Annotated in this window: 49 protein-coding genes, 2 tRNA genes and 1 pseudogene (2 of these 52 cut by a window edge); 26 read left to right on the forward strand and 26 right to left on the reverse strand. The window is 50.9% G+C overall.

What is annotated here, in order from left to right; genetic code table 11:
• Positions 1-98, forward strand: the end of a protein-coding gene (locus H6F91_RS26925; protein WP_190774308.1) for a hypothetical protein. The gene continues 517 nt to the left of window position 1, outside the view; 98 of the gene's 615 nt are visible here — the last part of the coding sequence; its start codon lies beyond the left edge, outside the window; its stop codon occupies positions 96-98.
• A gap of 44 nt (positions 99-142) precedes the next feature.
• Here H6F91_RS26925 and H6F91_RS26930 read toward each other — a convergent pair whose 3' ends face one another.
• From H6F91_RS26930 to gpmI, 6 genes and pseudogenes are all read right to left on the reverse strand, one after another.
• Positions 143-643: a sterol desaturase family protein gene (locus tag H6F91_RS26930; RefSeq protein ID WP_206754980.1), complete on the reverse strand. Its 501-nt coding sequence runs from the start codon at positions 641-643 to the stop codon at positions 143-145.
• Positions 644-824: 181 nt separating this feature from the next.
• Complete coding sequence (locus H6F91_RS26935) at positions 825-1,517, reverse strand: AIM24 family protein (RefSeq protein WP_190774307.1); 693 nt, start codon at positions 1,515-1,517, stop codon at positions 825-827.
• Between the two features lie 313 nt (positions 1,518-1,830).
• A complete protein-coding gene (locus H6F91_RS26940; protein ID WP_190774025.1) occupies positions 1,831-3,600 on the reverse strand; it encodes an ABC transporter transmembrane domain-containing protein in 1,770 nt (589 codons plus the stop codon).
• A 248-nt stretch (positions 3,601-3,848) separates the two neighbouring features.
• Complete coding sequence (locus H6F91_RS26945; protein WP_190774026.1) at positions 3,849-4,892, reverse strand: D-Ala-D-Ala carboxypeptidase family metallohydrolase; 1,044 nt, start codon at positions 4,890-4,892, stop codon at positions 3,849-3,851.
• Positions 4,893-5,745: 853 nt separating this feature from the next.
• Positions 5,746-5,970: pseudogene (gene secG / locus H6F91_RS26950) on the reverse strand (preprotein translocase subunit SecG); the annotation flags it as partial.
• A gap of 110 nt (positions 5,971-6,080) precedes the next feature.
• Complete coding sequence (gpmI, locus tag H6F91_RS26955; RefSeq protein WP_190774028.1) at positions 6,081-7,679, reverse strand: 2,3-bisphosphoglycerate-independent phosphoglycerate mutase; 1,599 nt, start codon at positions 7,677-7,679, stop codon at positions 6,081-6,083.
• Between the two features lie 774 nt (positions 7,680-8,453).
• Between gpmI and H6F91_RS26960 the strand changes: the two genes are divergently transcribed.
• Complete coding sequence (locus H6F91_RS26960) at positions 8,454-9,425, forward strand: DnaJ C-terminal domain-containing protein (protein ID WP_190774029.1); 972 nt, start codon at positions 8,454-8,456, stop codon at positions 9,423-9,425.
• 490 nt (positions 9,426-9,915) lie between these two features.
• Here H6F91_RS26960 and folK read toward each other — a convergent pair whose 3' ends face one another.
• The 4 genes from folK to H6F91_RS26980 all read right to left on the reverse strand — a co-directional run bounded on the left by folK (position 9,916) and on the right by H6F91_RS26980 (position 13,171).
• On the reverse strand, positions 9,916-10,455 hold the full coding sequence (folK, locus tag H6F91_RS26965) for a 2-amino-4-hydroxy-6-hydroxymethyldihydropteridine diphosphokinase (RefSeq protein WP_190774031.1): 540 nt from the start codon (positions 10,453-10,455) through the stop codon (positions 9,916-9,918).
• Between the two features lie 96 nt (positions 10,456-10,551).
• A complete protein-coding gene (locus H6F91_RS26970; protein ID WP_190774109.1) occupies positions 10,552-10,791 on the reverse strand; it encodes a 2Fe-2S iron-sulfur cluster-binding protein in 240 nt (79 codons plus the stop codon).
• A 396-nt stretch (positions 10,792-11,187) separates the two neighbouring features.
• Entirely contained in the window at positions 11,188-12,681 is a 1,494-nt protein-coding gene (cobQ, locus tag H6F91_RS26975; RefSeq protein WP_190774032.1) for a cobyric acid synthase CobQ, read from the reverse strand.
• Positions 12,682-12,760: 79 nt separating this feature from the next.
• Complete coding sequence (locus H6F91_RS26980) at positions 12,761-13,171, reverse strand: Npun_F0494 family protein (protein WP_190774033.1); 411 nt, start codon at positions 13,169-13,171, stop codon at positions 12,761-12,763.
• A gap of 363 nt (positions 13,172-13,534) precedes the next feature.
• Between H6F91_RS26980 and H6F91_RS26985 the strand changes: the two genes are divergently transcribed.
• Together H6F91_RS26985 and cbiE are read left to right on the forward strand one after the other, a co-directional pair.
• Positions 13,535-14,179, forward strand: coding sequence for a precorrin-8X methylmutase (locus H6F91_RS26985; protein WP_190774034.1), 645 nt, complete (start codon positions 13,535-13,537; stop codon positions 14,177-14,179).
• A complete protein-coding gene (gene cbiE, locus H6F91_RS26990; RefSeq protein ID WP_347280092.1) occupies positions 14,176-15,489 on the forward strand; it encodes a precorrin-6y C5,15-methyltransferase (decarboxylating) subunit CbiE in 1,314 nt (437 codons plus the stop codon). Before H6F91_RS26985 ends, cbiE begins: the two co-directional genes overlap by 4 nt.
• A gap of 595 nt (positions 15,490-16,084) precedes the next feature.
• On the opposite strand, the gene H6F91_RS26995 is transcribed toward cbiE, so the two are convergent.
• Entirely contained in the window at positions 16,085-16,516 is a 432-nt protein-coding gene (locus H6F91_RS26995; protein ID WP_190774035.1) for an AbrB family transcriptional regulator, read from the reverse strand.
• 1,127 nt (positions 16,517-17,643) lie between these two features.
• Here H6F91_RS26995 and H6F91_RS27000 point away from each other — a divergent pair.
• From H6F91_RS27000 to H6F91_RS28705, 3 genes are all read left to right on the forward strand, one after another.
• Positions 17,644-17,802 (forward strand): hypothetical protein, encoded by a 159-nt coding sequence (locus H6F91_RS27000; protein WP_190774036.1) that lies wholly within the window; start codon positions 17,644-17,646, stop codon positions 17,800-17,802.
• Between the two features lie 180 nt (positions 17,803-17,982).
• Positions 17,983-18,996: a succinate dehydrogenase/fumarate reductase iron-sulfur subunit gene (locus tag H6F91_RS27005; RefSeq protein WP_190774037.1), complete on the forward strand. Its 1,014-nt coding sequence runs from the start codon at positions 17,983-17,985 to the stop codon at positions 18,994-18,996.
• 12 nt (positions 18,997-19,008) lie between these two features.
• On the forward strand, positions 19,009-19,242 hold the full coding sequence (locus H6F91_RS28705; protein ID WP_190774038.1) for a chlorophyll a/b-binding protein: 234 nt from the start codon (positions 19,009-19,011) through the stop codon (positions 19,240-19,242).
• A 144-nt stretch (positions 19,243-19,386) separates the two neighbouring features.
• On the opposite strand, the gene H6F91_RS27015 is transcribed toward H6F91_RS28705, so the two are convergent.
• The 4 genes from H6F91_RS27015 to H6F91_RS27030 are packed head-to-tail and all read right to left on the reverse strand — an operon-like array spanning position 19,387 to position 23,431.
• On the reverse strand, positions 19,387-20,715 hold the full coding sequence (locus tag H6F91_RS27015) for a DUF58 domain-containing protein (RefSeq protein ID WP_190774039.1): 1,329 nt from the start codon (positions 20,713-20,715) through the stop codon (positions 19,387-19,389).
• A 14-nt stretch (positions 20,716-20,729) separates the two neighbouring features.
• The gene (locus tag H6F91_RS27020; protein WP_190774040.1) at positions 20,730-21,680 is read right to left on the reverse strand and encodes a MoxR family ATPase; all 951 of its coding nucleotides are present in this window, start codon (positions 21,678-21,680) and stop codon (positions 20,730-20,732) included.
• 21 nt (positions 21,681-21,701) lie between these two features.
• Entirely contained in the window at positions 21,702-22,811 is a 1,110-nt protein-coding gene (locus H6F91_RS27025; protein WP_190774041.1) for a DUF4350 domain-containing protein, read from the reverse strand.
• A complete protein-coding gene (locus tag H6F91_RS27030; protein ID WP_206754981.1) occupies positions 22,808-23,431 on the reverse strand; it encodes a DUF4129 domain-containing protein in 624 nt (207 codons plus the stop codon). Before H6F91_RS27030 ends, H6F91_RS27025 begins: the two co-directional genes overlap by 4 nt.
• Before the next feature lie 188 nt (positions 23,432-23,619).
• Between H6F91_RS27030 and H6F91_RS27035 the strand changes: the two genes are divergently transcribed.
• The 3 genes from H6F91_RS27035 to sigC all read left to right on the forward strand — a co-directional run bounded on the left by H6F91_RS27035 (position 23,620) and on the right by sigC (position 28,414).
• Complete coding sequence (locus H6F91_RS27035) at positions 23,620-24,573, forward strand: glycosyltransferase family 2 protein (protein WP_190774043.1); 954 nt, start codon at positions 23,620-23,622, stop codon at positions 24,571-24,573.
• Between the two features lie 89 nt (positions 24,574-24,662).
• Entirely contained in the window at positions 24,663-26,255 is a 1,593-nt protein-coding gene (locus H6F91_RS27040) for a hypothetical protein (RefSeq protein ID WP_190774044.1), read from the forward strand.
• An 896-nt stretch (positions 26,256-27,151) separates the two neighbouring features.
• A complete protein-coding gene (gene sigC, locus H6F91_RS27045; protein ID WP_190774045.1) occupies positions 27,152-28,414 on the forward strand; it encodes an RNA polymerase sigma factor SigC in 1,263 nt (420 codons plus the stop codon).
• Between the two features lie 267 nt (positions 28,415-28,681).
• Here sigC and H6F91_RS27050 read toward each other — a convergent pair whose 3' ends face one another.
• The gene (locus H6F91_RS27050; protein WP_190774046.1) at positions 28,682-29,773 is read right to left on the reverse strand and encodes a hypothetical protein; all 1,092 of its coding nucleotides are present in this window, start codon (positions 29,771-29,773) and stop codon (positions 28,682-28,684) included.
• A gap of 842 nt (positions 29,774-30,615) precedes the next feature.
• Here H6F91_RS27050 and H6F91_RS27055 point away from each other — a divergent pair.
• The 3 genes from H6F91_RS27055 to H6F91_RS27065 all read left to right on the forward strand — a co-directional run bounded on the left by H6F91_RS27055 (position 30,616) and on the right by H6F91_RS27065 (position 32,952).
• Positions 30,616-32,046: a form I ribulose bisphosphate carboxylase large subunit gene (locus tag H6F91_RS27055; RefSeq protein ID WP_190774048.1), complete on the forward strand. Its 1,431-nt coding sequence runs from the start codon at positions 30,616-30,618 to the stop codon at positions 32,044-32,046.
• 76 nt (positions 32,047-32,122) lie between these two features.
• Positions 32,123-32,521, forward strand: a complete 399-nt coding sequence (locus H6F91_RS27060) for a chaperonin family protein RbcX (protein ID WP_190774049.1) — start codon at positions 32,123-32,125, stop codon at positions 32,519-32,521.
• A 68-nt stretch (positions 32,522-32,589) separates the two neighbouring features.
• Positions 32,590-32,952, forward strand: coding sequence for a ribulose bisphosphate carboxylase small subunit (locus H6F91_RS27065; RefSeq protein ID WP_190774050.1), 363 nt, complete (start codon positions 32,590-32,592; stop codon positions 32,950-32,952).
• A gap of 697 nt (positions 32,953-33,649) precedes the next feature.
• Here the strand turns inward: H6F91_RS27065 and H6F91_RS27070 are convergent.
• Positions 33,650-34,594, reverse strand: coding sequence for a pentapeptide repeat-containing protein (locus tag H6F91_RS27070; protein WP_190774051.1), 945 nt, complete (start codon positions 34,592-34,594; stop codon positions 33,650-33,652).
• Positions 34,595-34,765: 171 nt separating this feature from the next.
• Here H6F91_RS27070 and H6F91_RS27075 point away from each other — a divergent pair.
• Positions 34,766-34,837 (forward strand) — tRNA-Thr (locus H6F91_RS27075).
• A 455-nt stretch (positions 34,838-35,292) separates the two neighbouring features.
• On the opposite strand, the gene H6F91_RS27080 is transcribed toward H6F91_RS27075, so the two are convergent.
• Positions 35,293-35,366: transfer RNA gene (locus tag H6F91_RS27080), tRNA-Arg, on the reverse strand.
• A gap of 302 nt (positions 35,367-35,668) precedes the next feature.
• On the opposite strand from H6F91_RS27080, the gene H6F91_RS27085 reads away from it, so the two are divergent.
• The 5 genes from H6F91_RS27085 (at position 35,669) to H6F91_RS27105 (ending at position 40,511) form a co-directional block, all read left to right on the forward strand.
• The gene (locus H6F91_RS27085; RefSeq protein ID WP_190774052.1) at positions 35,669-36,340 is read left to right on the forward strand and encodes an Npun_F0813 family protein; all 672 of its coding nucleotides are present in this window, start codon (positions 35,669-35,671) and stop codon (positions 36,338-36,340) included.
• A 188-nt stretch (positions 36,341-36,528) separates the two neighbouring features.
• Positions 36,529-37,536 carry a hypothetical protein gene (locus H6F91_RS27090; RefSeq protein ID WP_190774053.1) on the forward strand — a complete coding sequence of 336 codons (1,008 nt, stop codon included), beginning with the start codon at positions 36,529-36,531 and terminating at the stop codon, positions 37,534-37,536.
• Between the two features lie 422 nt (positions 37,537-37,958).
• Positions 37,959-39,062: a transposase gene (locus H6F91_RS27095; protein ID WP_190774054.1), complete on the forward strand. Its 1,104-nt coding sequence runs from the start codon at positions 37,959-37,961 to the stop codon at positions 39,060-39,062.
• Positions 39,062-39,256, forward strand: coding sequence for a hypothetical protein (locus tag H6F91_RS27100; protein WP_190774055.1), 195 nt, complete (start codon positions 39,062-39,064; stop codon positions 39,254-39,256). The genes H6F91_RS27095 and H6F91_RS27100 overlap by 1 nt, the downstream gene beginning before the upstream one ends.
• Positions 39,257-39,302: 46 nt before the next feature.
• Positions 39,303-40,511, forward strand: coding sequence for a class I SAM-dependent methyltransferase (locus tag H6F91_RS27105; RefSeq protein WP_190774056.1), 1,209 nt, complete (start codon positions 39,303-39,305; stop codon positions 40,509-40,511).
• Between the two features lie 229 nt (positions 40,512-40,740).
• Here H6F91_RS27105 and H6F91_RS27110 read toward each other — a convergent pair whose 3' ends face one another.
• From H6F91_RS27110 to H6F91_RS27120, 3 genes are all read right to left on the reverse strand, one after another.
• Positions 40,741-41,481: a 4'-phosphopantetheinyl transferase superfamily protein gene (locus tag H6F91_RS27110; protein ID WP_190774057.1), complete on the reverse strand. Its 741-nt coding sequence runs from the start codon at positions 41,479-41,481 to the stop codon at positions 40,741-40,743.
• On the reverse strand, positions 41,478-42,725 hold the full coding sequence (locus tag H6F91_RS27115) for a glycosyltransferase (protein WP_190789575.1): 1,248 nt from the start codon (positions 42,723-42,725) through the stop codon (positions 41,478-41,480). The genes H6F91_RS27110 and H6F91_RS27115 overlap by 4 nt, the downstream gene beginning before the upstream one ends.
• A 307-nt stretch (positions 42,726-43,032) precedes the next feature.
• A complete protein-coding gene (locus H6F91_RS27120; protein WP_190774059.1) occupies positions 43,033-43,815 on the reverse strand; it encodes a response regulator in 783 nt (260 codons plus the stop codon).
• Between the two features lie 606 nt (positions 43,816-44,421).
• Here H6F91_RS27120 and H6F91_RS27125 point away from each other — a divergent pair.
• Complete coding sequence (locus H6F91_RS27125; protein ID WP_190774060.1) at positions 44,422-44,670, forward strand: DUF6761 family protein; 249 nt, start codon at positions 44,422-44,424, stop codon at positions 44,668-44,670.
• A 296-nt stretch (positions 44,671-44,966) separates the two neighbouring features.
• Here H6F91_RS27125 and grxD read toward each other — a convergent pair whose 3' ends face one another.
• Together grxD and H6F91_RS27135 are read right to left on the reverse strand one after the other, a co-directional pair.
• Positions 44,967-45,290 (reverse strand): Grx4 family monothiol glutaredoxin, encoded by a 324-nt coding sequence (gene grxD, locus H6F91_RS27130; protein ID WP_190774061.1) that lies wholly within the window; start codon positions 45,288-45,290, stop codon positions 44,967-44,969.
• 127 nt (positions 45,291-45,417) lie between these two features.
• Entirely contained in the window at positions 45,418-46,458 is a 1,041-nt protein-coding gene (locus H6F91_RS27135) for a thiamine phosphate synthase (RefSeq protein ID WP_190774062.1), read from the reverse strand.
• A gap of 309 nt (positions 46,459-46,767) precedes the next feature.
• On the opposite strand from H6F91_RS27135, the gene gshB reads away from it, so the two are divergent.
• From gshB to H6F91_RS27160, 5 genes are all read left to right on the forward strand, one after another.
• Entirely contained in the window at positions 46,768-47,748 is a 981-nt protein-coding gene (gshB, locus tag H6F91_RS27140; RefSeq protein ID WP_190774063.1) for a glutathione synthase, read from the forward strand.
• Positions 47,749-48,099: 351 nt separating this feature from the next.
• Positions 48,100-49,197, forward strand: coding sequence for an ABC transporter substrate-binding protein (locus H6F91_RS27145; RefSeq protein ID WP_190774064.1), 1,098 nt, complete (start codon positions 48,100-48,102; stop codon positions 49,195-49,197).
• Positions 49,198-49,247: 50 nt separating this feature from the next.
• On the forward strand, positions 49,248-50,057 hold the full coding sequence (locus tag H6F91_RS27150; protein WP_190774065.1) for an ABC transporter ATP-binding protein: 810 nt from the start codon (positions 49,248-49,250) through the stop codon (positions 50,055-50,057).
• A 142-nt stretch (positions 50,058-50,199) separates the two neighbouring features.
• Positions 50,200-51,084: an ABC transporter permease gene (locus H6F91_RS27155; RefSeq protein WP_190774066.1), complete on the forward strand. Its 885-nt coding sequence runs from the start codon at positions 50,200-50,202 to the stop codon at positions 51,082-51,084.
• 106 nt (positions 51,085-51,190) lie between these two features.
• Positions 51,191-52,564 (forward strand): cytosine deaminase, encoded by a 1,374-nt coding sequence (locus H6F91_RS27160; RefSeq protein WP_190774067.1) that lies wholly within the window; start codon positions 51,191-51,193, stop codon positions 52,562-52,564.
• A 297-nt stretch (positions 52,565-52,861) separates the two neighbouring features.
• On the opposite strand, the gene bchD is transcribed toward H6F91_RS27160, so the two are convergent.
• The 3 genes from bchD to psaK form a co-directional block, all read right to left on the reverse strand.
• Entirely contained in the window at positions 52,862-54,940 is a 2,079-nt protein-coding gene (gene bchD / locus H6F91_RS27165) for a magnesium chelatase ATPase subunit D (RefSeq protein WP_190774068.1), read from the reverse strand.
• A gap of 194 nt (positions 54,941-55,134) precedes the next feature.
• Positions 55,135-56,343 (reverse strand): site-2 protease family protein, encoded by a 1,209-nt coding sequence (locus H6F91_RS27170; protein WP_190789576.1) that lies wholly within the window; start codon positions 56,341-56,343, stop codon positions 55,135-55,137.
• 218 nt (positions 56,344-56,561) lie between these two features.
• A complete protein-coding gene (gene psaK / locus H6F91_RS27175) occupies positions 56,562-56,822 on the reverse strand; it encodes a photosystem I reaction center subunit PsaK (RefSeq protein WP_190774070.1) in 261 nt (86 codons plus the stop codon).
• A gap of 384 nt (positions 56,823-57,206) precedes the next feature.
• Between psaK and H6F91_RS27180 the strand changes: the two genes are divergently transcribed.
• Positions 57,207-57,671, forward strand: partial view of a phosphoribosylanthranilate isomerase gene (locus H6F91_RS27180; protein WP_199308075.1) — the 5' portion only. It continues 180 nt past the right edge of the window; the window shows 465 of its 645 coding nt (coding positions 1-465); it begins with the start codon at positions 57,207-57,209; the stop codon falls past the right edge of the window.

Raw genomic sequence — 57,671 nt, forward strand, 5'->3', positions numbered from 1 at the left:
AGCTGCCCTTCTTTGCCTTCTTTCGCATCACTGAGGACTACATCGCAGCTCGAGGGCGAGGCGGTGGCTTAGCCGTTTGGGTTCGAGCTCAGGCTTAAAAAAGAAGTGTGTTGCTCTGCAACACACTTCTTTTTTAGGCTCACTACCACCAGCGAACTTGTAAAGCACTCCGTTCAGGTTCGGTGGGATCTATGCTAGTTTCCCAATCAGTAGGTTTGTAGGTGCCGAAGATTCGATCCCACCAATCAACCCCTAATCCAAAATTGTGATGCCATTGTCCGTAGGTGTGATGGACATAGTGAACGGGCATCGGCATCCAGAAGCACTTAGTGGGATTGTCATGCTGAAGCTGGTGAGCGTAGGCCGAAAAGATCGCGTATGTTACCGCTCCGAGGAAAAAAGCTAAGGAAACTTTCCAGGAAAATAGCAGGAGAATGAGTGGAATTGGCACCACGACTTTCATGTATTCCAGAAATTCTTTAAAGACCCCCTGGCCTGTATTTTCGGCATGGTGGTCGACATGGAATTGGCATTTGTCGGGCCGCACATGCATCAAACGATGTAACCAATACTCTACCAGGCTGCTGAACAAGAACGTTCCCACAAATACCAGGCCCAGACCCAACATTCCTCCGATACCCATTCTGTCTCTGACACCTCACATCACTCTATTCAGATCTTGCACTAAAACCTGGATTTTGCCGCCACTAAGCTGTCGCAGAATCCAGGTTTATTTTCTACAGGGCTTACGCCTTCTGTGGAGTGTGCAAAACACATCGCACAAGAAGGCGTTAGTCCTATTTCAACCGGGTGGGGGCTATAGATCAACTTCCGGCTTGGAAGTAAACTTCCTCGTAAGGTTGCAACAGCACCCAGCCATTACCCTGAAACTTGAGTTGGATGGACTCACCGCTGCCGCGTCCAAACAAAGTGCCCACGGTAAAATTGGTCGCTAGTTCTGGGGAGAGTGAACCCGACCAGGCAACCGTAGCGTTGGGGTCGCAAAACACGGGCATGTTGGGTTTGACGGGTAGGGCTAAAGGTTCGTGGTGGGTGGTGATGGCGACCATGCCGCTACCCGATAGGCGGATGTTGAAAAGCCCTCCGGCCATCATCCCCGCCACTCGGCGCATGAGTTTAATGTCCCATTTAATCGAGTCTTCCATCGCCAGAATGTCGTTGCCATTGACAAAAATCGTTTCGTTGTTAAGGTTCAAGATGTGAATCCGCTTGCCGTGATCGGCCAGGTAAACGCGGCCTGCTCCATCCATTTTCATGAGGGACATGCCTTCGCCGGAAACCATCTTTTTCATCAGGTTTTCTAAACCATGTTCGAGGATACCTTCTCGCTTAAAGTTGATATTCCCCAGGTATCCAATCATGGCCCCAACTTTAGCCCAAACTCTTCCATTGAGCTTCACTTCTAATAAGTGAGGGCTTTCTAACTCAAAGGTGTCCTGGCCATGTTCCTTTTGAGATGTAGCTTGTAGAAACTCATTCAGTGAGTAGCGAGACATCGTATTTTGTAATTGTTTAGTGTCATGGGATGTTGCTTAACCCCTTCACGTCATATGCTTCAAAGTGCGAGGCTTAAATTCCGGATTAGGTGTGATGGCCTATCCCTTGCCCAGCTCCAGCCCCAAAATATTGAGCCGCCCGTTTCGCAGGCGGCTCAATATTTTGGGGTTTCACCCACCTACTTTAACCTCAGTTCGGGTTAAGGGCTTTTTCGAGTGCCGCGCTTCGCGCGGCACTCGAAAAAGCCCATTATTGCGTGCGCGTCGCGCACGCAATAATGGGCGGTTCGGCTTATCCCGAACTGACGTTACTTTAGCCACGCATGCCCATCTGGACACGCCAGAGAGATGCGTAGAGACCATCTCGTTCGAGCAGTTCCTCGTGAGTGCCCCGTTCTACCAGTTGGCCTTGCTCCATGACATAAATGCAGTGGGCATTACGAATGGTAGAGAGGCGGTGGGCGATCGCCACTGTCGTTCGGTTCTGCGTAATGCGCTCCAGGGAATGCTGAATGGCTGCTTCCGTTTCGTTATCAACCGCTGAGGTCGCCTCATCGAGAATCAGAATGGGAGGATTCTTGAGAACGGCGCGGGCGATCGCAATCCGCTGTCGTTGCCCACCTGAGAGCTTCTGACCGCGCTCCCCCACAATAGTGTCGTAGCCCTGGGGCAACTGCTCAATAAAATCGTGGGCTTCGGCAATCTTGGCAGCTTCCACCACTTCACGGAATGTTGCGTCAGGGGTGCCGTAGGTGATGTTTTCCCAAACAGTACCGTGGAACAGGAACACATCCTGACTCACCAACCCCATTGCCTTTCGCAAATCTCGTTGCTGCAAATCGCGGATGTCATGACCATCGAGGGTAATCTCGCCCGACTCAATTTCATAGAGCCGCAGCAGCAACTTCACCAAAGTGCTCTTACCCGAACCCGTGGAACCAACGATCGCTGTCGTTTTCCCAGCAGGCATATGCAGAGTCAGGTTTTCAATGATAGGAGTGCGATCGCGATACGCAAACGTCACATCCTTCAACCAGATATCACCTTGAACACGATTGGTAGGTAGTGGTGTACGACCAGAGTGAATGGCAAGAGGCGTATCTAACAAATCCAATACCCGATTTGTAGACGCCATTGCCCGTTGATATTGATCCAAAGTTTCACCCAGACGCGTTAACGGCCAAAGTAATCGCTGAATCAGGTAAACCATGACGCTGTAGTTACCAACGGAAAGATTGCCGTTAACAACCGCTAATCCACCAAAGAACAACGTTGCTGTGAAACCTAACAGAATGAGAATGCGAATCAGCGGAACAAAGGCAGAACTCAGAGCGATCGCATGCTGGTTACTCTTGCTATACCCATCACTTTCCCGGCGAATGCGTTCAATTTCATAGGCTTCAGTGGTGAAGCTTTTGATGGTCATAATGCCGCCCAGGTTGTTAGACAGGCGGCTATTGAGCAAGCTAGCTTTCTCTCGCACGTCAGCATAGCGGGGAGCCAGGAGTTTTTGAAAGGCGATCGCTCCCCACAAAATAAAGGGCATGGGCAACATCGCCAATCCTGCCACGCCCGGAGCCAGGTAAAAGAAGATGCCACCAATGATCACCACGGTGGCGCTCACCTGCAAAACCTCATTCGCCCCATAATCCAAAAACCGCTCCAACTGATTAATGTCATCGTTGAGAATCGACATTAACCGCCCTGTGCTGCGGCTCTCAAAGTATTCCAACTCCAACTCTTGGATGTGAGCGTAAGCATCCAACCGCAAGTCGTGCTGAATATGCTGGGCCAGATTACGCCACAATCGCGCATAGGCATACTCAAACAGCGACTCTAAACTCCAGATGACAAAGCTGACGAGGACGATCGCCACCAACTGGCTCCGTACGCTCTCCAACCCAAACTGCGTCAACCAGGAATCTTGCTGCTGTACCACCACATCCACAGCCATACCAATCAATAGCGGTGGAGCCAAATCAAAAATCTTGTTCAAAATAGAACAGACGGTGGCTTGCCAGAAGCGACGACGATAAGCCTGGGCGTAGCCAAAGAGGCGACGGAGTGGGTGCGGACGATGCACGATTCGAAATACCTAGACTAAACAATATTCCGACTATAGCGGAAAGGCTATAGATCGTGGGCTGGGGAATAAATGCAAGTCATCTATGACAATACTCTGGAGAGTTTTTCTAAAGCCCTTGATTTGGTGTGCGCGAAGCGCACACCAAATCAAGGGCTTTAGAAAAACTCTCCGAACTAAGGCTGTGAGAAAAAGCTCGGCACTTTGTGCCGAGCTTTTTCTCACAGATGACTTGCTAACGTTGCGACTTAGAAGCCCCACTTCCGTTTGGGGCCGACGTCCAGGTGCAGAATGTGGCGACGGTTGCCTGGGTAGATGCCCAAACCACCGGGCCACCATGAGACAAACTGTCTCGCTAGGTCAGCTCCCATAAAACCCTGTACAACAATATCAACGCCCTTTCCTTCCAGGTGCTGGCTGCGTTTTGCGCCCCCAGCCCTTGCATTCCAGGGGTTGGGACGATACCAGGAAGTTACTCGGAACGGTTTACCAATTTGGTTGCGTGCCTTCTGAAGTTGAGTCGCCAGTGCGACCATATTGTTAGCGTGTTGAGCGCTTTGGGGAACGCGAACCCCACCGTGGGTTGCATCACCCCACGTGAAACTGCCACCGGAAATAATGGGTTGATCCGTATAGACCGTTCCTTTACCAGGAACTGAAATAGCTTTGCCCTTGTATTGTGTTGAAGATGACGTTGTGGTCTTGGCTGGCGCTGGAGAATCGGCCGGTGCATTGGGAACGGGGTACACAACAGTGTCATCAAATTTGACTTGGGCATGCTGTTCATAGGCATACCAGGTACTTAAACCTCGGATGTACTGCTCCTGGTTATTAATGGCAAACCGAATATGGTTATTGAACTCACCCTTTGCATCTGCATAGGCATAAGAATGTAGCTCAAAGGTCATTCCTTTCGTAGCTTTATACATTTCCTCTTCAGCGAGTTCAGAAGATGCTACGGGCCGGCGCTTCAGTATCGTATCCTGAGTGATTTCCAATATCTGCGCAGCCGTTTGTTCTTCCATGGGATAAACGACTTGCCCATCAAATTCAACCTCGGCAAATCGGTTGAAAATAAACCAGGTGTTAAACCCTTTAAGGTTTCCGTCTTTGAGTGTGAATTTGATGTGTTCGTCGAAATCACCGAAGGAGTCGGCATAAGCATACGATTGAATTTCGTATTGGGTAAGTTGGTTAATCGGGAATTTATCCGCCTCGGGAAGTTCACCAACATAGACAGGACGGCGCTTGAGAACAGCGCGCTGGTCGGTAATCTTCAGGATGTGTGCCATGGAGAGATGCTCCGTGATTGAACGAGATAGTTGTTTATTGAATCAAGAGTCGAACTTAGAATTCCCTGAAGCAAAGGAAGTTCATGTGCCGACCTTGACGTTTAGATTTGCAACACTCCGGCTTGCTAAAAACCTTTTAGGTAATGTCAGTTTGAAAAGACCTTTATGTAAGTTTGAGTTGTACTCAAAAATGGTTTTTTCGAGGGCTACCTATACCCCTTTCCAATCTGATGAGCTACGAGAAGGATGTGGGATTTTATCCCAGTCGCTCTCTCGTACCTCGCCAAATTGGAGACCGTCATACGATACATGGCCCTCGAAAAGACCCTGATTTGAACCCAGGTTTAACAAACGCCAGAGCATGAAACTTTTGGCTAAGAATGAATATCGTTCAGCGTACCTCTGCCAAAAGAAAGAATCCAGTGAAAAATAATAATCTTACAAATCTGTAACCGTTCCTAAGTCTGGTGATGTATGCGGGATCGGCGTGTGACAGAGCCCTGTATAGCTTTTGTCGCGTTAGTTAGGACATTCGGAGCGAGTGGGAGCCCGCTCTGGATGTCCTAACTAACGCGGCACTAGTAGGCTGCGGCCTAAGTTCGCAACCTATGTTTTTGTGTAGGGTGCGAAGCACCCTACACAAAAACATAGGTGATGGATTTCCGCCTCAGCGTACTAGCAATCGTAACCGCTTGTTAGCAAAGCCAAAAAAAGAGAGCGTGGGGATATGTCCCCACGCTCTTCTCATAGCACTGTCAAAACTCTACTGAGCAGGATTTGCCGGAGCATCAGGAGCCGGAGCTGTTAGAGGCGCGGAAGTTGCCGGAGCGCCGGGTGCCGCTTCTACCGGGGACAACCACTGGGCACTCAGCACCACGGTTAGGGCCAAAAACAGAGCTGTCAGAGTCCAGGTCATACGGTTCAGGGTTAACTCAGCACTCTTCGTGCTAGTAAACAGTTGAGCTTGGCCGCCCAATCCGCCTAGACCATCACCCTTGGGGCTGTGTAGCAATACCAGGACGATCAGACCAAAGGCGGTAAGACCCCAGAGAATATGAGCGATCGTTTCGAGTGTCATAGATAAACCAGCGGAGATGTCATGGGAGCGGCGAACGTCCCTTAATTATTGTACTAAAAGGCTTTGTCCCAAGAGGGTTGTTTTTGTGCGCATTGCGCACAAAAACAACTTTATAGGGAAACTCGTACCGGCGTGCGGTTTGCTCGGGTTTCGATTTCAGCGGTATCGATCAGGGAGGTACCCGTCATTTCAGTGGGTTGGGAAATTTGCAGAATTTGCAAAATAGTTGGTGCGATATCGGCTAGGGTACCGCCTGCCCGTAAACGAACCTCGGCCCCATGGCCGGGGATCTTACGCTTTTCTCCTTCTACCAGAATGAATGGCACGGGATTGGTGGTGTGGGCTGTCCAAGGGTTGCCTTGGTCATCCCACATCATTTCAGCATTGCCGTGATCAGCGGTGATCAGGGTGGTGCCTCCGGCCTTAACGATACTTTCGAGGAGACGACCAACGCAGCGATCGACGGTTTCAATAGCCTTTACCGTGGCCTCAATTTTGCCCGTATGGCCAACCATATCCGGGTTAGCGTAGTTGATCACGATCAGGGAATAGATGCCCTTTTCGACAGCGGCGATCGCCACTTCCGTTACCTTATCGGCTGACATCGGTGGGGTGCGATCGTAAGTCGCCACCATAGGGCTGGGAACCAGTTCTCGATCTTCTCCTGCAAAAGGCTCTTCAATACCGCCATTGAAGAAGTAGGTGACGTGAGCATACTTCTCGGTTTCTGCCAGACGCAGTTGCCGCAGCCCCTGTTGAGAAACAATTTCACCCAAAATGTTGGTGAGATCTTGGGGCTCGAAGGCTACCAGCACCGGAAATTCGGGATCGTATTGAGTAAAGGTCGCAAAGGCAAGGGGCGTGATGAATTCTCGCTCAAAGCCGTTGAAATTGCGATCGACGAACACTTGGGTCAGTTGGCGAGCGCGGTCGGGACGGAAATTGAAGAAAATAACACCATCACCAGCGCTAACAGCACCCGGAGCAACCCGAGTGGGTTCAACAAACTCGTCAGTAATCTCTGCCTCATAGGAGGCCTTAAGAATTTCCAGGGCAGAACGACCATCGCCGTCACCGTCCTGGGTGATCACTTTGTAGGCTTTCTCTGTACGATCCCAGCGGCGATCGCGATCCATGGTGTAATAACGACCGCTGATTGTCACAATGCGACCAATGCCGATTTTGACAATCATGTCCTCAATCTGCTGTACCGCCGCCAAGCCATCTGTGGGCTTCGTATCGCGCCCATCCGTGATGACGTGGAGGCACACATCGTTAATCTGCTGTTCTTTCGCCAGTTTGAGCAAACCTGCCAAGTGGCTCAGGTGGGAGTGTACCCCCCCATCGGAGCAAAGGCCAACGAAGTGGAGCTTTCCGCCACTTTGCCGGACTTCCTGGCACACCTTTAATAAGGCTGAATTGCCCAAAATTGAGCCATCTTCAACAGCATCGGAGATCCGCACCAACTCCTGGGGCACAATACGGCCTGCACCAATATTTAGGTGGCCCACCTCAGAATTGCCCATTTGCCCATCGGGTAGCCCAACATTCTTCCCGGAGGTATGAATCAGCGTACTGGGATAGGCTTCCCACAGGCTATTCATTACTGGCGTGTTAGCGGCGGCGATCGCATTGCCGTCCGTTTCTTCGCGGTATCCCCACCCGTCTAGAATTATCAGAACAACTGGAGAGACAGGCATCTGTGCCATCTAGATAGCCCTTGGTTTATCGGTAAGAATTTTCTCAGCAATCATATCATCCACTTTCGCACTTCCGCCTGGGTCGTCATGCCTATGACAACCGCCTTTTCCGAAAGATTTAAGAATTTCGGGTAAATCTTGCCAAATCTTGTTTTGGGAAAAGGAGACCGATAGCTTGAGTTGCTGTAGATATATCAGCATGTCCTATTTTGAAAGGCTTGATTTTGGTCATGCTATATGCATGCAAAATTAAGCCTTTCAAGAAAACGCCAGATGATTCAGTGGTGTCACAAGCTAAAAGGACCCATGAAAACGCCATGCTAGCGCATCAAAATCCTTTTTGTGGACTAGCATGTCAAGAAGTTTTTGAGGGGTTTATAGCCCCTTAAAAACTTCTTAAATTTAATGTTTAAGTGCGGGATTACCCCACACTTAAACATTGACGGACCACAAGTAACTCACGAAAAGGATTTTGACACCAGGTTTTAGTTTTTCTGTATAAATACATCCTGGTAATACTCTGCATACTGTGAAATGTATAAATATTGCAGCAGAGGAGGGTAGGCCCTAACAATTGCTTCCCCTCTCTTTGCCCTAGCGAAAGTGACTGTAGATCGCTCAGGTAGGGAAATCTCTCCCTTTTGAGTCTTGTAACCGTACTTCGTAGGTCATTCACCTTTGGTAGGGTTGAATGAAAGGGCATGCACTAGACTTAAGAGATAACGGGCTTTACAGGCTGCGGCCCAGGCAGCCTGAGCGACTGTGCAGGAGGAGATGAACTCGATGGCCGCAACGGATTTTAGGGATTATTACGGGATTTTAGGCGTGAGTAAAGGTGCCAGCGCCGATGAAATCAAGCGGGCTTATCGAAAGCTGGCCCGTCAGTATCACCCCGATATGAATCCTGGGAATAAAACCGCCGAGGCCCGGTTCAAGGAGGTCAGCGAAGCCTACGAGGTACTATCTGACACTGAAAAACGCCAGAAGTACGACCAGTTCGGCCAATATTGGAAGCAGGCTGGCAGTTGGCCGGGTGGCGGTGGAGCCGGGCAACCAGATTTTGGTGGGTTTGATTTTGGTCAATACCGCAACTTCGACGACTTTATTAATGAACTGCTGGGGCGCTTTTCTACAACACCAGGGGGAGGGCGTAGTTATGGTCCAGGCCCTGGTGGATTTGGGGTAGATGATGCCTTCGGTGGCCGCACCAGTACGAGTGGAGCTGACCTGGAATCCAATTTTGCCTTATCCCTTTCAGAAGCCTTTCATGGCGTCCAGAAACGCCTGAGTGTTGGCAATGAGGTGATCGATGTACGAATTCCTGCTGGGGCAAAACCGGGGAGCAAAATTCGTATTCGTGGCAAAGGGCAACCCAGCCCCTACGGCGGGTCACGGGGTGACCTGTATCTAAAAATCGAAATTCGACCCCACGCCTTTTTTAAGTTTGATGGGGATAACCTGACGTGTGATGTGCCGATCGCCCCGGATGAAGCCGTGCTTGGGGCTGCTATCGAAGTTCCGACTCCCGATGGTATGGTCACCGTGAATGTGCCATCGGGAGTTCGTTCAGGTCAGTCTCTGCGGCTGCGTGGGAAGGGCTGGGTGACCCCGAAGGGCGATCGCAGCGACCTACTCGCCAAGGTCGTCATTATCCCTCCCAAAGATATCAGCGCTACGGAACGGGAGCTTTACGAAAAGATTCGCGCTAACCGCACCACTGATCCCCGCCAGGACCTACGGCAAGTCAAGCTTTAATTCCTATACGGATTTTGGGTGATTTCTGTAGAGGCGAGTTTTGACGTTACCTTAACGACCTATTCAGGAACTTCCACGCAAACCCGCTGTGGCGATCGCTATCAATCGCCACAGCAGGTTTCGCTATTCAGCCAACAGCATGACCGTGAGTTAACCTCAGTTCGGGTTAAGGGTTTTTTCGAGTGCCGCGCTTCGCGCGGCACTCGAAAAAACCCATTATTGCGTGCGCGTCGCGCACGCAATAATGGGCGGTTCGGCTTATCCCGAACTGACGTTGAGTTAGTTGCTAAACCTGTCCTATTGAAACATGGGTAATAATTTTGTGGGGTGTGCAAGGTACAGCAGGCTTGTGTAAGTCTTGTACCTCAGTACGGAACAAACAATAAAACTACCTCTAAAACTCAGAGTTCTTTGTTGTGAGGGTGTCGCCCCCACAACAAAGAACTCTGAGTTTTAGAGGTTTTGATCTGTACTATCAAAAACGGATAAATTAATGCTCAGCAATGGGTTCGAGTAGCCGAACTCCACCAGGGTCTACAGCTTGTAGCAACTCGTTAACGGTTCTTTCCCATACGGGCACGATCCAATCCGAGGCAATTTCTGCTAGCGGTACGAGAACAAAAGCCCGCTCGTGCATTCGAGGGTGGGGAATTTGCAGGTCAGGGCTATCTACAACCGAACCGTCGTAGAGCAACAAATCCAGGTCGAGCAACCGGGGACCCCAACGCTCATGACGTACTCGGCCAAATTGTGCTTCGATTTCTAGCAGGGTTTCCAGTAGAGCTTCCGGGGAAAGATACGTGGAGACGAGCACACAGGCATTGAGGTAATCGGGTTGTGGCGGCCCCAGGGGGGCGGTGCGATAGAAACTAGATATTTGATTGACCTGGATACCGGGGATCTCATCAAGAACAGCGATCGCGCTTTGCAGGATAGTGTGGGAATCACCCAAATTACTGCCGAGGGCGATCGCAGCCCGGTGAAGGGAAACGGGCGATCGCCCCACCGACGGGGGGTCAAGCTCTAGCATAAGGTTTCCTGTATCTATTCCACTTAAAGAACCGTGATGAGGAGTGCATCACGTCGCGCTGCACTCCTCATCACGGTTCTTCGACTGCATTCTATGTTACCAGGTCGGATCTACAAACAAATTGATGGCTAATTCACTTTCGCTGGGAGGTACTGCACTGATGCACGAGCAGATGATCTGGCCATCGGGCAGTTCTACCTCGCAGGCATGGCAAGAACCCATCAGGCAACCCGTTGGGATGGAGATCCCGGCACGACTGGCCACCTGTAGAAGGGGTTCGCCTACTTCAGCCTCGACAACCACATTATCGGGAAGAAAACGAATATGAACACTCATAACGAAAATCTGAAAAATTCCTAAATCAAGAAATAACGGAATTGCCGTTTGCTGAGCGGCCCAAAGCCAGTCAACAACCCCCCAATAGGCTACTTTCACCCGTGCCAATAGGGGGAATCTACCTCTCTACTCAATGCTACGATGCAAAGCGAGATACAGCAAAACACACTAAATTCAATACCTGGGCAAAAGATAGTGCTTTAATGTCCAAATAATTTTTTGAATTCAGCGTGTTTGTATGACTCAAGGATAAACGGGTACGTTGCACCGAAAGGGTTAGGGATATTAAGCGCACGTTCAAGTGCGCTTATTTTGTTTCTAGAGGTTGTAAAGCCCCGTTGTGAGGCAGTGGCGCTTAGCACGACTCGCTCACAACGGGGCTTTACGTCGCAGTGATTAGGAGTTGAGCCAACTTGTAATCACTGCAGGATTAATGTAGGCTTCGACCACATCTGCCAAAGAATCGAGCATCATTTCTCGCTGTTCACGGTAGTTGGAGATCCCCGTGGGCAGGGACTTTAAGCCACGCTGCTGACGAAGTCGATTCAGCCAGGCCCGACGCCAAGCCCCGTTGTCAAAAATGCCATGCAGGTAAGTGCCCCAAAGAGATTGGGTGGAATCGACGGTGCCTAGAGGTTTGTCATCAAATAGAGGGAAGTATTGCGTTCCTTCTGCTCCTTCCTCTTCTGCCAGGTGGCTGCGGCCCTGATGAATTTCGTAGCCTGCTACAGGAAGCCCGGTTTGAGGATAGTTGGAGGTAACCTGCCGTTGTCGGGAAACCTTTTGCCCTGTAATCACGGTCTTTAGGGGGAATAAATCCAACCCCTTGTAACGACCCTCATGGCCTTCAACCCCTTCGGGATCGGCCAGCACTTTGCCCATCATCTGGAAGCCACCACAGATACCCATGACGGTCCCACCTGAGGCCGCATAGCTTTGAATTTCTTCGGCCATGCCGGTTTTCTGGAGGGCTAACAGGTCGGCAATCGTGGTCTTCGATCCCGGTAAGATGACCGCATCGGGATAACCCAGAGATTCTTTTAAGCCGACATAGCGCACATTGACGCTAGGTTCGGAATCCAGGGGGTCAAAATCTGTGAAGTTGGAAATTCGAGGGAGGCGGACAACGGCAATGTTGATTTCTCCAGTGCTCTTAGACGATGGGCGATCGAGCAGGGATAGGGAATCTTCTGCTGGAAACACGGTATCCATCCACGGAATGACACCGATGACAGGAATACCTGTGCGGTTCTCCAGCCATTCGATACCGGGTTGGAGGAGCGATCGCTGCCCCCTAAATTTATTGATCACAATCCCCTTCACCAGTGCCCGCTCCTCGGGCTCCAGCAGTTCCAGGGTGCCTACTATTTGGGCGAAAGCTCCCCCCCGGTCAATATCCACTACCAGGATGGTGGGTGCATTCAAGTAACGAGCGATCCGCATATTAGTCAGGTCGCGGTGCTTGATGTTGACCTCTACTGGGCTACCGGCCCCCTCACAGACCAGCAGGTCAAACTCTTCGCTTAGTCGTTTGAGCGATTCTTCAATGGCTTGCCATCCCGGTTCAAAAAGCTGCTCGTAGTACTCAGCGGCTCCAATGCGGCCCACAGGTTTGCCCTTGAGAATCACCTGGGACGTCATATCGCCTTGAGGCTTTAACAGAATTGGGTTCATCTCAACCCGGGGCGTGATCCCTGCCGCCCAAGCTTGCACCGCTTGAGCATGACCAATTTCGCCACCATTGTTGGTCACGTAGGCATTCAGGGCCATGTTTTGCCCCTTAAAGGGGGCCACTTGCCAGCCCTGCCGGCTCAAAATGCGGCATAGAGCCGTTGTTACCATGGACTTCCCGGCATGGGATGTCGTCCCAACGACCATGATGGCTTTCATCCAAAACCTCCAGAAACCCAAGAATAATCAGCCACGGTAGATGGAATCACAAAGCAAGAACTCTTTGGCTGGCGCTGCTTCATTGTATTCCAGGTATTGGCACCCAACGCAGGATGAAATTCCGCAGCCGCATCAACCAGGACGGCGGGCGTGGAAACCCATCCCTTTCCCACTGACGCAACAATGCGCGCCCCAAAGGGGTTAGGCGAAAGCTATCTGTTAGCCCCTGCCCGTCTACTTCCCGCCGCAAAACCCCGACTTGAATCAGCCAGAGCAAATCATTCTCGACGGCTAACTCGGAGATAGCGCGACGGGTAAATTGATGGTTTACTCCGGCTGAACCAGCGATCGCTTTCAAAGAAACCCCTTCCTGCCCCATCGCCTCATACAACAGCGGGCGAAATGGAGCACAACGAACAGCCTGCTCGGCCCGTTGAAGGGTTCGAGGCAGATAGGTAATCGATGAGTGTGAGGACTGAGCAGCGGACATAATGATTCCGAATAAAGAGAACAATCCCGTAAGAACCAATACAAATATAAGGATGACGGTGTTTTCCTCTACGGTCTATGGTAGTGGATTGTTTCTCAATTCTTCACAAATCGTACGGGTTCATCCTGATGCAGAATTTGTCAAAATTCAAACGAAGGTGCGTAAACAGATGCTAGGCCCGTCAAGCAGGAAAGCCAACGCTAACCTGCTGCTATTGGCTTTAGATTACCCATGTCAACCGCAAAGCTCACAATAATTCCATACGAAATGGAGCTACTTTTGAGGCAAGAGCATTAACTTTACCGTTGCACGCTCTAAAAATGCCAGGCTGACCCAATCTGCACTCACGATATAGTCTTGATTATGTCCTCGCTGGATCACCCTATTGTGCTGCAAAGCTTTGCGATGATTGATCGCGAGGTTGGTACCCACAATTTGTCCCCTGAAGCTTATGCGATCGCACGACGCGTTATTCATAGCACTGCAGATTTTGACTTTCTGCAATTACTAAAGGTCAGTCCCGGAGCGATTGAGGGGGCGATCGCCGCGATCCGCCAGGGAACACCCATTATCACCGACGTCAGCATGGTGCGCCAGGGCATTGCGACTAAGGTAGCCCAAACCTTTCAAAATCCCATCTGGGTTGCTATTGAGCAAGCCCCTCGCGAGGTACCCTCTCACAAAACCCGCACCGAAGCCGGAATGGATCAGTGCTGGCAGAAAGTACCCCATGGAATTTATGCCATTGGCAATGCCCCCACTGCTCTACTGACCCTTTGCAACCATTCTCGGCAAGCTAAAAATGCAGGAAACCCGGCTCCTGCCCTGATCATTGGAGCCCCCGTTGGTTTTGTCTCAGTGTTGGAATCGAAGGCGGCTCTATCCGAAACTCCCGTCCCACAAATTCGGGTGGAGGGGCGCAAAGGCGGTTCAGCCGTGGCAGCAGCTATTTTAAATGCATTGTTGCTCTTGGCCTGGGAGAGCCCCGAAGGAGAGAATTTCCTGTGATCCCCCCATATTTAAAGGAGAACCCCACACCTATTCAGGTCGTTGGGGTCGGCATGGATGGGCCTGTAGGCCTGTCTCAAACCACTCAACAGATGGTTCAGCAAGCTGCCTTGCTGGTCGGAAGCGATCGCCATCTCAGTTATTTTCCCGATCACCCGGCCCCGCAGCTGCGGTTGGGAGACTTTCAATCTACCTTTGATAAAATTCGCTCTTATCTCAGCTCGGCTGAAGCCAAAACTCCGGTCGTCATTTTGGTGTCTGGTGATCCTCTCTTTTTTGGGTTAGGGCGCTTACTGCTGCAACAGTTTTCTGCAGAGCAATTGACGTTTCACCCCCACCTCTGCTCAATTCAACTGGCCTTTAATCGCATTAAAGTACCCTGGCAGGATGCTTGTTTGGTGAGCGTCCACGGGCGATCCCCCGATACCCTAATTCGGGCTCTTCAACAGGGCGTCGAAAAAATTGCCGTATTGACAGATGAGGTCCATACGCCAGGAGCGATCGCCACTCTCCTACAAGAGTTAGAACTGCCCGTCACCTACCGGGTCTGGGTTTGCGAAAATTTGGGCAGTGTTCAGGAGCAGATCCGAGAGTTTGCCCCCGAGGATCTGGTCAACCATCGCTTTACGACCCTCAATGTCCTGGTATTGCTGCGCCAGGCTCACCAGACTGGGTTTCAAAATATATCTGAGTTGCCGATGTTAGGAGTTCCTGATTCGGCCTTTGCAAGCTTTAGCGATCGCCCTGGTCTCTTAACTAAACGGGAAATACGAGTGCTGGCTCTGGGGGAATTGGCCCTGCGTCCAGGGCAGGTCGTGTGGGATGTGGGAGCTGGAACGGGTTCCGTCTCTGTAGAGATTGCTCGTCTCTGTCCGACGTCCCAAGTCTTTGCTATTGAGCAGACGGCTGTGGGAATTAGCTTGATTCAAGACAATGTGCAGCGATTCCAGACGCCTTCGGTCATACCTTGCCAGTTCAAAGCTCCCGAAGGCCTGGATACTCTCCCCGCCCCTGATCGGGTTTATTTAGGGGGAAGCGGAGGGCAATTGGAGGAGATTTTGGAGGCGATCGCCCCTGTACTGAAACCTGATGGGGTCATTGTGGCAGCATTCGCCACGTTGGAACACTTCAGTACTTTAATTCACTGGTTAAAAGCTTCTAACCATGCCGACCAATGGCATGCTCATACCCTTCAAACTCAACTGGCTCGCTCGGTTCCTGTTGGCTCTCTCACTCGGTTGCAACCCCTAAATCCAGTCACGTTGGTGCGTTTAGAACGCATCTCCCGCGCAGAATCATGCATTGAATAACCTGTAATTCTTTGTATAAAAGAGGACGGTTTTACCCCCTTTTATACAAAGAATTACAGGTTGTTTTATTTGTGATTCTAAGGAGCTCAGCGATTGGGTGAGGTACGAGAGATGGATAGGGTCACACTATCCCTCGTACCTCGCCCAATCGCAAAATGCTGTATCACCAGACTCGTTAATACAAAGCCCAAGGGATAAAGTGCATTACGCTACGCTTTTGTATTAACAAGCAAAGACCAGGGAAAAGGGTGAGCATTTTGCGCTCACCCTTTTCCCTGGTCTTCATGAAAATACTGCGCGTGTAAGATTCGGCGTTTCAGTCCAGTGATTTGCCGAAAGGGATGTTTCTTCAAACATCCCTTTTTGGAAAAATCAAACTGCTCTTAGTGCTGTTTGAAATAGTTTGCGAAGAATTGACTTTTCGTAAGAGCACGAAAAGTCAATTCTTCAAATGATTTTTACCTATGGGATAGGCTGGACGATGACCTAAACACAGTCTCACAAAGCCCGTCGCACTTGTTAGCTAGCTATAGAAGAAATAAAAGGACTTTGAAGGCTCAGCGCTCTGAGTCGCAACCACAAAAGGTTCAAAGGCTTACTCCTCATCATCCTCATCTTCGTCTTCATCCTCATCAATGAAATCAATACTACCGTTCCGGTCGCGATCAATTTGAATTAGATGAATATGCTTGTAACCGAGCTTAATCTCAAATTCGTCTCCCGGTTGCAAGCCCATCTTTTCGGTGTAAGTAGAACCGATTACAATTTGGCCATTCTTATGGACACTCACCCGATAGGTCGGTTCACGGCCACGGCCATCTTTGTCACCTTCTTTACCAAGAGAAATACCCCGAGCTGCCAACAGTGCTTCGTAAAAAGCCGACAGATTTACCCGGGACTGACCATTTTTCCCAACGGTTTCATAGCCACAACGACGGGCTTTTTCCCGTGGAGTTAGGTCGGAAAGCTCCTTGACTTTTTGCAATAATGCTTTCCCTGTCAGTGGTGCGCTTGCAGTATCCGTCATTGCCCTAAAAATTCCCCTGCTTGCAAATGGATTTCTGAGTGTTGGTGATCAACCTGATGACATCCATACCTTGAAATATAGCTCCTAATTATAGAACTGAAATCAGAAAAAAAAATCGCAAAGTTGAGCGTAAATATTCGAGGTAAGCTCCTCTGCGTTGGTGAAGAATCCAGAATCTTCACACTATCTAGTATGGGGGCAGTATAGGGATTTCGAGTTCTTTGTTTATTTTTGTCTGTACTACTTATCGGTTAATCGCTACTCCCAATTGGGTCTGAAATCTATTCTTTCAATCGATGGGTAGAAATTGTAAAACCGTTTTTGGATTTTGGGAAAAATATAGCCCTCCAGGAAGAGCTTATGCTTCCATACTCGTCAATCTATATACTCTCAAGAAACTCACCGTTTCTTTTGTATATAGGAGAGTTGAGAGTGGTTCCTCTCAACTCCCTCACGGACGCCTAACAAACACACCTGTTATATTTCACCGGGCAAAACTACGGGATAGTTCTTCCCAGTGATGCGCTTATATTGTGCACTTATTCAAAACTAAAACCCAGAATCTTGATTCTGCTGTTACTTTGAATGGCAAAATCAAGATCTAAGGTTTGGGCGTAAGACGTGAGTAGGGCCACGCTCAGTTTCGTTGTGAGAGGAGAGTTCGGACCTGGTCTCTCCTCCTTCCTGCCACAATGCAATTGAACGGTCTAATTGATAGGACAAGCGCAGCAAATGATGGATGGATTTTGGGGCTGACGCATTTTTGTTGTGTATGGTGTACGAAGCACACCATACACAACAAAAATGCACCAAATATAGAGAGCTTGCATAGGCCTAACCTCCTCCCTGGACCTGTCGAAGGTAGACATCATTACAGAAGTAGAATGGCAAAAATGGTTCGTTACAAAGGAGGGTTCTATTGTAAGTTTCTCTTCATAGACCGAGACCGAGACCCGAGTTGTTTATTTTTATACCTCGTACTTTATTCAGGTAAATCATTGTAATTAGGGATGTTGCTGTGCAATGAGCTGTATTGTCCCTGATTGCAATGATTCACTGGCTATCATAAATGGCGTTATGCACAAGGTTAATGTTGTGTATGCTGTGTTTATCAGGAGGTGGGCATAATGAAAGATAAAACTGAAAATGCTGTGCTGCTCATGAAACGGACGGCACAGCATTTTCAGTTTTATCTTTCATTACAGCGCTTTGCGCTTGAATCAGCCACGATTGTTTTTGTGAGAGCCACGCTCCGCGCGGCTCTCACAAAAACAACCAGATTTTAAGCGCTTAAAAAGCGTTGCAAGTTGAGTTCCTTAGCAACAATAAATCTCCTGCTACGTATGAAATGAAATTCGCAAAATGGTTTAAAAACCTTATCTTTTTCAGCACATGCGTTTGGGATCGCCTGTAATAATGAGATATAGGGTTTTCTGGCTTTTATATCTCCTAGAAAGACCAATCTGATGCAACTTCAATTTAAGATTGTTCGGCAAACCGCTGGTTCAGCTCCTCATATACAAGAGTATCTCTTGGATGCTGACCCCGGTAATACCATTCTGGATTGTCTCAATCGCATCAAGTGGGAACAGGATGGCACTCTAGCCTTTCGTAAGAACTGTCGAAACACCATTTGCGGTAGCTGTTCTATGCGAATCAATGGCCGCTCCACTTTAGCGTGTAAAGAAAAGGTAGCGGACGAGGTAGCTCGCTTGGAGGCGATCGCCGCGACTACTCCTGATGGCACCCTTTCAGACATTCCCACTATCACTATTGCCCCTATGGGCAACATGCCCGTAGTCAAAGATCTCGTTGTCAACATGAAAAGCTTCTGGGACAACCTGGAAGCTGTGGATCCCTACGTCAGCACTCAGTCACGCCAAGTGCCCGAGCGGGAGTTTTTGCAGACCCCTGAGGAGCGCGATCGCCTCAATCAGATGGGCAACTGCATCCTGTGTGGAGCCTGCTACTCAGAATGTAATGCCCGCGAAACGAATCCTGATTTTGTCGGTCCCCATGCTCTAGCGAAAGCCTACCGCATGGTGGCTGATTCACGGGATGCTCGCACCGAAGACCGCCTGGAAAAATATAACGAAGGTACGGCTGGTGCTTGGGGATGTACCCGTTGCTACTACTGCAACTCCGTGTGCCCTATGGATGTTGCGCCGATGGATCAGATTAGCAAAATTAAGCAAGAAATCCTCGATCGCAAGGAAGCCACGGCTAGCCGTTCTATCCGTCACCGCAAGACCCTGGTGGAATTGGTGAAGGAAGGCGGTTGGGTGGACGAACGCAAGTTTGGTCTACGGGTTGTAGGCAACAACTTCCGGGATTTGCGGGGTCTTGCTAGCCTGGGGCCTTTAGGTGTGCGGATGCTGGTGCATGGCAAGTTCCCCCTCACCTTCGAGCCGTCGGAGGGGGCGGCGGAAGTGCGATCGCTCATCGAATCCGTGAAAGCGATAAAATTAGATACGCAATAACGCGAATTTGCTATGCCTTCAGATTCTCCAGATACCGCCCCCCAATCCTCGCCTGAAGCCAAGGCTCCTACCCCAACGGCAACTCCTGTGGGGACGCCCTCAGTCCCCGAAGCAGAACCTGCTTTTGGCTGGACACGGTACGCAGAAATTATCAACGGGCGCTTCGCCATGATCGGCTTTGTGGCCCTGCTACTGTTGGAATTATTTTCAGGTCAAGACTTCTTTACCTGGTTGGGTTTGCGCTAATCCGTTTTCCTGAATAGGTCTAAATCCCCGGTTTTTCCTAAAAAACTGGGGATTTCGTGTTACGGAGCGATCGCCGAAATTTAGACACCTGGTGTTTTGAAAACACCGGGTGTCTCGCATCCCACAATTTAAGCATTCGCCCGATTACAGCAAATTGCGAGCTTTCACTTGAAGGTAGCGTTCCACTAGAGCTTCGCTGATTTGGTTGGCAGGAGCATCCAGTACTAGGACACCCCGTTGCTTGAGTTTGGCAAGGGCTACTTTGCGTTGATTCATCAGATCCAACGCAACCGCGCGGTTATAGGTTTCGGAAATGTCAGTGCTGGGGGTGTGGGCGATCGCATCCACCGCTGGATCGCGCAACACGACGCAGAATGGCAAATAACGCGGAGTGAGCCGCTGCATTGCCAAAAGCAGTTCCCCTGAGGCGGTTTCATCCACTAAATCTGTCAACATCACCACTAGGGCACGACGGTGTTGCTGAGTTGTCGCTGTTGTGATGGCTCCTAAGTAATCCGGTTCCAGAAGAGCGGGTTGTAGAGGGGTAAGCCGTTCAATGAGCTTGGTCAGGTGATGCTGACCACGTTCCGGGGGAATCCATACTTGCATATCGCGATCGAAGACGCCAACCCCCACGCGATCGCCCCGATTCAACCCCGCCAATGCGAGAGAAAGCGTTGCATTTAATCCCCAGTTAAAACGGCTGATGCCTGCTACCTGAGCGGTCATCAACCGTCCCCGATCAAGCAGCACAATCACCGTTTGTTCTTGCTCTGGCTCCAGCACACGCACCAGAAGACGGCTGCGGCGAGCGGTTGCTTTCCAATCAATCAGCCGTGGATCATCACCTGTATAGTATTCGCGCAATTCGGTAAACTCAGTTCCCATGCCAGCGCGACGGGTTTTACGAATATTGCCCGTAGTTTGTACGGCCAGCCGAATCGAAAGTTCCTGCAACCCCATCAAATCAGGATAGACAGAAACTTTTGTGGATTGGGGAACGCGCCATTCCTGCCAGGCCAAACCCCATGGTCCCAACTGTCTAATATATAAGTCACCCCATGGATACTCTCCACGCTCAGCCGGGAAGACCGTGTAGTTGACTGTTTCTTCTGTATCTGGTGGCAATGACAACTTGAGCAGGGGCGAGCTGGCCTGAAATTGAGCTGGAAAATGATCCCGAATTTGGACTCGAAGAGGCTGTTTTGTATGGGTGGTTTGCAGATGCAGGTTTACAGGGTTATGCCGCCCAATAGATAACTTCTGGGCCACATCTCGTGTGATCTGAAGGCGCTGCGATCGCCCCCGTCGAACATCCACCAATCCCAACCCCAGGAGTATCAGATCGAAGAATAGGGTGAAGGCGATCGCCCCCTGCAACAGTAGTAGGTTGTCGGTGTTGTAGAGGGCGATCGCCATCCCCAACGCCGTACCCAGTAACACCAATTGATAAAGCCGAGCTGCAGGTACCATAATCTCTATTTCCCTTACCTGGGCACTGCCACCTGTCCCAGCAATCCGGTAATCACGCCATCAATTTTCATACCGTCTAATTGGGCTTCGGGGCGAAGAATGAGGCGATGACGCAACAGAGGTGAAGCAACCGTTTTAATATCGTCAGGGGTGACATAGTCGCGATCGCTCAACCAGGCATGTGCCTTACTGGCGTGCATCCAGGCCACTGCAGAACGAGGAGATGCCCCCAGATCCAGATCAGGATGCTGGCGCGTGCGGTGAACCAAACTCAGCAGGTAATCTAGTAGCGCATCGGTCATCTTTACCTGGCGGGCTTCTTGGCGGGCGGCGAGAACCTGGGCCACCGTGAGAATGGGCTTGAGATGGGCGAGATCTTGCCGCCGAGTTTGTAGGCCAGATTGCGCATTCAGCAACATTTGCCGCTCTGCCTTACTGTCGGGATAATCGACCACCAGCTTGAACAAAAACCGATCCAACTGAGCTTCAGGCAGGGGATAGGTGCCTTCGAACTCCAGTGGGTTTTGCGTGGCGATCGCCCAAAACAGCTCTGGTAATGGCAAGCTATCTCCGTCAATCGTCACCTGTTGTTCCTCCATCGCCTCTAGCAAAGCCGCCTGCGTTTTAGAAGGGGTGCGGTTGATTTCATCTGCGAGCAGAATTTCGGTGAAGATGGGGCCTTTGCGGAGGGTGAAATTGCGGCTGTTGAGGTCAAAAATATTAGTGCCCAGGATGTCTGAGGGGAGAATATCAGGCGTCAGTTGAATCCGGCGAAAGTCGGCTTGCATCAACTGAGCCATGACCTTGACCAGCAAGGTTTTTCCCGTCCCCGGCACTCCTTCCAGAATGACGTGTCCACCGCTGAGTAAGGCCACCAGCAATTGCCGCACCAGGGTTGTCTGCCCCACAATGACAGTACCAAGAGCCTGGGCCAAATCCACAAATGCAGCTTTAGAGGAAGTCATAAGAGGGGAGACGATAGGGCATCAGGGTAGATGACGGCGCACCTGGCGCAAGTTCTCCAACCAGAGTAGCAACTCTCGTTCGCGGAGACGACGTTTTTGTACAACAGGCGCCAGGAGGGATTGCAATTCAGTGGCGGGTTGTCCGGTCTGCTGAGTCCAGGCTTCTAGCAGTTGATCCGGTTCAACTGGGTCAACACCCAGGCCGAGCGATCGCTGAATCTGCTCCTGCTCATGACGCCCCACCGTTTCCATCACAAACTCACTGCTCTTGGCTTTGTTGAGTACACTTCCCAACGCACCAATATAAGTGGCGTTGCTGTCCGTCTTAGCAGGTTCTACTCGGAGGGGAGGGCCAAGGCGGCGATCGCCCCAAACGGCCAATAACAGCAATACCAAGGCTTGAATCGCCACAAGCAGCACCGGCGTGCGCACCAAATAGGCGAAGGCATTTCCCCGTTTCTCCTCGGCGAGAATGTCGGGGTCACGGTAACCATGCAGATATTCGTCTACCCAAACGGGATGGCCGGGCTCTGCTACCAGAGCTGCCAGGAATGGAATATTCCCCGCTTCATCCTGGTAGGCATTGGCAGCAAAGTAAGGGGTATTAATGTAGATGACTTGCCCTTTTCCAACCGCTTGTTCCCAGACCACACTGCCCTCGTCATCCCCTAAGCGGCTTTTATCTGCACCTCCCGCTTCGGGATAGCGGCGACGGGTTTCAATCCGCACCTTACCCTGAGGGCTATCCAGTACCGAGGAAAAAGGGGCTGCTGTGACCGGAGTTTGAATTCCCACCAGCACAACCGTATGCCCAACCCTGGCCCATTCCTGCTCGATTGGGGAAGGAGACCTGGGGACAGGGTTAATCTGCACAAAGGTGATGGATCGCGTTACAGGTGCCGTTGCATCCGTTGGGTCTTCGGTTGCCAGCCCTAACTCCTCGACCGGACGTTGCCATCGACGGACTGGAATCCCTTGTTCTTCCAGGTAGGCATACCAGGCTCCGTATCCATTGGGGGCACGATTGTAGGTAGAACCCTGCTGCTGTAAGGCATTGCGGGGAGCTAATAAGGTCAGGCCGATGAGACTCGCCAGAACGATAGCGACAATCCAATTGCGCCGCTTTTTCATGCACTGATCTCCTGAAATGCCCGCTGGCAGCGCTGGTAGGTTTCGGCAGTGATGGGGCGATCGCCAAAACACAACAGCTCATGCACCCGCACCAGTTCCTCATAGGGCTGGGGCTGGGGTAGCTCCGATAAGAGCGATAGGTATTCGCCATCGGTACGGCTGGATTGCTGGCGGATCAGGTCGGCATCGCTGAGTTTTTGCAGAGCGGCCATGTAGAGGGTACGGCAGGCTTCCCGATAGTTGCCCTGCTGTTGGGCGGCGTGCGATCGCCGCAACCACTCCTCGACAGGCGTTCCGACCTCCGGTGCTGTAGCTCCTACAACGACATAATCCGTACGGGCTAATCGCAATTCATTAATATAGGGAGCCAATAAGCGATAGAGCTGCCAACCTGCCCAGGTCGCCAACGTTACCGTGAAGGTCCAGAAGATGGTTCGTAGAAGCCATTCTGGGATTGCCCAGTTGGGAATATAGTCATTCGGGTTGCGATCGCCCCCAAACAAGATCAAATTCAGCCATTCACTCACCCGTCGCGTTTCTCGTTGGATCACCCACCCGGGGTTGATGCGTTGAAATTCGGTCGCCAGGGAGATCGGAAGCATTGCGATTGGGGAGAACATGGGCGATCGGACAGATCAAAGGGAGGTGCGTTCTGACAGAGCACTGTGCCCATCAAAGCATAACTATTTGGGTATATCCAAGCGCAGTGCACATAACAGAATACGGAACTTCGCACTTCACGGTAGAGTGTTACACAGTATTCCCCGGCTAGCCACTGGCTGGGCTCGATCAACCCTGCCCTTTCCCTATGACAAAGCTCATCATCCAAATTCCCTGTTACAACGAGGAACAAACTCTGGGAATTACCCTATCAGCACTGCCCCGCCATGTACCGGGTGTGGATAAGGTGGAATGGCTTGTCATTGATGATGGAAGCCGCGATCGCACCGTCGAAGTGGCCAAGACTTATGGTGTCGACCATATTGTTCGTTTCTCAACGAACCAGGGGTTAGCACGAGGCTTCATGGCAGGGCTCGAAGCTTGTCTCAAGGCTGGGGCCGATATCATCGTCAACACGGATGCCGATAACCAGTATTGTGCCGATGATATTCCCACCCTCATTCAACCCATTCTGCGTAAGCAGGCAGACATTGTCATCGGGGAACGTCCCATCTGGGATACTCAGCACTTTTCCTTTATTAAAAAGCTGCTCCAAAACCTCGGTAGCTGGATGGTTCAACTTGCCAGCAACACAAAAATTCCCGATGCTCCCAGCGGCTTCCGCGCTCTTAGTCGGGAAGCTGCCATTCAGGTAAACGTTTTCAACAATTACACCTATACCCTGGAAACCATCATCCAGGCTGGACGGCGAGGGATGGCTGTGGTTTCCGTGCCCATTCGAACCAATAGTCAGTTACGGAAATCCCGTCTCGTTCGCAGCATCCCCTCCTACGTCTTCCGCTCCGCCGTCACAATTCTGCGGATCTTTATGCTCTACAAGCCCCTCCGGTTCTTTACCTGGTTGGGCACCGTACCCCTCTTTCTAGGGGGTGCTCTGGGGTTACGCTGGTTGCTCTTATTCTTTTTAGTAGACCCAACCCGTTCCCGTGCACCTAGCTTGATTCTGGCTGCCGTTCTGATTCTGATAGGCTTTCAGCTCTGGATGTTTGGCCTGATCGCAGACTTGCTCTCAGCCAACCGCCGACTGCTTGAAGAGACTCAGCTACGGCTCCGTCGTCGCGACCTCGATCAGCACGAGTAAGCCCCCTTGCGTGGGTTGAGCTTCCCGAAACGGGTTTTCGATGATGCTTTAAGATAAAGTCTGAATTTTTGGTAACGATAATAAACGCCATGTTGCGAGACCTTTTTGCCCGCGAAGCCCTGGCTCAGATCCCGATTATTTTGACCTTGTGCGATCGCAACCCCCACAGCCCCACTTACGGCTGTTTTGATCGCAACTTCTGGCATTACAAAATCATCGACTTCCCCAGTGGCATGGCGCAGGAGTTCGTCCTTCCCCTGACCCTGGCTTATCAGACCGATTTACCCAGCAACCCCTTCTACCAACAAGATGTTATTCGCGACTGGGTAGAAGCTGGAATCCTCTTTGCTGCTCGCAGTGCTCATTCTGATGGTTCCTGCGACGACTACTTCCCCTTCGAACGGGCCGGTGGAGCTGCTGCTTTCTCGTTGCTGGCCTGTCTAGAGAGTTATCGCCGCTTGGGCCTGCAAGACGATCGCATGCTCCGCTTCTTTACGCGCCGTGCCGACTGGCTTGCCCACCACCAGGAAAGCGGCCAACTGACCAATCACCAGGCATTAATCGTACTGTGTCTGGAAATCCTATCGCCCATGCTCAACACCAACCAATGGGATCGTGCCAAGGCCCAGCGGTTAGAGCAGGTACTCTCCTGGCAAAATCCTGAAGGTTGGTTTCAGGAATACGAAGGTTGCGACCCCGGCTACCATACACTGACAATTTCTTGTCTGGCGTGGATTTACGAACTAAATCCAGACCCCCGCATCAAAGAAGCCTTAATCAAAGCTGTCAACCTGGCAGCCCAGTTTGTCCATCCCGATGGCTCCTTTGGCGGCGAATACACCAGCCGCAACACTTACAACTTCTTCCCCGACGGCTTTGAGCGCGTTGGTAAGTGGATGCCCGAAGCCCTTTCCATCAACGATCGCTTCCTCCAAGGCTTAGCTACAGGTAAAGCTCCCTGCTACGCCGACGACCACATCATCGGCCACCACACCTGGAACTATCTGCTAGCCTGGCAAGACTTTATCGAACAACGCCCCCCCGTCTGGCCTCATCCGGATGGTCGGGTCTGGCTAGAAAATGCGCAAATTCTCATCGATCGTCGTGAAGGAACTGAACTATATCTGGCCCTCAATAAAGGCGGTGTGTTCAAACTCTTCCGCAACAACCAGCTTGTTGTCTCTGACACCCAATTCTCCCTTCAGGCCCGTCAGGGGAAGAAGCTAAAAAATGCTGTCGGCCACCTCGTTGGCGGCTATATTGTCGAGGTCGAACCGAACACAATTACGATTCGTGGCAACCTCGGCTGGGCCAAACAAAAACAAATGACCCCTCTCAACCTGATGATTCTGCGAATCGTCATGCTGACAGTCGGTCGCTTCTTCCCCAACCTGATCCGATCGCTTCTCCAAAAAATCCTCATCGTCGGCAAAAAGCCCGCTCCCTTCCGCTTCGTTCGCCGCCTCCACTGGTTCAACGGCCACTGGAATGTCTCCGACGAACTCAAAGCCGAATCTTGGGACAACGTCCTTACTGCTGGTATCGGAGCCGACCAGACCTCCATCTACGTCGTCATGAGTCGAACCTTCCAATCTGGCCAACTCCAACCCTGGCTCGATCTCACCGATGAAGTCCGCCAACTCTCCCCCAATCAATCTCTCAAACTAGAACGCCAGCTCTAACAAAAAAGACAGAGCTCTATCAACATGCTCGCCATTCTTCTCAAGTCCTTGATTTTGTGCGCGACGCTCACGCAAAATCAAGGGCTTGAGAAGAATGGCGAAGGTACTGTCTATCCTAAAGATTTGTTTTCTTTGGCGCGTAAATCTAATTCAAACCCTCCGATGCGAAGCGCCACACTCATCATTCACCGATTGCCCTTTGCTTGAGGGGGTTTAAGGACGGTGCTCCGTCCTCCAGGCTAGGGATTTGAGGCGCGATGCGTCCCCAAGCCAGGTTTTGAATACCTACCATACCCACAGCTCATTCCAAAAAGCTATTGCAAAGAGCTCCTATCAACGTAAAAAACTGAGTTCGGATTAGGGCATTTTCGAGTACCACACGTTGCGCGGCACTCGAAAACGCCCTAATCCGAACTGAGGTTAAAAAACAATTTAGTTCAAAGCCTAGAAAAACATCGAACCATCTATTTTTTCCAAAATCTACTCTGATGAAGTTTCTCTAAACCTGAAAAGGGAACTTATACAGTGCGCAGTTACCTGATAAGTTCCCTGCTGTCGCTTTGCAAAGGGATTTGATAGAAAATCCCTCCACAAACGAAGTCCACAACTTCGGATTTACCATCCTGATTCCCATTCCATAACCGTGTCATAGCTTTCATAAAAGCTTCACAAAAGCCTCCTATCTCTTTAAGAGGGATTTCGGGAATTCTCCGGTAACCCCCTGTATATCAATGAAGATTCGGGGCTCTTGCATCTCATCTCGTAAACAGGTCAAAAAACGTGGAACTTCAAGATTCTCCTACAGTCTTGATGACTTAGCCCTGATTTGCGGGAACACTAACCGTAGCGAACTCGAACGCCCCCTTGCCAACTCTGGAGCCACTGAGACGATCACTATGCCAGCAAAAACATTCTTTGCCGATGCTGAATATGAGGATTCGATGAATACACTTGATTCATCGAATAACGGTCCCGACCTGTTGCCCTCAGATTTAGAGAGTCAGATTGACAACGACCTGGCAACCCTAGACGTTGAGTATGGCAAATCTGACCCCCGAGGCCAGGCAGCAGGGCGACGCACCACCGACCTGGTACGCCTCTACCTACAAGAAATTGGCCGCGTACGGTTGCTCGGGCGTGACGAGGAAGTTTCAGAAGCACAGCGAGTGCAGCGCCACATGGCTGCTCTTGAGCAGTGCCGCAAAGCTGCCGAAGAAGGGGATGCCGTCCTACAACGCTATTTGACTCTGATAGAAGCGCACGATCGCCTGACCTCTATCCTGGGTCACCGCCCTTCTCTGGAACGCTGGGCCGCGGAAGCCAATATTGTTGTGACTGACCTCAAACCCACCCTGTCGGAAGGCAAGCGACAGTGGGCTGAGTTGATTGGCAAAACCCTGGAAGAACTGGAAACTATGCAGGCCGAAGGCATCGCTGCCAAGGATCATATGATCCGAGCCAATTTGCGTCTGGTAGTATCCGTGGCGAAGAAATACCAGAATCGGGGTCTGGAGCTATTGGATTTGATCCAGGAAGGTACCTTAGGCCTGGAGCGGGCCGTCGAGAAGTTTGACCCCACCAAGGGGTACCGCTTCAGCACCTACGCTTACTGGTGGATTCGCCAGGGGATTACACGGGCGATCGCCACCCAAAGCCGCACCATTCGCCTCCCGGTGCACATCACCGAGAAGCTCAACAAAATCAAAAAGGCCCAGCGCAAGATCGCTCAGGAAAAAGGCCGTACCGCCACGGTGGAAGACATCGCCAAAGAACTGGACATGACCCCACCCCAGGTACGCGAAGTGCTGCTGCGCGTTCCCCGTTCCGTTTCTCTAGAAACCAAAGTGGGCAAAGAGCGTGACACCGAGCTGGGTGACCTGCTCCCCGAAGAAGGCATTTCCCCTGAAGAGTTGCTGATGCGCGAGTCGTTGCAGAAAGACCTGCAACAACTCCTCACCGACCTCACTAGTCGTGAGCGTGACGTTATCCAAATGCGGTTTGGTCTGGGTGATGGTCAGCCTTACTCCCTGGCTGAAATCGGTCGCGCCCTCGACCTCTCACGGGAACGGGTACGCCAGATTGAAGCGAAAGCTCTGCAAAAGCTGCGTCAACCCAAGCGACGCAACCGTGTACGCGACTATCTAGAATCCCTCACTTAATAGGTTAGTTCGTCTTGATTGAAAAACAAGACGCGACGGTTTAACTTATGAGGCTTTCCTCTGAGCCGTATAAAACCGTTTGGATAGAACAGAACTAGGGGTCCCTTTGGGAACCCCTTTTTTATTCAACCTGAGTTCGGGTTAAGTGTGTTTTCGAGTGCCGCGCAACGCGCGGCACTCGAAAACGCTCATTTTGGCGTGCGCTTTGCGCACGCCAAAATGAGCACTTCAGCTTATCCCGAACTGAGGTTATTCAGTAGCGACATACTAAGGCACAGCCTGGATGCTCAGGGTAACGAGTAGATTGCTCTGCTGGGGAATGCCACTTGTTGTAGCAGGGGTAAATGTCCAATTACGAAGCACTAGACAGCGAGCCAAGTCTGTGTAAACAGGATTAGGGGACGCGCCTTCTTCAAAAGCATCGATCACACGTCCATCCGTATCGATTACCAGTCGTAGCGAGATCTGTTCTCCAAAGGAGACTTGGCTCTCCGGTGTTATCACACAGGAGTTTGGGTCTGTGGGGTCAGACGTGAAGTCGAGGGATGTTTGGACAGGTTGAGCCGGGACTTCAGGAATATCAGCCGTTGCATCCAAAGGTAATGCACTCCCAGGCGTGAGGCTTGCTAACCCGCGGCTAGGCGATACCTGTTGTGGCGTTCCAACATCTGGTAAACCATCCGAAGTACCCTCTGCTCCACCGGACGTAACGCTGTCATTTTCTCCAGGTAACCCAGCTCCCTCAGCGGAATCAGATGGATTAGGCACTGGCCCAGGCGAAGGAAGTGGGTTACCTGATACGACCGGAGGTCCGGTTTCTGGAGGACTGGATGGTAAATCCTGGTTCGGCTGAGGCTGCTCTGTAGCAGGGTCTTGAGTGGGTAAGGGCTCCTGAGGAAGGGGAGACGGATCTGGCACGTCAGAAAAATCGGCCGGGGGTTGGGGAGAAGCAGGTGTAGTATCCGTAAAAACTGGATTCGGTTGAGGTGTGAGGGGTTGTGGAACTGGTTGAGGAGCAACAGTGGGTGAAGGTTGAGGGGCTGCGGCCGGAGCAGTAGCGGCAGGTGCTCCAGCAGCAGATGCACCCGCAAGTGCTGGGTCTGCTGGGGTGGTAGCATCATTCAACGCAACCCCTCCCAACTGAGAAGCGTCAACCAGTTCAATGGGTGTTGGCTCCGTGCCTGTGCCTGTAGATTGAGGGGAGAGCGATCGCCACCATACTGGCGCTAACCATAACGCTGCCAAGTGCAACCCCATAGAACCGGCAAATAATCCTAACCAAAATCGCTTCGGTTGCTGGTAACGAAAGCGTTCGGATGAAAGCCGGGGGGATATATCCATGTTAAGGAGGGGGGGCATAGTCTCAAACACCTCCTGCGCCGAGGACGACACTGGCAGTGTTGACGAATTGCACAACAATATTTTCAGGCAAATTAATAATGCGGGACAGCCAGACCTGAAACGATGAAGTGTGACGTTCGTTTGTACCCTCCCTAGAGGAATTACGTCGTCCGTCCATCACGGCAACCCCGACAGAAACATAACAAAAACGTTACAAACAATGATAGTAAATACTATCAATTTCTCCGTGGCCTGGTTTTATAATAGCGACCTCTGAAAGGCAATGATTCTAACTAGAGTATTTTCACAAGCTCTGCTCAAGAAATTGATAGATAGTTCTATCTCCTGCAGGGCTTTGAAAGTGTTTCACTGCTGCTGCACAAAGTGTTTCCAAAATCAATCCTTTTTACTGAAAATAGCGCACGTTTATGCCGTCAATGACGTTCTCAAAACTCTAGAGTTCCGATTCACAAAGCTTTTACAAGCTTTGAAAAAGACGTGCTATTTTGTGATATAGACGGGTCTGGTATAATCTCAGAACTTAATTTTTTAGTCATATTTTTTGCCTTACCACAGGTGTGTCTCATTCACATACCTTAAGAAAGATAAATCCTTATTATAGAGAGTCAAAGAAGATTCAACGTTGGGTGAATTCATTCCCTGATATAGTTTGTGTTGAGCTCAGATCAGGGCAAAACGAACAGGTTCTACAGCTCGTTGCCGTCTGGGGAGAGCCTGATAAAAAAGACTTGGCTGATTTTTATCAGTTTTAGTTCGCCGTTAAGGCAGCCGATGTACATTGCAGCGCAGTGTACAGTGGTTTAGGCACGTTTATTGCAAGTTCACAGGAAGGGAAACTGATGTCTTACTCGCAAACGAAAACCCAGGCTGGTGCTGGGTTTCAGGCCGGTGTAAAAGATTACCGCCTGACATATTACACGCCTGATTACACTCCAAAAGATACCGATATTCTGGCTGCCTTCCGGATGACACCCCAACCCGGTGTTCCCCCCGAAGAAGCAGGCGCGGCTGTTGCGGCAGAATCCTCCACCGGTACCTGGACCACGGTGTGGACTGACCTTCTCACCGACCTGGATCGCTACAAAGGCCGTTGCTACGACATCGAGCCCGTACGTGGTGAAGACAACCAGTACATCTGCTACATCGCTTATCCTCTCGACCTGTTCGAAGAAGGCTCTGTAACCAACATGCTGACCTCCATCGTGGGGAACGTGTTCGGTTTCAAAGCTCTGAAAGCTCTGCGTCTAGAAGACCTCCGGATTCCCATTGCTTACCTGAAGACCTTCCAAGGTCCTCCTCACGGGATTACCGTTGAGCGTGACAAACTGAACAAGTACGGTCGTCCTCTGCTGGGTTGCACCATCAAGCCTAAGCTCGGTCTGTCTGCTAAGAACTATGGCCGCGCGGTTTACGAGTGTCTGCGTGGTGGTCTGGACTTCACCAAAGACGACGAAAACATCAACTCCCAGCCCTTCCAGCGTTGGCGCGATCGCTTCACCTTCGTTGCTGAAGCCATCCACAAAGCCCAGGCTGAAACTGGTGAGATCAAAGGTCACTACCTGAACGTGACCGCTGCTACCTGCGAAGAAATGCTGAAGCGTGCTGAGTATGCGAAAGAACTCAACATGCCCATCGTTATGCATGACTTCTTGACCGCAGGTTTTACCGCGAACACCACCCTGTCTCACTGGTGCCGCGACAACGGCGTTCTGCTGCACATCCACCGTGCGATGCACGCGGTAATCGACCGTCAGAAGAATCACGGTATGCACTTCCGCGTACTCTCAAAGTGTCTGCGTCTGTCGGGTGGTGACCACATCCACACCGGTACCGTTGTGGGCAAACTGGAAGGTGACAAGGCTGTTACCCTCGGTTTCATCGATCTGCTCCGCGAAAACTACATCGAGCGTGACCCCTCCCGTGGTGTGTACTTCACCCAGGACTGGGCTTCTATGCCCGGTGTAATGGCAGTGGCTTCCGGTGGTATCCACGTATGGCACATGCCTGCTTTGGTTGACATCTTCGGTGATGAGTCTGTTCTACAGTTCGGTGGTGGTACGCTGGGTCACCCCTGGGGTAATGCGCCGGGTGCAACCGCTAACCGGGTTGCTCTGGAAGCTGTGGTTCAAGCTCGGAACGAAGGCCGCGACCTGATGCGTGAAGGTGGCGACATCATTCGTGAAGCCGCTCGTTGGTCTCCTGAACTGGCTGCTGCTTGCGAACTGTGGAAGGAAATCAAGTTCGAGTTTGAAGCGGTTGATACCGTCTGATGCTGATGGATGGGGGATTCTGAGGTCGGAATGGGCCTCTCTACTCCAGCTTCAGATCCCTATCCAGAGTGAGGTTATGAATCTCAATCAGATTGCAAAGGATACGGCAAAGACAGTCATTAGTTATTTGACCTACCAGGCTGTTCGGACAGTTATCGCTCAGTTGAGTGAAACAGATCCTCCCAGAGCAATCTGGTTGCAACAATTTTCCTCACGCGAAAAGGTTCAGGATGGCGAAGCCTATTTGCAGGCCCTTTTCCGGGAACAGGCGACTCTCGGCTTTCGAATTTTGACTGTACGAGAGCACTTGGCTGCAGAAGTCTGCGATTTCCTGCCGGAAATGGTGCAAACAGGCATTCAGCAATCTAACTTGCAACTCCGCTGTGAGCAATTGGAACGGATGACGCAGGTGGATGAAGGGGCGATCGCCCGGCCTCCTGATGAACCCTCCTCTGAATCTGAGGGCAATGCATAGAGGGTTTCACGAACCTGTTGCATTCAAACTCAAACCCGTTTTTCCTCTATCACGACATTGAGAGAACCATGAAGACTTTACCCAAAGAGATTCGTTACGAAACCTTTTCTTACCTGCCTCCCCTGACGGATGCCCAAATCAACCGTCAGATCCAGTACATGCTTGACCAGGGTTACATCCCCTGCGTTGAGTTCAACGAAACCTCTGACCCCGAGGTTCACTACTGGACCATGTGGAAGCTGCCCCTGTTCAATGCCAAGAGCCCTCAAGAAGTACTGTCTGAAGTTCAGCAGTGCCGCTCTGAGTACTCCAACTGCTATGTGCGTGTTGTAGGTTTCGACAACATCAAGCAGTGCCAGGTAATGTTCTTCATCGTGCACAAGCCCGGTGCTAACTCCAACTACGGCGGCGGCAGCGGCTACCGCTACTAGAGAGATCGGTTACTTATTTTGCGTTTCAAAACCATAAATAAGTAAAATCTCACATCAGAGGTTGCTGAACTACACAGTGCTCAGCAACCTCTTTGAAGCAATTATTTCCAAGATGAAAGCTTGGTTTTGAGAGAGTTTATCTCTATAGCGCTGTGCACGTTGGTTAAGTATGGTGATGTGGGGCACGAAGTGCCCCACATCACCGTTGCTGTGCTTAACGCACTTGCACATTGCTATAAAGTCAATTTTCTGGAGTTTTAGCCTTTCATTCTGTACTTGCCAGGGTTGCTTGGAAGGGAACGTGAGGTAAAGTGCGGCATGAAAGACTAGAACTTTATTCCTAATCATGATTCCGTGTTGACGGAGGGAAGCTATCTTCCCTCTTTTTTTAGTTAAAAATCGACGCTATGCCAGTACTCACGTTGACTAAGCAGTGCCATAATGTGCAGCACGAAGTGCTACAGCAGCGGCCACAACGCTTGTATAGTGCTGCTTCTAATTAAATTGCGTAAAGTTATATCAAAAGGAAAGTAGCGGGGCGAAATCCCGCCTCTCTCCTTTTGGTACAAGCCTTCCGGCGATAGCTAAATAACTCTGGGCAGTTTTTCTGAAACCCTTAATTTTGCGTGTGCTTCGCGCACGCAAAATTAAGGGTTTCAGAAAAACTGCCCGAACTCATGGTTGGGAGAAAGGCCCTTTAAACTTCTTCCAGAAGTGGATGCATAATCAGCGTTGTTGCCGTCATACGCGTAGCATCAAGCAGTGTATCCGTCATAATGGCCTGTCGCATATCAGCACCATCCAAATTGCTGCCACACAGGTTCGTGCGCGTTAAATTTGCTTCTCCTAGTCGTGCTCCTGCAAGATCGGTACGTCGTAAATCTGCATCTTGCAAATTTGCACCTCGCAGATCTGCCCCCACTAACGTGCAATCCACCAGGTGAGCTCCAGCTAGTGAAATATCATGCAGATCTCCCAGACTGAAAACGGCCTGCTGTGCATCGACGCCATCCAGAATTGCGTTACAAAGGGTAGCCAGATTTAGGTTGGCTCCGCGCATAATTGCATAGCTGCTGTTGGCGTAACTCAAATTGGCCCAGCGCAGATTCGCATCACATAAACTGGCGCGTACCAAATTTGCGCCTGTCAATATGGCCAGTGTTAAATCAGCCTGATCTAATCGGGCTTCATTCAGAACTGCATCGGAAAAATTTGCTTCTCCAAGAGCGGCTTCAGTGAGGTTAGCCAGGCTCAGTATCGCGTTGCAGAGGCGCGATCGCCGCAAATCTGCCCCTTGCAAGTCAGCCTCGCTCAAAATGGCCTCGCATAGATCCGTGTCACTCAGCTCGGCTCCCTGCAACATGACTTCGCTTAAGTAGGCCTGCCGTAGGGAAGCTCGTTGTAACTTAGTCTGGCAAAGATTCCCCCCCACCAGAATGGCAGACTCCAAATTGGCTTCCTGCAAGTTCGCCCCTTGCAAATCAACCCCACTCAAGTCGGCATAGCTTAAATTGGCCCTTCTTAGATCTAGACCGCTCAGGGCCGCGCCGCTTAGATCCGGAGACTCGTCACTTCTCTGACGCCAGCAATTCCACTGTTCAACATTCTCTTGCAATAACGTTAAATGATTCGAATTTGCCATGATAACGTCTCTTCGTCGGGAAACAGAATCGGCCAAATTCCCGATGGGGACTTATCGGATAGCCTACTGCTATCTTCGGTTACGTAGAGGAATATCCGGAAGGGCAATCTTTCGGATACTTCAAATCAGGTTCAACATTATTCAAGAAGTGCTATACTATTTAATCGGTACGCCGATGTGGCTCAGTGGTAGAGCACTCGATTCGTAATCGAGCGGTCGCGGGTTCAAATCCCGCCATCGGCTTATTTAGACAGAAAAACGTAGTTAGGGCTTAGCAAAGAAATAAAATCTCTGAGGAGAGTGCAAGCTTTGTTCATATCCTCCTTCTCCGAGGTTTTGTTTGACAGCAGTTCTTTATTTGTTTGTGGCGATATGTTTGTCGAGGTAAAACTTGTTCAGGCAGTGTGCGTTCAAGATAAATAATCTGTGACTCTAGATTATGTTTCACATCTGTAAATGAGATATGGAGAAAAGAGTAATACGTGCTCTTTTCTCCATATCCTGTCTATAACTCTCGGGGGTGCTTTAAAGCTGTCTCAAGGGTTGCTTTTCTATCCGCCTTGTGATCCCCAAAAACACTCTTCAAAGCGAGCCCTAGTCTTTATTCTGGAACATTGTTCTATATCTCACAACATGCGGTATGTTGTAAAACGTTCGCGTGCTAGGGCTTCTGCTGACTTAAGGGTTGTAAATTAAAACGCCCCAGGCAGGACTCGAACCTGCGACCGACTGCTTAGAAGGCAGTTGCTCTATCCAACTGAGCTACTGGAGCACGGACGATGAGAAAGCAGCAATGCTAACAGAGAAACTATTCTATGACATCTTACGAGGAATCGTTGCATTCCCCGATAGGATGGGAAGACTAAAAGTCAGCATAGACGGTTGACTCTCAATATATTACAAGGTATCGGATGGGAACGGTAAATCCAGACCGTACCTCCCGGCAAAAACCGAGATACACTGACTGTGTTAGTCCGGGTGTCTTCTTAGTTGAGTCAGGCTACCTGAACCTTGCGATCGCCTTTGGGCTGTGCTCTAGCCCTTCGCCCCAGACAGGAGTAGTTTGCCAGCGTCATGTTTATCCTCAAGCGGCAAGATGTAGAAATAACCAGCATTCCGCACCCAAAGAAGGATCAACAGATCCCAATCTTGCAATACCAGGGGCAACATTTCCGCTTGATCAGCGTGTTCAATGCCGCTCAAGAAGAAGATGCCAAAGCCTTTTGGCGGGATTTAACAGATAACCGTGGCAAAGCCTGCGTCTTGTTAGAAGAGCCTGATCGCTATAGCGTTTGGGGGAAAGTGCGTCTGGATCAGCTTGGGGGCGAGGGAAACGATGCAGCAGAAGGTGATACTGCAGCTTCCTCGTTCATTCAGGCGTGTTTGTTACTCTTACAAGCTGTTTATATTGACATTGAGGATTTGTTGGGAGCGCGGCAGGCCAGCCTGTTTCAGAAGGAAGTCGTCACCATGTTTCAGCAGTGGCGTTTTCCTCATACCGATACGCCAGAAGCTATTAATCAGCTGCTGACGGTTGATCCGCTGGCTTCCCTACAAATGCCTCCGTGGCAAGAACACCACCTCAATACCTTGCTTCAGGAGCTATATCGGCTAGGGAAGCAGCACTTCGGCAATGCTAACTTTACAGGCCGAGTGTTGGATGCCCTTCAGGATATGTCCAGCAATGATCGCAAGCAGTTTATGCACTGGTTGCAGCAATCTCCGACAGGTCAAAGCTGGAAGTAAGACAGAGTTGGTAATCGGCCAGAACGTTACCACCATGCTAACTTTGTCAAAAACTTGAAACGCTTTGCCAGATTTTGAGATAAGGTTTATTGTCTACATTCATTGGTGTGAGAGTCCTTTGAGGCTGTTCATTACACTTTTTCTCTATACTTCAAAAAACAATCCTACGTCTGCCGAGGTTCCGTGTTGTGACTAAGAAAGCCTCTGCTTCCCTCTCTATTCAAGCCATTCTAATTGTGGCGATCGCATGGGCCGTCATCTCCCTGATGTTTTTTCTGCTCTTCAGCGTTCCTCTACCGGGGCAGGGGCGGCCCATCTGGTACAACGTCACGACCTACATCCTGGAAAACCTGGCGTTTTTAGGGGCAGGGTTGCTCTGTTTTCGTAACTGGCGGAGTTCCCAAATTGTCAGCGGACGGGTTGTATGGTTGCTCATTGGGTTGGGCATGATTTCCTTTTTCATTGGCAACCTGATTCTGTTTTGGTGGGAAGTTGTGTGGGGTAAATCTCCCGATGTTTCCCCTGGAGACTTCTTCTTCCTGCTCATGTATGTATTAGTAGGAATCGGGATGTGGTTGGCGATTACCTCTCGGAAACTGAACCTGACCCTTTTGCAGTGGTTGCTTGTGCTTGGGATTGCCGTTGCAGGGGCTGGTTTGTCCTATGTGATTTACAACGGTGTGGGAAGTACAGCAGCATTACTGGAGGCTCCAGCGATCGCCCAGGAAGTGCCAGCAACGACCTCATCTCCAGCTCCCTTTACTGCACCGCCTAACCCATCGGTAGCTCCCACGCCTGCTCCAATCGCTCCCGCCGCTGACGCTCCCCAAGAGGAAAACAGCAATATTCCTGGTTGGGCAAACGCTATGACGGAGCAACTAGAACCTTTCAGTGATGCAATCAGCGTGGCCTACGTAGCTGGAGATTTGTTATTGCTAATGGCAGCCAGTTCATTGCTACTGGCCTTTTGGGGAGGGCGGTTCTCCTTATCCTGGCGGTTTATCGCTGCTGGAGCCTTGTGTTTCTACATTGCAGATACCTGGTTCCTTTACGCAACTACTTACATTACGGATTACCAGACTGGTGCATTGCCCGAGGTATTCTGGATTTTCAGTGCCTGCTTGTTTGCAATGGGGGCAGCGCTAGAGTATGACCTGTCAGGTCGCTCCCGACGTACCAGCCGGAGACGGGGCTAGTAGGCTGCGGCCTAAGTTCGCAACCCATGTTTTTGTGTAGGGTGCGAAGCACCCTACACAAAAACATGGGTGATGGATTTCCGCCTCAGCGTACTAGTTCAATAGAGATAGCGACACGGCATCGGTCGTTATCGCGATGGCTAGAGAATAGGGCGGAATTCTTGCTCCCTTTAAAGACAACTGATTGGTGATCTATAGTCAGTTCAACCAGGCATGAAAGGATGGAATCCTATCCTTTTGCGCCTGATTGAACGGATAGTTGCTAGAAGGAATTGCAGTCAGACTATATTTGTTTGCGATTGTAAGCAGGGTTTAACCAAGTTGTGCGTTAAGATTGATCGGTTGAGAATGATGCAGCTTTCCACCGTGAAAGCTACCATCAGTAATGGATTGGGCGATCGCAACCAGGCGGACTAAGACCTATGGCTCCTCAAAAGTTAACTGAGGCGGACAAGCAGGAAATTTTGGCACTTTACCGCACCACCGATGAAACGACATCATCGTTGGCGGGGCGTTTTAGTGTTAGTACGTCGACGGTTAGCCGCATACTGAAACAGAGCTTGTCAGAGGACGAGTACGATGCCCTGATTCAAAGCAAGCGCGCTGCTGGCAAAGGTTTGAGCCTTGCATCGTCGGACGATGAACCCGATGACAATAACGATGATGTGGAAGCAGAGCAACTTTCGGTTCTTGCAAATGACGAACCTGAGGTTGTTTCCCCTCCTCCCCCTTCTATCCGTCCAAAGCCAGCTAAGCCAGTTCTTGTGAAGGAATCAGCTTCCGCAGAGGATGGCAATGGTGCTGATACAACGGCTGGCCGTTCCCGTCGCCGCCGTTCCTCTGCCGCCGGAGCCGCGCCTGTCGATGAAAATCCTGTCTTGATTGAATTGGAAGAGCTAGAGAAGGAAATTCAGCAAGAGATTCGCCATTCTGTTTACGAAAACATTGACGAACCCTCTGCCGGTCACAAAGATCCTCTAGTTCACGTGGTTGAAACCGTTGCGAAAGACCTCACTATTGAGAACTTAAACAAGCCCGTAGATGTGGTTTTGGCGGAAGAGGAAGACCTCGATGAAGAGGAAGACCTCGACGAGGAAGACCTCGACGATTTGGATGATGACATCCAGGATGACGATGATGATGACTTAGGGGAAGAAGGGGAAGCAGATTATTCTTCAATTCACCTGAAGTCTGGACGGGAGGTCGAAATTCTGCCCCTGGCTCAGGCCACATTGCCACGGACTTGCTACCTGGTGGTGGATCGATCCGCTGAACTCATTACCCGTCCTTTGAGTGATTTTGCTGATCTGGGGCAAATCCCTGAAATCGAGGCTCAGGCCCGTACTCTACCCGTGTTTGATAACCATCGGGTCGCCAAGCGCTTTATGCGGCGAATGCAGCGGATTGTGAAGATCCCCGATACGCAAATGTTCTTTAAGGCCAGCCCCTATCTCCAGGCTAAGGGCATTACACGGTTACTGGTAGATGGTCAGATCTATGGGTTAGATCTGATGGATGAAGACTAATGGAGGGATCCTCATCCTTCACCCCAGAAGAATTGGCAGCCTGGCAACAAACTTTGGAGGCTGCCAACTGGGCTAACATTCTCTGTCATTGCCGACGGTGCGATCGCGAATGGGTCGCCTCCACTGAGGAACCCTGTTCCTGCGGTAGTCGCTCTGTACAGTATCTTGCTTGCTGGCAATTTCCTGATGACTGATCCGCGGGCCGACGGTTTCGGTCGCTCTCTTCGATAGGTTTGACCCATGGTAAAGGAATCTGTGCCTGCGATCGCCCTTAAACCGGGGCGAGAGAAGTCTCTGCGGCGGCGCCATCCCTGGATTTTTGAAGGGGCGATCGCCCGTGTCAGTGGCGACCCTCAGTTTGGAGAGACGGTGGCGGTAACAGCTCAGGATGGAAGTCCTTTAGGCTGGGGCAGCTATTCCCCCCGCTCCCAGATTCGCGTGCGCATGTGGACGTTTGATCCGTCGGAAACGGTGGATGCTGAGTGGATGGCTCATCGGTTGAAGCGGGCGATCGCTTACCGCACGACTCGCCTGTTGAATGAAAGCCATACTGCTTGCCGCCTGGTTGCCGCTGAAAGTGATGGGTTACCTGGGGTTATTGTGGATCGTTATGGCGATACACTCGTCTGTCAATTTCTGGCAACCGGAGCAGAATATTGGCGTTCAACTCTAGTGGAGCAGTTGCAAACTCTCCTACCAGGATTGGATATTTACGAGCGCTCGGATGTAGATGTTCGCGGTAAGGAGCGTTTGCCTTTGCGCTCAGGATTGCTGGCCGGAAAAGAACCGTCTGAATTGCTAGCGATCCAGGAGGGCAATGGGCAGTATTGGGTAGATGTCCGACAGGGGCACAAAACCGGGTTTTATCTTGACCAGCGAGAGAACCGGGCGATCGCCATGCAATCCGCAGCGGGCTGTAACGTCTTAAATTGCTTTTCTTACACAGGGGGGTTCTCCGTTGCAGCCCTGGCCGGAGGAGCATCCCATGTGTTGAATCTTGATGCATCGGCGGCAGCTCTGGCTTTGTCAGAGAAGAACCATGAGTTGAATGGGATTGAGCGCGATCGCTACACCCATCAGGAAGGGGATGTGTTTCAGGTGTTGCGCCAGTTTCACCAGGAGCGGCGGCAATTTGACATGATTATCCTCGACCCCCCAAAATTCGTAGAATCTCAGGCCAGCCTCAACCGCGCAGCCCGGGGGTATAAGGACATTAACCGTCTGGCATTTTTGCTGCTGCGACCCGGCGGTTTGCTATTCACGTTTTCCTGCTCTGGGCTAATGCCCATTGACTTGTTTCAGAAAATCGTTGCAGATGCGGCATTGGATGCTCATCGAGAAGCCCAAATTATTCGACGCTTGGCCCAGGCAGCAGACCATCCTATCCTGCTGTCTTTCCCCGAAAGTTTTTACTTGAAAGGATTTGTTTGCCAGGTGCTGGAAGCTTAGAACCCTGGTACAGTCTTGAATAACCTGAGTTCGGGTTAAGGGCGTTTTCGAGTGCCGCGCGTTGCGCGGCACTCGAAAACGCTCATTTTGGCGTGCACATAGTGCACGCCAAAATGAGCACTGCAGCTTATCCCAAACTGAGGTTGAATACAACGACATCAATTAAGCTTGATTCTTAGTTTTTGGAAAGCCGCGCTCCGTATGGCTTTTCAAAACTAAACGTCCTGCTTCATCGTTCCGACCACTCTCCAAAAGCCAAGGCTGGTAACTTTCCGGCTTTGGACTGCACGGTAACAGCTGCTTGTAATTGGGAGGAGATGTTGAAGCTCCAGAGAGGCCAGTGAGAAGGACGTTGACCATCTGGCAATTGGTGGAATTTGGGTAGCTTATTCGGAGTTAATTCCACATCAATTTGGTTGAGTGGGAGAGTCAGTCCATGTCCCGTTGCCTTAAGGTAGGCTTCTTTGCATGTCCAGGCTCGGAAGAAGGCAAGGGCTTGATCCCGCTCAGGAAGGGCTGAAAATGTTTTTTGCTCTTGGGGCGAAAAATAGCGTTGTACGATGCTTTCCATTTGAGGCACCGGGCGCATCGCTTCCAGGTCGATGCCGACGGGGATGAGGGCGATCGCATACAACGCCCAATCCTCGGAGTGGGTCAGATTGAACTGGATACCTGAGGCATTGACTAAACTGGGTTTGCCATATTTGCCGTAGTCAAATTGCAGACTTTCAGGAGGTCGGTTCAGGTAGGCCCCGAGAATCTGTCTCAGAAAGCCTCGTCCGGTGATGAAGCGATCGCGATCTCTCTCAAACCGAAACCGGGCTGCCCGTTGTAGCTCATCAGCGGAGAGCCATAATTTGGTCTGGTTTAGAAACTCGGGCGATCGCACACAATAGGCCCGCCAAATATGAACCTGCCCCTCCGCCAGGGTTTGAGGATCAAGGGGGTGGCTCCAATCGGGTTGCATCATGGTCGAGAAGTTGCGTAGGCGTCAATACGGCTTTGCCAAAACTGTACCAGGGCATCCACCGCACGATCCCAGTTCAGCTCGTTGGCATAGTGCCGTCCCTGCTGCCCGAGAGCATGACGGAGTGCTGGATCGTCTGCTAAGCGCTGAAGCTTAGTCAAGAAATTCTTGGAATTTTCTGGTTCGAAAAGCAATCCCGTCTTTTCATCCTGCACACTGTCAATAAAGCCACCTGCTCGGGGAGCCAGTACGGGAATGCCAGCGGCGGAGGCTTCTAAGGCGGTTAGCCCCCAGGTTTCTTTGCGGGAAGCACTGACATGGATATCACTATGGGCTAATAAGGCCGGTACCTGTTCTGGGGGAACCCGTCCCAGAAAATAGACGGCGATTCCTGATTGTTGAAGGCGATCGCCAATCTTCTGCTTTAATTCTCCATCCCCAGCAATAATAACGGCCAGCTTCCGCGTTGATGCTCCTTGCGGCTCCCAACCTGACAGTGCCTTCAACAAAAAGCCCCAGCCCTTGTCGGGAGTCAACCGGCCCAAAAATAAAAGCTTGAGGGAGTTGGATAGATCTGGTAGACCATAGTGGGTCTGCCAAAAGTTACTTTCCTGCATCACTTTGCCGAAGGCTACCGGGTCTACGCCCAGAAATGGCCCATACACGGCATTATGCAATCCCCAGTGCTGGACCTTATGCAAGGTTGTCGGGCTTGCTACCAGAGTAGCGTCGTAGGCGTTATAAACTCGGCGGGTAATGAAGTGTTTGGCAAGCCAGCGGAGGGGATCGATCGCCCCTGTGGGCAATGGCAAAAAATCCTCCATGTACTCTAGAAAATTCGTGTGGTAAAAACTCACACAGGGAATGCGATCGCGCTTCGCCAACTTCACGGCTGGAATGCTGCCCAATCCCAAAAAGATACGATCGGGTTCATCGACATGAATAATATCGGGCTGAAAAGATTGGATAGCTGCCTCAAGGGCCGAACCTGCCTTCCCACTAATGTTACGCTCAAACTCCACCCCCATAAAGGGTTCGCTCGGAAGGCTAACCACCTGTACTCCGGGCAATAGATTTCCTACATAGTCTTGCCAGTTGGGGTATACGGTGGCGATCGCCTGATAATCAGGACATAACACTTGTACTGAATGTCCGAGAGTACTCAGGCGCTTGATGCGTTCAGCCACCGTGACAGTTACCCCATCAATGACGGGAAGAAATCCTGAGGTCACAATCGAAATTTTCATGACCGCCCCCCTAGAAGTGAACAGATGAAACGGCTCATCGTCATTCATCCTACCGGACGAAGTCCTAACTCGCGTTTTTATTGTCACAGCTAAAATTTTAAGAGCTACGATATTCAGGACTTACGCATTCTTGTTGTGTGGGGTGTACGAAGCACACCCCATAGTGGACTTGCGTCAGTCCTAATATTTTCAATTTGAAAATGTTCCTGGTTTAAGTTCACCTATGTTTGGTGGTGTGGAGTGCGAAGCACTCCACACCACCAAACATAGGTGAACTCAAGTCATCAAGCACTCAATACGTAAATCACTAACGCCGTGGTCCTATCTGAGAATAGGAACGCGTTGCTGAACCATTATTGCGCTCATGACTGCCGTTACTGGATGGTGTTGAGCTCGATGAAGCACTCGTAAGATCCATATTGAAGCGATACCCAACATTACGCACCGTCTGAATCAGATTCGGCTGCCGGGGATCGACCTCAATTTTTTTGCGAAGCGAGAGGATATGGGTATCCACCGTGCGGTGGTTATCAATTTCGTCTGGCCAAGCTTTCCGCAGTAGCTCCGAGCGGCTGAGCGGTGACCCAGATGCCTGTGCCAATACATAGAGCAGGCTAAATTCTTGAGGAGTCAGATCGACTGTGTTCTCCTTCAGCAATACCCGCCGCTGGATCAGATCGATCTTGAGATCCCCATAATCTAAACAGACCGGAATAGCCGCAGCACGGCTCCGGCGAGTCAGAGCTTCGATGCGGGCAAGAAACTCCTGCATTCCAAACGGTTTCGTTAAGTAATCGTCTGCCCCAGCTCGTAACCCGGCTACAACATCTGCCTCTGACACCCGAGCCGACAAAATCAGCACCAGGGGTTGATAGTGCTGGTGCAGCCAGCGGCAAAACTCCAGCCCATCCCCATCGGGCAAATCCAGGTCAAGCACAACCAATCGGGGTTGGCGTACCTGAAAAATGTCCCGCGCCTGCTGTAAATTGGCCGCCTGATGCACTGTGCAACCGACCTGCTGCAAATGCCAGCCTAGGAGCGATCGCAAATGCGGATTTCCTTCAACAATTTGAATTGCAAATGAAGTCACAGTACCCGATTCCTGTTCGAATCAGTATGGTTAACTTAACAGAGCACTTGTCAAGGTTTTGTAACTAGCGTTACCCACCCTGGATTCGCTGAAGGGTATACCTCAAGAAAATGTGGGAATCCCAGTTCAAAATCCTGTAGAGATCCACGCTTTAACTGTAGACCGATAAATATTTTATTAGGGCGAAAGATGGGGGAAGATTCTTAGCGCCTCCCTCATCCTTCCCCCAAAATATTGGTTTAAGGCTTACGCATTCATGCTGTGTGTAGTGTATGAAGTACCCCACACACAGCATGAATGCCTTTGAATAGGCACTGCTGGAGAAGCTACAGGGCCACAACCCTCGAAATAGCTGCAATATTCTGCACTTGTAAAAACGAATACGGCTCAGACTCCCCGATCCGTAATTCTGAGGGATTTATTTAATTTTGAACACCTCCCCCGGAGAGACAAGCTGTACCGGTGGGTTAAGGGTAGAATAGGAATAGCAAATCATCGTAGCCCAATATTTTGTTACAGGTTCTCTGTTCAAAGAATTGCGTGAGATGCTTGCTAATGAAAGATAACTGCACGTTTCGTAGCTAAGGTCCACGTTTAACTAAGTCTATGCTGCAAGACGCCCAGACAATCCGTTACTACCAGCGGATTACCGATGCTCTCCATGAGCAGTGGAACCGGGGATACCGGTTTGATGACCTGAGGCTTTATCTAGAAGGGTATCTAGCGGCCCTCCGCCATGCCAACACGATCGAGCCTTACCTGATCCATCGTCTAGAAGAAGAAACGCTCCGATACCTTTACGACCCCTCGAACTTCGAGATGGTTCAAACCCAGTCTGAGCCTGATTACTACTAACATATTCCCCCGAGGGACGTTACTTGTTGGGGGTCGGCCTCCAACCCAGATCAGAGTGATTGTTTCCGAAATATTTCGATGAATATTGCTGTGGCATGTTAAAGGGGCACTTCCCGTTTCCAAAGAAGTGACCCCTTTTGTTGTATTCAGTTTTTATCATGTCGGGTTAAATACTTTTCATCATAAGTATTTAACTTGACTTGCTATTAGAGGTAGGGGCAAAAACCCTTACATCCTGAAAATTGACAAACTAAAGGGGGGCGTAGCACATTGTGCCACGCCCCCCTTTATGGGTATCAGGAGGCTAATGCCACTTCTACCATTTGTTGAAGTTCGCCCTTCTGATACAACTCGATCAGAATGTCAGAACCTCCAATAAATTCTCCATTAACGTATACCTGAGGAATGGTAGGCCAACTGGAGTACTCTTTAATGCTCTGACGGATGCTCTCGTCATCCAACACGTTTACGGTCTCATAGGGCACACCCAAAACGTTTAGGATCTGCACCACATTATTGGAGAACCCGCACATAGGCATCAGGCGAGTTCCCTTCATAAACACAACGATCTTGTTGCTACTAACGATCTCGTCAATCTTTTGCTTTATTTCTGGAGTCATAGTCTTTCCGATCGCTCTCACTGTAATAGAATAGCGTCTTTAATCAAGCCCTCTGCACAAGTTTAATTCTTCTGTAATCTCTGAGTGGATGACCCAAGCCATTTACTTTTACTGGTTGTCTTGTGCCTTACCGTCCATGCCGGGCTAACTGCGCTATGAAAAACTGCGTTGCCAGGGTTGGATCCGGTGCTTCCATGATAGCCCGCACGACTGATACTCGTTGGGCTCCGGCTCCAATTACGGCGGTTACGTTCTCAGTGTTAATGCCGCCGATCGCAAACCATGGTACTGGAGAATTCTCGGCAGCGTAGCGGATATAGTCTAACCCTGCGGCAGCTTTCCCCGCTTTAGTTGGAGTTTCATAGACGGGGCCAACGCCGATATAGTCGGCCCCTTCGTCAAGGGCACGGTGCATTTCGTCAGGGTTCGTGGTCGAACGGCCCAAAATCCGTTCTGGCCCCAGGAGTCTGCGGGCAAAGGCAACGGGCATATCCTGTTGGCCCAAATGTACACCATCGGCATCCACAGCCAGAGCGAGATCTACCCGGTCGTTCACAATGAACAGGGCGTTGTATTGATGGCAGATCTGGCAGAGCTTGCTGGCAACATGGTAGCGGCTCTCGTCGTCCCGTTCTTTGTCACGATACTGCACCAATGTCAGGCCGCCCCGAAGTGCGGCCTCTACGGTAGCGAAAATATTTTCGACGGGGGAGGTGACGAGGTAGAGGGGCGATCGCCGCAATTTCTGCAACCGCTGTTGCCCCACCAACTGCGATTCCAACGTATAGGTGCGGTAGCGCAACTGCTTAGCGGAACTTGCTAATTCTCCATGCCCTACTTTCCCGTACTCCTCCAACACCCGCAGTGCTTCCTGAACTCGGCTGAAGTTGACCACCAGCACCTGGGTGAGACCGCTGCGATGTTCTTCTTGAGGATGGCTCAGCTCTGTTCCAGGATCACCAGGTGTATCCCGGGCAGCACGAATTTCGGGGGTATGCCAGCGACCCAGCTCCTGCCGGATTTGCTTGCACTCCTCCGTCAACTGGGCGTCATTCAGCCCAAAGCGGCACCATTCCTCGATGATGCGAACACCCTCGCGGGCGCGGTCGAGATTGGCATCCAAAATACGGAGAATAGCGGATGAAGTAAAATCCGGGACAGTTTCCATGATCGATTGATGAACGTTGATATTTCGCAGATACCCATCTTAATACTCATAGAACTTACAGCCTTTTCGGATCGAATGAGGTACGAGAGGAGGGTGGGACTTTGTCCCACCCTCCTCTCGTACCTCATTCGATCTCGAAGGGGGATATGCATTTTTGTTAGTTGTGAGAAATTTTACTCGCGGCAACCGGCAAAAATGCATCAAGCTCTGACGTTGATCTTGCGTGGGCATCCTTCTGCAAGATCAACATATGCTAGGTGATGCGCGGTATTTTGGAAAAGGCTTAGCAGACGTATCGGAGACGATGCCATGAAGTTCCTATTCATCATTGACCCCATCCAGAAATTGGACCCGGGGCATGATACGAGCGTCGCTCTGATGGAAGCGGCTCAACAATTGGGCCATGAAATTTGGATTACCGAGATTGGGCGGTTGAGTGTACTGGATGGACGGGCAGCAGCTTCGATGCAGCCCGTCCAGTTGGTGCCGGTGGATTTGGTAGAGGGACGTTGGGTGGCGGCGAACCCCTGGTTTGAAGTGGGCGATCGCCATTTTCGCTACCTCGACGAGATGGATGCCATCTTCATGCGCACCGATCCGCCCGTGAATGTGCCCTACCTCTATGCCACCTACATTCTTGACTACGTTGATCCCACAAAAACTTTGGTGGTCAATAGCCCTAATGGTTTGCGGCTGGCCAACGAGAAGATGTACGCGTTGCAATTTACCGAGGCGATTCCCACCACTATCGTCGCGACAGAAAAAGCCGTAATTCGTGAGTTTATAGAGAAACATGGGGCCGCTGTGCTGAAACCTTTAGGAGGTAAAGGCGGCGAAGGGATTTTGTTTGTAGAGGCGAGCGATCGCAACTTCAACTCCCTGGTCGAAATTAGCACCCAGCAGGGTCAATATCCCATCATGGTGCAAACCTATTTACCTGCCGCTAAAGATGGCGACAAGCGAGTGATTTTATTAGACGGGGAACCCCTGGGTGCAGTGAACCGTATTCCTTCGGGGGGTGACTTTCGGGGCAACATGGCCGTGGGGGGCCGCGTGGCAGGAGTGGACGTGACAGAGCGCGATCGCGACATCTGTAACCAGCTCGCTCCTACTCTCAAGCGAGACGGCCTCTTTTTTGTGGGTATCGACATCATTGGTGGCTACCTCACTGAAGTCAATGTCACAAGCCCCACAGGGATTCGCGAGATTGATCGCCTCAGCGGGTTACGGCTAGGTCATCAAGTCATGGAGTGGGTTGTGGGCCGCTGCAACAAACCTGAGATGAAGTGAAGCAGAGGTAGGAGAAAGACGGATCAAAGGCTAAGTGAAGGACCGCGAAAATCAGAAGAATCACGGAAAATACGAAGTCATTCAGTGTACCTGCCTCGGCCGCCTGTTCTAATTCCCCTCAAGTTCCGTATCCTCTCCGACAATATTTTTTGAACTGCATATCACAATACGGGATAGTCGTCTTCAAACCTTGTTTGAACTCTAGATTTCGTTCTTCAAGGCACGAAATCGTTAGTCTTTTCAAAGACTTCTTGAACAGGGTCTAATAAAATTACGGCGGCAAGTGTGACCCATTTTTTGAGCGGCTCATTATCAATTGTTTAGCTATAGAGGGATTCAGGAGAATCAACCATGGGCGATCAACGCCATTTTCAGCAGGGATTAGGAAGCATCAAACGCCGTCGCTTCTTACAGTATGGTGCCATGACTCTAGGAACGGGTCTGGTGACGGCCTGTACCTCATCACGTACTCCTACAGATCCAGCAGCGTCACCGTCGGGTAGTGCTTCACCGGCTGCTTCCTCCGGATTAACCAAGGTCGTTTATGGCACCAACTGGTACGCTCAAGCTGAACACGGTGGCTTCTATCAAGCCGTGGCAACGGGCATTTATAAAGATTCCGGTTTGGATGTGACAATTCAAATGGGCGGCCCTCAGGTGAATGGTGTGCAATTGTTGACGGGAGGAGCTATTGATTTTTTCATGGGATACGCATCCCAGGCGATCAAATCTGTGGAAGAAAATATTCCTACCGTCACCGTAGCCGCTCTATTCCAGAAGGATCCTCAAGTCCTGATGGTGCATCCTGGTAGCGCCAGTACCCTGGAGGATTTGAAAGGGCGACCCATCTTTATTTCTGCTGCAGCCAATGCAACCTACTGGCCCTTCCTGAGAGCTAAATTTGGCTTTACAGATGACATGAAACGGCCCTACAACTTCAATTCTGGACCTTTTCTGGCTGATAAGAACTCGGCTCAGCAGGGCTATCTCAGTTCTGAACCTCTCAAGATTTCGAAGGAAGGTGGGTTTGAGCCCGTTGTCTTTTTGCTGGCTGATGCTGGATATAGTCCCTACTCCACGACCATTGAGTGTAAGCGGGAATTGACGGAGCAAAACCCTGATCTGGTGCAGCGGTTTGTGGATGCGTCGATTAAAGGGTGGTACAGCTACTTGTATGGTGATCCGGCCCCGGCAAATGCTCTGATTAAACGGGATAACCCCGAGATGACTGACGAGCAGCTTGCCTACGGCATTGAGAAGATAAAGGAGTATGGCATTGTAGATTCTGGCGATGCGCAATCTATGGGTATTGGTGCCATGACAGATGCCCGATGGAAAGACTTTTTCGATACCATGTCGTCAGAAGGGCTCTTTAAGGCAGATACCGATTACACCAAGGCTTACACGCTGGAATTTGTGAATAAAGGTGCTGACTACTATAAAAGTTAGGGAACGTTAGGATTGTCTGTGCCTGGCTCAGCCATCGGAGTATTGACGTTATGAGTTCCGAATCTGCATTTACCCTGGCGGATGTCAGTAAGGTGTATTCCAATGGGACAGTTGCCCTTCAGAACTTGAACTTGGCAGTTCGGAATGGTGAATTTGTCAGTTTATTGGGGCCGTCGGGGTGTGGTAAAAGCACAGTACTCCGTCTGATTGCGGGGCTAGGTCAGATGAATACGGGGCGTCTGGATTGGGGAGAGTCCTCCAAACGCAAACTCGCTTATGTCTTTCAAGAAGCCGCATTGATGCCCTGGGCTACTGTGCAGGATAATGTGCGGTTGCCTTTGAAGTTGGCCAAGGTTCCTAAAGCTGTCGCGCAGGCAGCAGTGGCAGAGGCGATCGCCCTCGTTGACCTTCAAGGCTTCGAACATGCCTATCCCCGAGAGCTCTCGGGGGGTATGAGAATGCGAGTCTCCATCGCCCGTGCCCTTGTAACCCACCCCGATCTGTTGTTGATGGACGAGCCCTTCGGGGCTCTGGACGAGATGACGCGCAGCCGCCTTAATACAGACCTGCTTAACCTTTGGCATCAGAAGCGGTGGACGGTGGTGTTTGTGACTCACAACATCTACGAAGCGGTTTACCTCTCAAATCGAGTTGTTGTGATGGCATCTCGTCCGGGGCGGGTGGTTGCGGAAGTACCCATTGATGCACCGCATCCCCGTACTGAGGCGTTTCGCATGTCACCAATGTTCAACGACTACTGTCGCCAAATCTCGGGCTATCTCTCCCAGGCGGCTCAGTCTACTGGAGGGGCGTCCCTCCCAGGCTCTCACTATGCGAATTTGATAGATTTAAGACCTTAACAGATTGGCAAAGAATTTTTTGAGGCGTCTTCGACGTTTCAAAAAGCGATCTTTAAGAGCTTGATATCCAATACTTAAAATTGCAGCTTTTTGGCGTTGGATACCTGTTTGTTGCCTGTATTTTTGTTGTTTGGCCGCCCCTATGACGAACTACTTCAGCAAGCTCTGGCCTGAACCTGATTCCTCTGAGGGTTCTCAACCCTCAGGTAAGTTCTCGTTGCGAGCGCTGGTTTCATCCGATGTCGTGCCACCCTTGATTGTTGGAGTTGCAATTCTCCTGCTTTGGGAAATTGGGGTACAGGTGACCAAAACACCGCCTTATATTTTGCCAGGCCCTTCCCTGGTACTGAAATCCCTGGTGCAAGATTGGGGCACGTTGTTCCCGGCCCTGTTGATTACGCTTCAGGTCACTGTTGTAGCATTTCTTCTGGCAGTCGTATCGGGGTTGGCGATCGCTATCCTATTTACTCAGAGTAAGTGGATTGAGCGCAGCTTTTTTCCCTATGCGGTGATTCTGCAGACGACGCCGATCGCGGCGATCGCTCCTCTGATCATTCTCTGGGTCCGGCAGATTGTGCAGGGCGAGCAGGCCACCTTTGTGTCTTTAGTCATTTGTGCCTGGATTGTTGCGTTTTTCCCCATCCTTTCAAATACGACTTTGGGGCTCAACAGTGCCGATCACAACTTGTTGAACTTGTTTCAGTTATACAATGCCAATCGCTGGCAGACCCTGCTTTATCTGCGATTGCCGAATGCGTTACCTTACTTCCTGGGTGGTTTGCGTATTAGTGGTGGATTGGCTCTTATTGGGGCGGTTGTCGCTGAGTTTGTGGCTGGAACAGGGGGAACACGCTCCGGCATCGCTTACCAGATTTTGATGGCCAGCTTTAACTTGCAAATTCCTAAAATGTTCGCGGCTTTGCTTCTCACAACTGTCCTGGGTGTTTTGATCTTTGTAGTACTAACTCTGCTATCGGATTACTGGTTGCAGCACTGGCATGAGAGCGCTATTAAACGCGAAAACTAAGGACTTGTTGATTTTTCTGTAAACGGGTTAATTTTGCTGAGGTGTCGTTTTCCTGCAAAATTAACCCGTTTATAAAGCTGTTCGTTGACCGAAGTGAGGATGCGAGATGATCGAAATTCCTGAGACTGGCCACTACTGGCTGCACCGTGCCCATGTGCCTGTAGCACTACTAGTGCAGTCTCTGAGTTCCCAAACCCAGGAGGGGTTGGCCCTGGTGGATTTGGAAATTCGAAATGGGTGCATTCAGCAAATTCAACCATCCAGTGTAGAGCTTCCGACAGAGGGTACTATTATCGATTTGCAGCACCGTCTGGTGTTTCCTTGTTTTGCAGATTTACATACTCATCTAGACAAGGGCCATACCTGGGAGCGATCGCCCAATCCCACGGGGCACTTCGATGATGCATTAACGACGATCCAGAGCGATCGCTTAGCCCACTGGAATTTTGAGGATCTCTATCAGCGTATGGAGTTTGGGCTACGGTGTGCCTATGCGCACGGTACTCGCGCTCTGCGTACCCATTTGGATGCGATTGCCCCCCAAGGTGAGGTTAGCTTTGCGGTGTTTCGGCAATTGCAGAAGGAGTGGAGCGATCGTATTCATCTCCAAGCAGCATCTTTGGTGACTCTGGATTACTTCCTCACACCGGATGGCGAAGCACTAGCGGATTTAGTGGCCGAATCCGGTGGGGTTTTGGCCGGGGTTGCTTTTCCCAATCCAGATTTAGAAGCTCAAGTTGAGCGGGTCTTTGATTTGGCTCATGAGCGTGGCTTGGACCTGGATTTTCATGTGGATGAAAGTCCCGATCCGGCTTCAGATGCCCTCCATGAAGTGGCTAAAGTGGCTCAGCGTCATGCTTTTTCGGGGCAGATTGTATGTGGGCATTGCTGTAGTTTGTCTCTCCAAACTTCAGAAAAAGCAGAGGCGGTAATTGCGGATGTTAAAGGGGCAAACATTGGGGTAGTGAGTTTGCCGATGTGCAATATATTTCTGCAGGATCGCAATCAGGAAGCCTCAAAGCAATTACTTCAGAATCTATCAGGCAATTTCCTGGCTTATTTTCGCGATATGCCGTCACGTACGCCTCGTTGGCGCGGGGTGACGCTACTGCATGAGCTGAAGCAGGCAGGGGTACCGGTGGCGGTGGCAAATGATAATTGCCGTGATGCGTTCCATGCCTATGGCGATCACGACATGGTGGAAGTGTTTCGAGAGTCGAGCCGTATTGCTCACTTTGACATGCCCTATGGGGATTGGTGCCGGACGGTGACGATGACGCCTGCTGATTTAATGGGGCTGCCAGAGGTGGGGCGAATTGGTGTAGGGTTGCCGGCAGATTTGGTTGTGTTTAAGGCTCGGTATTTTAGTGAGTTGTTGTCGAGGCCGCAGAGCGATCGCATAGTTCTGCGCAATGGTATTTCCATCGATACAACTTTGCCGGATTATGCTGAGCTAGATCACCTTATTTTTAAGTCTTGAGTATTGATTGTTTTGGGTATTTTGTGTACAAAAAACAATCTTTTCAGCCAGTTTAGGAGTGTTAAGACTAACGTATTTTGTTAGGTAACCTGAGTTCGGGTTAAGGGCGTTTTCGAGTGCCGCGCAACGCGCAGCACTCGAAAACGCTCATTTTGGCGTGCGCTTTGCGCACACCAAAATGGGCACTTCAGCTTATCCCGAACTGAGGTTTCATAGGGCAGGTTGTTCTATGAATCTACGCCTTCTACCGAGTGCTTTGCTTACCTAACAGGGCGCTGTTTGAAAGGGGTAACCCAATCAGCGTCCTTTCGCATCTTGTAGTGCACCCATGGTCATGGCGGCGATCGCCTGATCGGTTGCTTTTGGCAAATGGTAGTATTTGCCACCTGCGTTCTTTGCCAATTCTTTCGCGAAGCCTGTGGACACAAATTTGCTTTCGGTATCGATTACCAGCAGTTGAATATCCTGGGCGCGGATTTTGGCAGCGATGTCTAGCAGTTCGGCTTTGATGTCGGGCTTTTTGTCGTCGAGGACGGGTTCACCCAGCGATCGCGACAATGGCACATTCCCTCGACCATCGGTGATTGCGACGACGACGACTTGTCCCACGTCTCCAGATTGGCGAGCATTCACTCCCACTCGTACGGCCTGGGTCAAACCGTGAGCTAGAGGCGAACCGCCTCCGCAGGGCATCCGTTCTAATCGCCGTCGAGCGGCGGCAATGGAGCGAGTGGGCGGCAAGAGGACCTCAGCCTGCTCACCCCGGAAGGGAATGAGGGCGACCTGGTCACGATTCTGGTACGCCTCTGTGAGAAGGCGCAACACTGCCCCTTTTGCAGATTGCATCCGGTTCAACGCCATAGAGCCAGAAGCATCCACCACGAAGACAATCAGGGAACCTGCTTTACGAGCCAGTCGCTTAGCGCGAATATCGGGTTCTTCGATGAAAACGCGCTTGGCAGGGGCGTTGTTGGCAGCATTGCTCTGCTCATAACGGAGACGGCGCGATCGCTGGTAGGGCGCTGCCGATCGCATTGTCGCGTCCACTGCAATTCGGCGTACTTGACCACGCGGCAAAATTGGTTTGATGTAGCGGCCCCGGTCTTCTGAGAAGATGAGCCCTTGAGAACCCGTCTTACCTCGTTTTTGCGCCATCTGAGCAAAGTACAGCACCGATGGGTCAAGGATTACCCCTTCTGGGTCAAAAACAAACTCTTCCGGCAGGTTAGGTGGCTCTTGCGGGGTATCGTCTTCTTCGTTCTCGTCCTCCTCTTCCTGCTCATCCTCGTCGGAGTCTTCAGGTTGTTGATCTTGAGGCGGCGGCGGCGGTGGTGGCGGTTGTTGCTGATTTTGTTCGTCGGGCGGCGGTTGGATGACGGTGGCGCGAGGCACAATCACAAGTTCTACTGCACAACGCAGGTCATCTGCATTGACTTCAGTACGACCTTCCAGTGCCGCGTGAGCCTTAGCAACGCGTACCGCAAAAATTTCCGCCCGATGTCCCTGAACTTCGCCGCGCACGGCTTCCTGCACCAAATACTCGATCTGTGCGGGAGAAATGGTAACGTCTTTCAGCCATTCTCGTGCCAGGATGATTTGAGTTTTGAGGTTGTCTAGTTCTTCCGCGTAAAGCTCCAGAAATGCCTTGGGCGACTCAGCGTATCCCGTTGCCCGTTCTACGGCAGTAACCCGCTGGTCAAGTCCTAAGACGGCGTCGGCAGAGAGGGCGATCGCAATTCGATCGAGCAGGTGCGATCGCAAATCTCCTTCTTCGGGGTTGAAGGTGGCGATCAGCAGAGGCCGGCAGGGGTGCTGAAAGCTAATGCCTTCCCGTTCAATACGGTTGCGGCCATCGGTCAGATTCGTCAACAGTAAGTTGGCAATCTGATCGTCTAAAAGATTGATTTCGTCTACATACAGCACTCCCCGGTGAGCTTCCGCCAGCAGACCCGGTTGGAAGACGGTCTCTCCTTTTTTGATGGATTGCGCCACATCCACCGAACCCAACAGACGATCTTCTGTTACCCCGAGAGGAATCTGAATGAAGGGAGCTGGGATGACCTCCGTTGGCACCGGTAAACCATCGGGTGAATCTAGATCAACCTCAGCAAAACGGGCTGTTGTCTCGTCGTCCCAATCTCCGGGACGCTGCGGGTCGCAGTTGCAGCATGACCCCTGGACCACCTCAATGGGCGGCAGCAGAGCATGAAGCGCACGGGCCATGACGGATTTGGCGGTTCCCCGCCGCCCTGCAATGACGACGCCACCTAAGGCTGGATCGATAGCCGCCAGCAAAAGAGCCAGCTTAATGGCATCCTGGCCGATGACGGCGGTTAATGGAAAGCTGAGGGGTGTTACGGAGGCGATCGCAGACATCGTTCAAATTCAGGGGTTTCCAGTCTCTCAGGATAACAGGTTGACGGCGGCTTCCGATAGCTCAACCACACATTCACAGCAATTCTCATTTTGGAATCCAATCCGAAAATAGCCCGCCGAAGGCGGGCTATTTTCGGGCTTCAAAGCATTAGCGACGAATGGTATAGGCATTCGTCGCTAATGCTTGTTTCGGATTAGGATGCTTCTTCTAAAAGGGATTGAGCGATCGCCTGTAACGGTAACCCTGGCGGAAACTTGCCCTCCTCCTTGATGCGCTGAATCATGGCATCGGGTACAGGAAGCTTGAGTTGCTCAGCCAAGGCTCGTACGACATCCCCCCGATCAATAACTCCAGCAACCGCTCCGGCGGGAGTTAACACCGTGATACGGGAAAGCTGCAAGCGCTCCAACTTATCGATGGCTTCGGTCAGAGGCGTCATTTCTGATACGGAAGGCACTTCAGGCAGGGGATGGGCGATTTGGTGGAGGATTTTAGTACGCCACTCGCTCCGCTCAATCTGCTGCAGGTCATCCGGATATACCTGACCCCGGTAACGTCCGTCAGAAGCGGCGAAGAAGGCAGGATATTGACCTTCTTCCTTGAGCAGATAGTCATCTGTGAAACGTTGTAGCGATAAATCCGCATCGACCACACGAAAGTCACGGGTCATCGCATTACTGGCATTCAGACCCGCAACTGCTTCTTGCAAATCTGCAACTCGGGTGTAGTTGGTGGCATTACTCACCACAAACCAACCAATCAAACCAATCCACAGCCCGCCAAAAGATCCCTGGAAGTAGAGCAGCAGGCCAAAGGCGATCGCAGCCCAACCCAACGCTTTGCCCGTATTCGCGGCCCAGCGCAATCCCTTTAAGCGGCTGCCGGTTACTTTCCAGACCAAGGCTTTGAGCACCTGCCCACCATCCAGGGGCAGGCCAGGAATCATGTTGAAAATGGCCAGTACGATGTTGATCTGGGCTAATTCTCGAACGATGGTGCCGGTTGGTATGCCCAGAGGAATGAGTCGATCAAGGGTGGCCAGGAGAATAAATAAACCCAGGCTGACGGCTGGCCCAGCGATCGCTACCTGAAACGCCTGTCCTGGTGTTTTCGATTCCCGATCGATTGCGGCAACACCACCAAATAGAAACAGGGTGATGGAATTGACTTTAATGCCCTGGGAAAGCGCTGCCAAGCTATGCCCTAATTCATGTAGTAATACCGAGCCGAACAAGGACAGAGACAAGGCTAAACCAGCAACCCAGGCGGTCGTTGTGGATAAGTTTTCAGCGGAGAAACGGGTCGCGTTTGAAAAGGTAAACAGAGCCAGAATGATAAACCAGGAAGAATCAATCAGCAACGGGATGCCAAAGATAGAGCCAACCTGCCAGCCTGGTTTCATAGAGAGTGCTCAAACTTTGTATGGCTAAGGGAGAATTCCTCGCAGTCAGCAGCAGGGATATAGACAAGCTCTGCGACGCCTACACAGCGGGATATTCAACGATTCTACTGTGTTTTCACGGAAACCGCCTGCCTCAAACGAAGGGGAGGAATACAATATTCCTCCCCCCCGAGTAATCTATTGCCAAGTTCGTCGTGGGATTTTATCCCAGAGAACGATTAAAGTACGCCAGCGTTCGACAGGCCCAGAATCAAGCCGGTGCCAATGATATGCCCAAAGCTCATGGTTGCCAGCAATTCAGGAACGCCAAACCCCGTAAACATCGCGGGCATGTCAGCGGGCAGCTTAGGCCCAACTCCACGCTTTTGAATGGCGTAGTAGCCAATGGCGATCGCGAACAGGTTTGCTCCGATCATCACAAGAGCCGTATTGAACGACCAGGGGCTAGTGGTGGCCATTGCGCCTAATAATGCGGTCATGTTAAACAACTTTATCCTCCTAAATTCCGAACCAGACACAGCAGAAACCTGTTGTTGCGCCCTGTAAATGAGCCAGGAATCCTGATTTTTCAGGATGCAAGAGGGGATGCTTGTAATCAAGGGTTTGTTTGAAGAGTTAACACGAAACACCCAGATTGAAATAAAACGTAATATTCGATTAACAAGACTTTGAATATTTCTTCCCTAAGAGTGTTGGTTTTATGCGTAGATTTTGATGAAAGGTTATTCTTCGTGCAACAAAACTGAATGCGTACAGAATGAATGTCTTAACGCTGAATGTGCTGGGTTCACTCGCTCACCCAACATCAAGGCACCATAACTGGCCCTTGCATCAGCCCCGACCCTATAGAGTAATGTTGTGTAATGATTCAAATTAAGATTTGTGGTATTACACAACCCGAACAAGGGCAGGCGATCGCCCAGCAGGGCGCAACAGCGCTTGGCTTTATTTGCGCACGTCAGTCCCCCCGTTATGTGGCTCCTGCGCAAATTAAAGCCGTCGCGGTTACTCTCCCCGAATCGTTAGAACGGGTTGGAGTCTTCGTAAATGCCAGTATTCCGGAAATTCTTTCGGTGGTTGAAGTAGCTGCTCTCACGGCGGTACAACTGCATGGTGAAGAATCTCCCGAGTTTTGTGAGCAGCTTCGAAAACAAATACCCTCGCTAAAGGTCATGAAAGCCTTTCGAGTCCGGCAACCGGAGGTTCTTAACCAGGTTGAAACTTATACCTGCGTTGTGGATAGTGTGCTGCTGGATGCCTATCACCCAACCCAGCATGGCGGAACAGGGCGATCGATCGACTGGTCCACCCTCCAGGGGTTTCGTCCG

This window comes from Leptolyngbya sp. FACHB-8, assembly GCF_014695575.1.
GTDB lineage: Bacteria > Cyanobacteriota > Cyanobacteriia > Elainellales > Elainellaceae > Vacuolonema.

What these genes read in the sequence shown, in the direction of transcription:
- H6F91_RS27040 (WP_190774044.1), top strand. Translation starts at nt 24,663, where the DNA reads ATGTTGCGAGACCTTTTTGCCCGCGAAGCCCTGGCTCAGATCCCGATT.
- H6F91_RS26960 (WP_190774029.1), top strand. Translation starts at nt 8,454, where the DNA reads ATGGCCGCAACGGATTTTAGGGATTATTACGGGATTTTAGGCGTGAGT.
- H6F91_RS27060 (WP_190774049.1), top strand. Translation starts at nt 32,123, where the DNA reads ATGAATCTCAATCAGATTGCAAAGGATACGGCAAAGACAGTCATTAGT.
- psaK (WP_190774070.1), bottom strand. Translation starts at nt 56,822, where the DNA reads ATGACCGCATTATTAGGCGCAATGGCCACCACTAGCCCCTGGTCGTTC.
- H6F91_RS27105 (WP_190774056.1), top strand. Translation starts at nt 39,303, where the DNA reads ATGGTAAAGGAATCTGTGCCTGCGATCGCCCTTAAACCGGGGCGAGAG.
- H6F91_RS27055 (WP_190774048.1), top strand. Translation starts at nt 30,616, where the DNA reads ATGTCTTACTCGCAAACGAAAACCCAGGCTGGTGCTGGGTTTCAGGCC.
- H6F91_RS27085 (WP_190774052.1), top strand. Translation starts at nt 35,669, where the DNA reads ATGTTTATCCTCAAGCGGCAAGATGTAGAAATAACCAGCATTCCGCAC.
- H6F91_RS28705 (WP_190774038.1), top strand. Translation starts at nt 19,009, where the DNA reads ATGCCTTCAGATTCTCCAGATACCGCCCCCCAATCCTCGCCTGAAGCC.
- H6F91_RS27005 (WP_190774037.1), top strand. Translation starts at nt 17,983, where the DNA reads ATGCAACTTCAATTTAAGATTGTTCGGCAAACCGCTGGTTCAGCTCCT.
- H6F91_RS27150 (WP_190774065.1), top strand. Translation starts at nt 49,248, where the DNA reads ATGAGTTCCGAATCTGCATTTACCCTGGCGGATGTCAGTAAGGTGTAT.
- sigC (WP_190774045.1), top strand. Translation starts at nt 27,152, where the DNA reads ATGCCAGCAAAAACATTCTTTGCCGATGCTGAATATGAGGATTCGATG.
- H6F91_RS26995 (WP_190774035.1), bottom strand. Translation starts at nt 16,516, where the DNA reads ATGACGGATACTGCAAGCGCACCACTGACAGGGAAAGCATTATTGCAA.
- H6F91_RS27020 (WP_190774040.1), bottom strand. Translation starts at nt 21,680, where the DNA reads ATGACTTCCTCTAAAGCTGCATTTGTGGATTTGGCCCAGGCTCTTGGT.
- H6F91_RS27070 (WP_190774051.1), bottom strand. Translation starts at nt 34,594, where the DNA reads ATGGCAAATTCGAATCATTTAACGTTATTGCAAGAGAATGTTGAACAG.
- H6F91_RS27115 (WP_190789575.1), bottom strand. Translation starts at nt 42,725, where the DNA reads ATGAAAATTTCGATTGTGACCTCAGGATTTCTTCCCGTCATTGATGGG.
- H6F91_RS27135 (WP_190774062.1), bottom strand. Translation starts at nt 46,458, where the DNA reads ATGGAAACTGTCCCGGATTTTACTTCATCCGCTATTCTCCGTATTTTG.
- H6F91_RS27145 (WP_190774064.1), top strand. Translation starts at nt 48,100, where the DNA reads ATGGGCGATCAACGCCATTTTCAGCAGGGATTAGGAAGCATCAAACGC.
- folK (WP_190774031.1), bottom strand. Translation starts at nt 10,455, where the DNA reads ATGCTAGAGCTTGACCCCCCGTCGGTGGGGCGATCGCCCGTTTCCCTT.
- H6F91_RS26945 (WP_190774026.1), bottom strand. Translation starts at nt 4,892, where the DNA reads ATGGCACACATCCTGAAGATTACCGACCAGCGCGCTGTTCTCAAGCGC.
- H6F91_RS27015 (WP_190774039.1), bottom strand. Translation starts at nt 20,715, where the DNA reads ATGGTACCTGCAGCTCGGCTTTATCAATTGGTGTTACTGGGTACGGCG.
- H6F91_RS27100 (WP_190774055.1), top strand. Translation starts at nt 39,062, where the DNA reads ATGGAGGGATCCTCATCCTTCACCCCAGAAGAATTGGCAGCCTGGCAA.
- H6F91_RS27035 (WP_190774043.1), top strand. Translation starts at nt 23,620, where the DNA reads ATGACAAAGCTCATCATCCAAATTCCCTGTTACAACGAGGAACAAACT.
- gshB (WP_190774063.1), top strand. Translation starts at nt 46,768, where the DNA reads ATGAAGTTCCTATTCATCATTGACCCCATCCAGAAATTGGACCCGGGG.
- H6F91_RS27160 (WP_190774067.1), top strand. Translation starts at nt 51,191, where the DNA reads ATGATCGAAATTCCTGAGACTGGCCACTACTGGCTGCACCGTGCCCAT.
- gpmI (WP_190774028.1), bottom strand. Translation starts at nt 7,679, where the DNA reads ATGGCACAGATGCCTGTCTCTCCAGTTGTTCTGATAATTCTAGACGGG.
- cobQ (WP_190774032.1), bottom strand. Translation starts at nt 12,681, where the DNA reads ATGAAAGCCATCATGGTCGTTGGGACGACATCCCATGCCGGGAAGTCC.
- H6F91_RS27155 (WP_190774066.1), top strand. Translation starts at nt 50,200, where the DNA reads ATGACGAACTACTTCAGCAAGCTCTGGCCTGAACCTGATTCCTCTGAG.
- H6F91_RS26935 (WP_190774307.1), bottom strand. Translation starts at nt 1,517, where the DNA reads ATGTCTCGCTACTCACTGAATGAGTTTCTACAAGCTACATCTCAAAAG.
- H6F91_RS27050 (WP_190774046.1), bottom strand. Translation starts at nt 29,773, where the DNA reads ATGCCCCCCCTCCTTAACATGGATATATCCCCCCGGCTTTCATCCGAA.
- H6F91_RS27110 (WP_190774057.1), bottom strand. Translation starts at nt 41,481, where the DNA reads ATGATGCAACCCGATTGGAGCCACCCCCTTGATCCTCAAACCCTGGCG.
- H6F91_RS27025 (WP_190774041.1), bottom strand. Translation starts at nt 22,811, where the DNA reads ATGAAAAAGCGGCGCAATTGGATTGTCGCTATCGTTCTGGCGAGTCTC.
- H6F91_RS27095 (WP_190774054.1), top strand. Translation starts at nt 37,959, where the DNA reads ATGGCTCCTCAAAAGTTAACTGAGGCGGACAAGCAGGAAATTTTGGCA.
- H6F91_RS27125 (WP_190774060.1), top strand. Translation starts at nt 44,422, where the DNA reads ATGCTGCAAGACGCCCAGACAATCCGTTACTACCAGCGGATTACCGAT.
- H6F91_RS27030 (WP_206754981.1), bottom strand. Translation starts at nt 23,431, where the DNA reads ATGTTCTCCCCAATCGCAATGCTTCCGATCTCCCTGGCGACCGAATTT.
- H6F91_RS26930 (WP_206754980.1), bottom strand. Translation starts at nt 643, where the DNA reads ATGGGTATCGGAGGAATGTTGGGTCTGGGCCTGGTATTTGTGGGAACG.
- H6F91_RS27170 (WP_190789576.1), bottom strand. Translation starts at nt 56,343, where the DNA reads ATGAAACCAGGCTGGCAGGTTGGCTCTATCTTTGGCATCCCGTTGCTG.
- H6F91_RS26970 (WP_190774109.1), bottom strand. Translation starts at nt 10,791, where the DNA reads ATGAGTGTTCATATTCGTTTTCTTCCCGATAATGTGGTTGTCGAGGCT.
- H6F91_RS27065 (WP_190774050.1), top strand. Translation starts at nt 32,590, where the DNA reads ATGAAGACTTTACCCAAAGAGATTCGTTACGAAACCTTTTCTTACCTG.
- grxD (WP_190774061.1), bottom strand. Translation starts at nt 45,290, where the DNA reads ATGACTCCAGAAATAAAGCAAAAGATTGACGAGATCGTTAGTAGCAAC.
- H6F91_RS26980 (WP_190774033.1), bottom strand. Translation starts at nt 13,171, where the DNA reads ATGTCCGCTGCTCAGTCCTCACACTCATCGATTACCTATCTGCCTCGA.
- H6F91_RS27000 (WP_190774036.1), top strand. Translation starts at nt 17,644, where the DNA reads ATGAAAGATAAAACTGAAAATGCTGTGCTGCTCATGAAACGGACGGCA.
- H6F91_RS26985 (WP_190774034.1), top strand. Translation starts at nt 13,535, where the DNA reads ATGTCCTCGCTGGATCACCCTATTGTGCTGCAAAGCTTTGCGATGATT.
- bchD (WP_190774068.1), bottom strand. Translation starts at nt 54,940, where the DNA reads ATGTCTGCGATCGCCTCCGTAACACCCCTCAGCTTTCCATTAACCGCC.